The organism is Candidatus Nomurabacteria bacterium, assembly GCA_020631975.1.
GTDB lineage: Bacteria > Patescibacteriota > Saccharimonadia > Saccharimonadales > CAIOMD01 > JACKGO01.
In genome coordinates, this window is record JACKGO010000002.1 from 1 (window position 1) to 57,671 (window position 57,671).

39 protein-coding genes (1 of these 39 running past the window's edge) are annotated in these 57,671 nt (G+C 44.6%); 11 read left to right on the plus strand and 28 right to left on the minus strand.

The genetic code is table 11. The annotated features are described in order from the left end of the window. Together H6795_02195 and H6795_02200 are read right to left on the minus strand one after the other, a co-directional pair. Window positions 1-276 (minus strand): hypothetical protein (locus H6795_02195; GenBank protein ID MCB9817331.1); only part of this gene is annotated, 276 nt, incomplete at its 3' end. 497 nt (window positions 277-773) lie between these two features. Next, window positions 774-3,191 carry a tail fiber domain-containing protein gene (locus H6795_02200; GenBank protein ID MCB9817332.1) on the minus strand — a complete coding sequence of 806 codons (2,418 nt, stop codon included), beginning with the start codon at window positions 3,189-3,191 and terminating at the stop codon, window positions 774-776. A 118-nt stretch (window positions 3,192-3,309) separates the two neighbouring features. Between H6795_02200 and H6795_02205 the strand changes: the two genes are divergently transcribed. Further along, complete coding sequence (locus H6795_02205) at window positions 3,310-3,678, plus strand: hypothetical protein (protein ID MCB9817333.1); 369 nt, start codon at window positions 3,310-3,312, stop codon at window positions 3,676-3,678. Here H6795_02205 and H6795_02210 read toward each other — a convergent pair. The 15 genes from H6795_02210 to H6795_02280 form a co-directional block, all read right to left on the minus strand. Further along, window positions 3,664-3,915, minus strand: a complete 252-nt coding sequence (locus tag H6795_02210; GenBank protein MCB9817334.1) for a hypothetical protein — start codon at window positions 3,913-3,915, stop codon at window positions 3,664-3,666. The genes H6795_02205 and H6795_02210 overlap by 15 nt on opposite strands. A gap of 177 nt (window positions 3,916-4,092) precedes the next feature. Next, window positions 4,093-8,439 carry a hypothetical protein gene (locus H6795_02215; protein ID MCB9817335.1) on the minus strand — a complete coding sequence of 1,449 codons (4,347 nt, stop codon included), beginning with the start codon at window positions 8,437-8,439 and terminating at the stop codon, window positions 4,093-4,095. Between the two features lie 120 nt (window positions 8,440-8,559). Next, a complete protein-coding gene (locus tag H6795_02220; protein ID MCB9817336.1) occupies window positions 8,560-9,972 on the minus strand; it encodes a hypothetical protein in 1,413 nt (470 codons plus the stop codon). A gap of 596 nt (window positions 9,973-10,568) precedes the next feature. Continuing rightward, entirely contained in the window at window positions 10,569-10,874 is a 306-nt protein-coding gene (rplU, locus tag H6795_02225; protein ID MCB9817337.1) for a 50S ribosomal protein L21, read from the minus strand. Window positions 10,875-10,956: 82 nt separating this feature from the next. Next, a complete protein-coding gene (locus tag H6795_02230; GenBank protein MCB9817338.1) occupies window positions 10,957-13,836 on the minus strand; it encodes an isoleucine--tRNA ligase in 2,880 nt (959 codons plus the stop codon). A gap of 248 nt (window positions 13,837-14,084) precedes the next feature. After that, window positions 14,085-14,357, minus strand: a complete 273-nt coding sequence (locus H6795_02235) for a hypothetical protein (GenBank protein ID MCB9817339.1) — start codon at window positions 14,355-14,357, stop codon at window positions 14,085-14,087. 18 nt (window positions 14,358-14,375) lie between these two features. Further along, window positions 14,376-17,132: a vitamin B12-dependent ribonucleotide reductase gene (locus H6795_02240; GenBank protein ID MCB9817340.1), complete on the minus strand. Its 2,757-nt coding sequence runs from the start codon at window positions 17,130-17,132 to the stop codon at window positions 14,376-14,378. A gap of 202 nt (window positions 17,133-17,334) precedes the next feature. Then, entirely contained in the window at window positions 17,335-17,811 is a 477-nt protein-coding gene (gene nrdR / locus H6795_02245) for a transcriptional repressor NrdR (protein ID MCB9817341.1), read from the minus strand. Window positions 17,812-17,945: 134 nt separating this feature from the next. Further along, complete coding sequence (gene ftsZ / locus H6795_02250) at window positions 17,946-19,373, minus strand: cell division protein FtsZ (protein MCB9817342.1); 1,428 nt, start codon at window positions 19,371-19,373, stop codon at window positions 17,946-17,948. Window positions 19,374-19,498: 125 nt separating this feature from the next. Continuing rightward, on the minus strand, window positions 19,499-20,731 hold the full coding sequence (ftsA, locus tag H6795_02255; GenBank protein MCB9817343.1) for a cell division protein FtsA: 1,233 nt from the start codon (window positions 20,729-20,731) through the stop codon (window positions 19,499-19,501). Between the two features lie 55 nt (window positions 20,732-20,786). Continuing rightward, window positions 20,787-21,533 carry a type I methionyl aminopeptidase gene (gene map, locus H6795_02260; GenBank protein ID MCB9817344.1) on the minus strand — a complete coding sequence of 249 codons (747 nt, stop codon included), beginning with the start codon at window positions 21,531-21,533 and terminating at the stop codon, window positions 20,787-20,789. Continuing rightward, complete coding sequence (locus H6795_02265) at window positions 21,533-22,081, minus strand: nucleoside monophosphate kinase (GenBank protein ID MCB9817345.1); 549 nt, start codon at window positions 22,079-22,081, stop codon at window positions 21,533-21,535. The genes map and H6795_02265 overlap by 1 nt, the downstream gene beginning before the upstream one ends. Next, complete coding sequence (locus H6795_02270) at window positions 22,078-22,515, minus strand: GatB/YqeY domain-containing protein (GenBank protein ID MCB9817346.1); 438 nt, start codon at window positions 22,513-22,515, stop codon at window positions 22,078-22,080. The genes H6795_02265 and H6795_02270 overlap by 4 nt, the downstream gene beginning before the upstream one ends. Next, on the minus strand, window positions 22,515-22,730 hold the full coding sequence (gene rpsU, locus H6795_02275; GenBank protein ID MCB9817347.1) for a 30S ribosomal protein S21: 216 nt from the start codon (window positions 22,728-22,730) through the stop codon (window positions 22,515-22,517). Before rpsU ends, H6795_02270 begins: the two co-directional genes overlap by 1 nt. A gap of 51 nt (window positions 22,731-22,781) precedes the next feature. After that, on the minus strand, window positions 22,782-23,087 hold the full coding sequence (locus H6795_02280) for a winged helix-turn-helix transcriptional regulator (protein MCB9817348.1): 306 nt from the start codon (window positions 23,085-23,087) through the stop codon (window positions 22,782-22,784). Between the two features lie 93 nt (window positions 23,088-23,180). Between H6795_02280 and priA the strand changes: the two genes are divergently transcribed. Genes priA through H6795_02295 form a run of 3 tightly spaced genes read left to right on the plus strand, consistent with a single transcriptional unit; the run spans window position 23,181 to window position 26,577 of the window. Then, window positions 23,181-25,097: a primosomal protein N' gene (priA, locus tag H6795_02285; protein MCB9817349.1), complete on the plus strand. Its 1,917-nt coding sequence runs from the start codon at window positions 23,181-23,183 to the stop codon at window positions 25,095-25,097. Between the two features lie 15 nt (window positions 25,098-25,112). Continuing rightward, the gene (def, locus tag H6795_02290) at window positions 25,113-25,703 is read left to right on the plus strand and encodes a peptide deformylase (protein ID MCB9817350.1); all 591 of its coding nucleotides are present in this window, start codon (window positions 25,113-25,115) and stop codon (window positions 25,701-25,703) included. Then, entirely contained in the window at window positions 25,666-26,577 is a 912-nt protein-coding gene (locus tag H6795_02295; GenBank protein ID MCB9817351.1) for a hypothetical protein, read from the plus strand. Before def ends, H6795_02295 begins: the two co-directional genes overlap by 38 nt. A 2-nt stretch (window positions 26,578-26,579) precedes the next feature. On the opposite strand, the gene H6795_02300 is transcribed toward H6795_02295, so the two are convergent. The 4 genes from H6795_02300 to H6795_02315 form a co-directional block, all read right to left on the minus strand. Then, on the minus strand, window positions 26,580-26,921 hold the full coding sequence (locus H6795_02300) for a hypothetical protein (GenBank protein MCB9817352.1): 342 nt from the start codon (window positions 26,919-26,921) through the stop codon (window positions 26,580-26,582). A 41-nt stretch (window positions 26,922-26,962) separates the two neighbouring features. Next, the gene (locus tag H6795_02305; GenBank protein ID MCB9817353.1) at window positions 26,963-28,450 is read right to left on the minus strand and encodes a hypothetical protein; all 1,488 of its coding nucleotides are present in this window, start codon (window positions 28,448-28,450) and stop codon (window positions 26,963-26,965) included. Between the two features lie 144 nt (window positions 28,451-28,594). Continuing rightward, on the minus strand, window positions 28,595-30,364 hold the full coding sequence (locus tag H6795_02310; GenBank protein MCB9817354.1) for a translation initiation factor IF-2: 1,770 nt from the start codon (window positions 30,362-30,364) through the stop codon (window positions 28,595-28,597). A gap of 99 nt (window positions 30,365-30,463) precedes the next feature. Then, window positions 30,464-31,525 (minus strand): S1 RNA-binding domain-containing protein, encoded by a 1,062-nt coding sequence (locus tag H6795_02315; protein MCB9817355.1) that lies wholly within the window; start codon window positions 31,523-31,525, stop codon window positions 30,464-30,466. A gap of 743 nt (window positions 31,526-32,268) precedes the next feature. On the opposite strand from H6795_02315, the gene H6795_02320 reads away from it, so the two are divergent. The 3 genes from H6795_02320 (at window position 32,269) to H6795_02330 (ending at window position 34,736) form a co-directional block, all read left to right on the plus strand. Next, window positions 32,269-33,081, plus strand: a complete 813-nt coding sequence (locus H6795_02320; GenBank protein ID MCB9817356.1) for an ROK family protein — start codon at window positions 32,269-32,271, stop codon at window positions 33,079-33,081. Window positions 33,082-33,166: 85 nt separating this feature from the next. Beyond that, on the plus strand, window positions 33,167-33,535 hold the full coding sequence (locus H6795_02325) for a hypothetical protein (GenBank protein ID MCB9817357.1): 369 nt from the start codon (window positions 33,167-33,169) through the stop codon (window positions 33,533-33,535). 1,003 nt (window positions 33,536-34,538) lie between these two features. Continuing rightward, the gene (locus H6795_02330; GenBank protein MCB9817358.1) at window positions 34,539-34,736 is read left to right on the plus strand and encodes a hypothetical protein; all 198 of its coding nucleotides are present in this window, start codon (window positions 34,539-34,541) and stop codon (window positions 34,734-34,736) included. Window positions 34,737-35,093: 357 nt separating this feature from the next. Here the strand turns inward: H6795_02330 and H6795_02335 are convergent, their stop codons facing one another. Together H6795_02335 and H6795_02340 are read right to left on the minus strand one after the other, a co-directional pair. Beyond that, a complete protein-coding gene (locus H6795_02335; GenBank protein ID MCB9817359.1) occupies window positions 35,094-37,994 on the minus strand; it encodes a hypothetical protein in 2,901 nt (966 codons plus the stop codon). Next, window positions 37,936-38,205, minus strand: a complete 270-nt coding sequence (locus H6795_02340; protein ID MCB9817360.1) for a hypothetical protein — start codon at window positions 38,203-38,205, stop codon at window positions 37,936-37,938. The genes H6795_02335 and H6795_02340 overlap by 59 nt, the downstream gene beginning before the upstream one ends. A gap of 52 nt (window positions 38,206-38,257) precedes the next feature. Between H6795_02340 and H6795_02345 the strand changes: the two genes are divergently transcribed. From H6795_02345 to H6795_02355, 3 genes are all read left to right on the plus strand, one after another. Beyond that, complete coding sequence (locus H6795_02345) at window positions 38,258-38,656, plus strand: hypothetical protein (protein MCB9817361.1); 399 nt, start codon at window positions 38,258-38,260, stop codon at window positions 38,654-38,656. Between the two features lie 231 nt (window positions 38,657-38,887). Beyond that, window positions 38,888-39,295: a hypothetical protein gene (locus H6795_02350; protein ID MCB9817362.1), complete on the plus strand. Its 408-nt coding sequence runs from the start codon at window positions 38,888-38,890 to the stop codon at window positions 39,293-39,295. A gap of 201 nt (window positions 39,296-39,496) precedes the next feature. Next, window positions 39,497-39,889 (plus strand): hypothetical protein, encoded by a 393-nt coding sequence (locus H6795_02355; protein MCB9817363.1) that lies wholly within the window; start codon window positions 39,497-39,499, stop codon window positions 39,887-39,889. Between the two features lie 258 nt (window positions 39,890-40,147). Here the strand turns inward: H6795_02355 and H6795_02360 are convergent, their stop codons facing one another. Beyond that, a complete protein-coding gene (locus H6795_02360) occupies window positions 40,148-40,975 on the minus strand; it encodes a hypothetical protein (GenBank protein ID MCB9817364.1) in 828 nt (275 codons plus the stop codon). Window positions 40,976-41,135: 160 nt separating this feature from the next. Between H6795_02360 and H6795_02365 the strand changes: the two genes are divergently transcribed. Further along, entirely contained in the window at window positions 41,136-41,471 is a 336-nt protein-coding gene (locus H6795_02365; protein ID MCB9817365.1) for a hypothetical protein, read from the plus strand. 246 nt (window positions 41,472-41,717) lie between these two features. On the opposite strand, the gene H6795_02370 is transcribed toward H6795_02365, so the two are convergent. From H6795_02370 to H6795_02385, 4 genes are all read right to left on the minus strand, one after another. Then, entirely contained in the window at window positions 41,718-44,105 is a 2,388-nt protein-coding gene (locus H6795_02370; protein MCB9817366.1) for a hypothetical protein, read from the minus strand. Between the two features lie 519 nt (window positions 44,106-44,624). Then, window positions 44,625-45,596, minus strand: coding sequence for a serine hydrolase (locus H6795_02375; GenBank protein ID MCB9817367.1), 972 nt, complete (start codon window positions 45,594-45,596; stop codon window positions 44,625-44,627). Window positions 45,597-45,632: 36 nt separating this feature from the next. Then, a complete protein-coding gene (locus H6795_02380) occupies window positions 45,633-46,250 on the minus strand; it encodes a transposase (GenBank protein MCB9817368.1) in 618 nt (205 codons plus the stop codon). Between the two features lie 711 nt (window positions 46,251-46,961). Further along, window positions 46,962-57,671, minus strand: partial view of a tail fiber domain-containing protein gene (locus H6795_02385; GenBank protein ID MCB9817369.1) — the 3' portion only. Its footprint extends 1,188 nt past the window's final position; 10,710 of the gene's 11,898 nt are visible here — the last part of the coding sequence; the start codon falls outside the window, past its right edge — the gene reads right to left on this strand; its stop codon occupies window positions 46,962-46,964.

The following is a 57,671-nucleotide window of genomic DNA, read 5'->3' on the forward strand; positions in this document are numbered from 1 at the left end:
CTTAAACTGAACGTTGTAGTAGCCATCAGGCACCAGCGCACCTGTGTTGGTGAGGATACGGGCTTGGAAGTTAATGGTGGTGTTAGCGGCTGCTTTAGCTACGGGCGTGAAGGCGGGCGTATATAGATATATATACAAGGAGAGGATGGTGACAAGAGCAAGAGCAAGCAAAGCAAAGCGGGAAAGCTTTGTTACGAGAGAAGACCGAACTGCTGGATGCAAGTTGTTAGATGATGGAGGAAGTACAGCATGCAAAAGAAGCACCTCGTGGATCATCTGCTTTGTTGTCTTGTGGGTAGGTGCGGCCTTACCACGACGACGGAGGAGATGACGGGTGCGTGAAAGTATGTGACTAGTGCGGGATAGTCTGTTCACTGCGGAATCTGTATTGTTTTTAATGTTTTTTATTTCAAGTAGTGCATTGTTGCGGGCAACGCCTTACTTGATGTGTGCTGCGGTTTGTCTGCGGATGACTTTGTTTATTTAGTTTTTTGCTTTTGACAAACTTACTTACCAGCATATCTGAGGCAACAGAGATGTACAAGACTTTTTGTATACAAAAATAGAACACAGAAAAAAACATAAAAACACATACATAGTGTGTACAATATGTAGCGTTACTTACATCGTTACAGTAGCAATATATAAAACATAGAGCTACCAACAGTGCTTCACACTGTATGCATTATTACAACAACAATATTTGAGAGAGTAAAGTTATCCACATGGATATAGAGAGTTTAAAGGTAATTTTGATAATTACTGGTGCAACATTACTCTATTACAAAGTATGAATACTTGTATGTTTTGCTGGTTTGCGTGGTGTTGGGTGTCCCAAAAGTAAAACCATTAGCAGTTGGTGTTGCAAATACTTGTATACTGGCACTGTCTATGTCTTGGCCAGTAATTACTACCTTGGGGGTGTTACCGAATGCTTGATTAAACGTAACCTCTGCAAGCGTTCCAGCCGTAGTATTAGCACCAGCAACTATAGTTATGGTACCGGCGGTGTCGTTACCTTCTATGGTTACTTGTGGGGCAGATATGTTGTTTAGGGTGTCTTCTGTACCTGCTGCTGTACCTGGTGTTGCTACTGGAGTATTCCCTGCTGTTATGATATGGCCGTTAACTGTTAGGTTAGCTACTGTGACATTCTGGACTGTTAGGTTGCCGGCTATGACGACATCGTCTGTAACTGTTAGGCTCTTCATAGTTACTGGGCCGGTGACATTTAGGTTACCTACTACATTTAAGTTACCCTGTATGGTTCCACCATTGGTAAGGTCTAGGATGTTGTTAGAGGCAGGTTGGAGGGAGTTTTCTAGGGTAGTGAGACGAGCTTGGGCATCGGTAATCATGGCTTGTTGTTCTTGGACTGCACCAATGAGAGGAGTGACTAAAGCCCCATAACTTAGTCGCAAATATCCGTCTTCACCCGTCGTAACAAATTCAGGTAATACTTCTTGCACGTCTTGTGCTAATAAGCCCATAGACATTTTTCCTGATAGATTAGTGTTCAATTTATAGTATGTAGGCTGTAGTTGCATTATTTTAGATAGATTGCTCTCAGCATTACCGTAAGTAGTTTTCAGCCTTGAGTCTGAAGTACAGCTAGGAGATAAGTCGTCACCTATTAAACAATCGTAGCCACCTCTTACAGACAAATTCATCCGCCTGGCTGGATCACCTATGGTCACCCACTGATTACCCCAATCAGTTCTTATTGATATGGAGGCTATTCCATCAGCACCTAAGTAGCCAGTACCAGCAGCGCCAGTCCAAATGCGAAATTGAGACAATCCATTAGTTACATATAGTGCACCACCCAGCCATGTTGTATTGTCTTCTAAGTCAACCTCAAGCGGCCACCTAGAGTTGTATTGGCACCAATTTGTATCATTGGTACCACAGCCTCTAAGAACATAAAATCTATTACTATTAACATGCACCATAGCACTTCTGTGGTCTGTGTCTGTGAGTTGAATTGTAGGGCTACCGTTGTTAATATGCAAATATCCACTTGTATAAATCGACCCATTAACTGCCAGCTTGTATCCATTAGGGTTCGTATAGCCTATAGCGACATTACCGCCAGCTTGTATCCTAATTCTTTCAGAATTGCTTGTTCTAAATGTCATATCTGTGGCAGTTTGCGTACCGATAAAAGGTAGGCCACTAGTTGTGCCCATTAGCAGTTTCGCTGTACCATCTGCAATTGTCATATATGCATCGCCTGTCTTTGCAATTTGGAAAAGCTCATTAGAGTTTAATATTGCAACAGGGTTTGGCCCAACAGTAAGCGTTGCCGTTGGATTACTCGTCCCTATACCCACATTACCGTCTGAAGCTCGCACAAATATACGATCTGTAGTACCTGTTCGCAAGTGTATATTTGCGCTTCCTGTAAGATTGCCGAGAGTGCTCTGAATAACAAATCCACCCGTTCCAGCCCATAATAGTCCTGCTACATTTGTCGCAGTAGTAGCAGAACGCACTAATAAGCCAGAGCTACTGTCAGCGGTTGGCTGCAGTATGTCTATTTGTCTAGCTGCGCTTGATAAATTTATGCCTATTCCCGTTGGTACAGTCAACGAGCCGTCTGTATTAAACGTAGACGTAAAGCTAGTGACGTAATTAGTTTGCCTGTTAGTGACTATTTTAACTGAGCCATCAGCTGTTAAGTACAGTTCTTCTGCAGTTGTTCCGGCGACTATACCTAAGTCACTTACAAGAGCTACTCCATTATCACCAGCGTGTAGCAGTACTGAGCTATCAGAATACTGAGCAAAACCCCCTTGGTCAGTCATTCTATACATGCCGCCACCAGGCCAAGAGAGTCTATTGGTGGCTGTGGCTGCATTGAGTGTTAAAGCATTAAATGTTGGGCTATTTGTAGTGGCTATACTTTGCGGTAGGCTTAAGGTTATGTTGCTACCGCTTGGTGTAACGGTTACTTGGTTTGCAGTACCTTGAATGCTTAATGCGCCTGTTAGACTGTTCAAACTGGCGACACCTGACCCGGCTAGGGCAAAAGCACTAGAGTTCAAACCATCCAAGGTATCAGCGTCTAACCCTGAACCTGTACCGTCGTTCCCACTATGCCATACCTTCACCCATGCTGCACTTCCATTTCCAGAAGTTTGCCTAAAATATAGTTCATTAATATTATTGTAATTACTTGCAAACTGCATAGAGTAATAATTACCTGTATTGCTATGCGTGCTGGAAAGTAGTTGGTACCAGCCACCGGTATCGGCTGGCCAACCTTCTGCAATAGTTGCAGATGATGTTTGGTAGAAACCACTTTCAGTGCGAACAGATATATCATCTTTTGTCGCGACCAGAATACCACTTGTAGACTGTAGAATTCTAGCACTTGCTGTAATGTCACCAGTTACACCAAGTGTGCCACCAATGGTGGCATTGTTGGTAACACTAAGACCAGTACCTGTACCCGTTGCATTGAGCCCACCGCTAGCTGTTAGCCCACCACTAAAGGTAGACGCTGTAGCAGTGCTGGCTCCTCTACCAGTAACAGTAGCGAGGGTATCTGCTTCAGAAAATGAGGTCAGACACGTAGCAGTGGTACAGACGGTACCACTAGTAGGTAGAGTTAAGTTAGTCGCACCAGTAGTTGTAAAGAATCACCCGCCCCATTTAACGCTATGTCGTCATTAAATGTATTTTGCCGGTGAATGTCTGCGTAGCATTAAGTAGTGCTACATTGCTGCTTAATCTAGCATCAGCAACTGTTCCGCTAGTAATTTGATTTCCGTTTATAGCTATGGCTGTGTTGCCTGCTGCAGTTAGCCTACCTTGGGCATCTACTGTGAATGTAGCTACACTCGACGCACTTCCGTAGCTATTAGCACTTACACTAGTATTAGCTAGATTTATGGTTGTGCTACCACCCAAAGCAACAGAGCCACCGCCACTTAGGCCTGTACCTGCTGTAACAGTTAGAGCACCAGAACCTGTGAGGTATGTGTTCGCTATAGTATTACCTTGGTAAGTAACATTTTGAGGACGCCGCCGCCAGTTAGGCGAGTAGTGCCGTTGGTTTGAAGATTACCTGTAGATGAAAGATTTAGACTATCCCCAGTTGCTAAGTCTAAGGGTTAGCAGCACCACGGTATAGGTCAACATCAGCACCAAAGCGTAGTGGATAGGTAGAGCTAGAATCCCCACTCTATTATTAGCCGCATCTACAAATAATGTGTTTGTGTCAAAGGTAGCGTTACCAGTAACACTAAGAGTGCTTGTAATGCTGGTGGCACCATTAAGTGTGTTGGTACCTGTACCAGTGCTAAACGTAGTGGCACCAGTTTGGGAGAAGTTACCCGACATATTTATGGCTGCAGCCGTTAAAGTTGCACTAAATGTCTTAGCCCCACTAAATGTTTGAGTGTTATTAAGTAGTGCGACATTAGCACTAAGATAACTGTCGCCAAGCGTACCGGCATTGATGTTGGTAGCGTTTTGATAATAGCTACCCGATTGACCGTCGAGTAAGTCTGCGTCTAAGCCTGAGCTCGCACCATCATTACCACTGTGCCAAAACTTGTAACAAGAGCCCCATGTCGTTCCGCTAGTTGAGTTTCTAATCCATAAATTGTCATTATCTGTAACAGCAAGCTGTGTTACTTCTCCGCCAGACATATCTGTTCCACTACCGTATTTTCTAAAGTTAAGTACACCGTTATATGTACCGCCATCACTTAAGCCATTTGTTGCATTTTGCTTAAAATCTACATATAATCCACGATTTCTATCCTGCGGTGCATCATTTACAGCACGAGAATCTTTACTGTATATACTGTTATCATCAGAAGAAGAAGCAGCTTGTGGCAATACTAAGTTTGTTCTGGCACCAGCTGCATTAGTTGCTCCGGTACCACCGTTAGCGACGGCAACAGTACCGCTAGTAATTTGATTTCCGTTTATAGCTATGGCTGTGTTGCCTGCTGCAGTTAGCCTACCTTGGGCATCTACTGTGAATGTAGCTACACTCGACGCACTTCCGTAGCTATTAGCACTTACACTAGTATTAGCTAGATTTATGGTTGTGCTACCACCCAAAGCAACAGAGCCACCGCCACTTAGGCCTGTACCTGCTGTAACAGTTAGAGCACCAGAACCTGTGAGGTAAGTGTTCGCTATAGTATTACCTTGGTAAGTAACATTTTGAAGGATACCGCCGCCAGTTAGGCGAGTGGTACCATTGGTTTGAAGATTGCCTGTAGATGAAAGATTTAGACTATCCCCAGTTGCTAAGTCTAAGCGGTTAGCAGCACCACGGTATAGGTCAACATCTGCACCAAAGCGTAGTGGATAGGTAGAGCTAGAGTCACTCAGAGTTGTTAAGCCTCTTACTGTAGTAGTGTCAGTGTTAGCATCACCTAGAGTAGTGTTGCCGTTTACTTGTAGAGTGCTAGCTAGGGTTGTAGCACCATTGAGAGTATTAGTACCTGTACCGGTTGAGAAGGTGGTGGCACCGGTTTGGGAGAAGTTGCCAGTGGTTGTAATAGCACCAGATGTGTTTAGGGTTCCAGCAACATTCAACTTGTACGTACTGGTGTCAGTAGAACCAATGGCAGTGTTGCCGGACGAAGTGTTGACCACTAACTTGTCAGTATTGACCGTGAAGGTGCCAGCCACACTAAGCGGGCCGTTCATCAGACCAGCACCTAGGTTGTCTATGCTAAAGCGGGTAATGCCATTGGCTTGGAGTTCTATGCCAAAGGCATCGTCTGCCCCAATGATGACGTTACTGCCAAAGGTATTACCACCTTGCAGGATGTCACCATTGCCACCAGTACCAGCACAGTTGCCAGTTGTGAGACAGACCGTACCCGTGGCATTAGGGAATGTGATGGTACGGTTAACGGTTGGATCAGCAATCGCAAAGGTGGTGGTGTAGGCATTGTCAGTGGCTCCTTGGAAGACCAGTGCATTGGTACCGATGAGTTGTGAGGTAACGGTTAAGCGGTCTAGGCTGGCGTTGTTGCCAATGGTGGTGTTGCCTTGGACGGTGAGGTCACCTGTGGCGGTAAGGTTAGCAAACTGTACATTGCTGGTGGTGGTGAGGTTCTGGCCCGTGTCGTAGGCCAGTTGGGCATCACCAATAGAGTTATTCACGACACTAAGCGTGACGGTGTCGGTGGCACCAGCCACAGCAGTGAGGACAGTACCATCACCACGGACACTGAGTGTGTCGCCTTCACTAATGGTTTGGTTTGTGCCAGAGTTGCCTGCTAGGGTAATACTGGTAAAGCCAGAGCCACCAGCTGAGCAGCTGCCCCATTGAATAGACGTAGCGGTACTCAACAAACATTGGTTTGTAGTACCACGTGCGAGTCGCGTAGTATTGGTAGCATTCCTAAATAGTAAGTCGCCTTCTGTCGTCAGACCAGCTAACGTGTTAATGGCACCTTGAGCAGTGGTGGCGCCAGTACCGCCATTGGCGACAGCTAAGGTACCACCAAGTGTTAAGGTACCACTGGTTGTAATGGCTCCACCAGTGAGGGTTAAGCCGGTGGTGCCACCGCTACCAGATACACTCGTCACTGTACCAGTAGTACTGCTCGTACCAGCACCAATCGCCGTTCTGAAGCTAGCTGCATCGAGCGCTGAGACGGTGTTATCTGCATTCACTCGTAGGAACGAGATCGCACTAGGGTTCGTTAAGGTAAAGAGGTTGCCACCGACAGTAGTTGCGCCCAGGTTCGTGCGAGCACCAGCGGCGGTAGACGAGCCAGTACCACCATCGGCGATGGCAATATCTGTGCCGTTCCAGACACCACTGCTAATGGTACCGAGCGTCGTAATGTTACTACTCCCTGCCCACGTACTAAGCGCGGTGTTTTCAACATTCGCTAAACCAACCTTGCTTTTAGCTAAGCTGGTAATCCAGCTTGGGTCAGCGTAGGAACCACTCGTTAAGACAATGTTGGCAGTTGTAATACCATTTACTTGTGTCGTACTGAGTGAACCACCCGTGATGGTCGCGCCATTCAGGGTGCCGCCGCTTAGGTTACCGTTCGGCGCGACACTAAAGACGGTGGTGGCGTCTGCACTGTCTCTAATTTGGATAACATCGGCAGTTTGCGCGGCAATCGCTCTAAACTTAGCGGTGACGCTGGTCGTAGCCGCTGACTGCATATTAAAGTTGGCACTGTTTTGGTTAGCAGTACTGTTTTGGATATAGTTACCACTCCCGCCAGCGTTACAGTCACCCCACACTAAGGTTGTGCCGTTACTCGTTAGACACTGCCCATTAGTACCTCGTGCGAGTCGGGTAGCGTTCGTACCGTTGTAGTACAGCAGATCACCATTCGTCGTCAGACCAGATAGCGTGTTAATGGCACCTTGAGCAGTGGTGGCGCCAGTACCGCCATTGGCGACAGCTAAGGTACCACCAAGTGTTAAGGTACCACTGGTTGTAATGGCTCCACCAGTGAGGGTTAAGCCGGTGGTGCCACCGCTACCAGATACACTCGTCACTGTACCAGTAGTACTGCTCGTACCAGCACCAATCGCCGTTCTGAAGCTAGCTGCATCGAGCGCTGAGACGGTGTTATCTGCATTCACTCGTAGGAACGAGATCGCACTAGGGTTCGTTAAGGTAAAGAGGTTGCCACCGACAGTAGTTGCGCCAAGGTTCGTGCGAGCACCAGCGGCGGTAGACGAGCCAGTACCACCATCGGCGATGGCAATATCTGTGCCGTTCCAGACACCACTGCTAATGGTACCAAGCGTCGTAATGTTACTACTCCCTGCCCACGTACTAAGCGCGGTGTTTTCAACATTCGCTAAACCAACCTTGCTTTTAGCTAAGCTGGTAATCCAGCTTGGGTCAGCGTAGGAACCACTCGTTAAGACAATGTTGGCAGTTGTAATACCATTTACTTGTGTCGTACTGAGTGAACCACCCGTGATGGTCGCGCCATTCAGGGTGCCGCCGCTTAGGTTACCGTTCGGCGCGACACTAAAGACAGTTGAAGTATCGCCAGAGTCTCTAACTTGAATGACATCGGCTGTTTGAGCAGCAATAGCTCTAAACTTAGCGGTGACGCTAGTAGTAGCAGCTGACTGCATATTAAAGTTGGCACTGTTTTGGTTGGCGGTAGTGTTCTGGATATAGTTACCACTCCCGCCAGCGTTACAGTCACCCCACACTAAGGTTGTGCCGTTGCTCGTTAGACACTGACCATTAGTACCTCGTGCGAGTCGGGTAGCGTTCGTACCGTTGTAGTACAGCAGATCACCATTCGTCGTCAGACCAGATAGCGTGTTAATGGCACCTTGAGCAGTGGTGGCGCCGGTACCGCCATAGCCCAGGCCAACTACTCCAGTGGTTATTTGGTTACCGTTAATGGCAATTGCTGTATTACCGGCGGCGGTTAAGCGACCTTGGGCATCCACTGTAAAGGTAGCCACTGTACCAGCACCACCATAGCTGTTAGCACTTACCGTGGTGTTAGCGAGGTTAATGGTAGTACGCTACCAAGAGCCACACTACCACCGCCACATAAGCCAGTGCCGGCTGTGACGCTGAGGCTAGAGTATTAGACCTACTGTTAGGTTCCCATTCGCACCACCATCTGTGATGGAAATGTTACTACCGCCAGTTAGGACTCGTTCGTTAGTTAGGCTGCCGTCTGGACCAAGTGTGAGGTAGCTAGCGGCAATTGGTGCACTACCACTGCCACCTGTTCCACAGGTACTACTAAAGCTGAGGTTACCAGCTGCATCACCGACAATACAGTCACCACTACCACCATAGCCACTCGGGAGCTTAAAGGTTAGGTTACTAGCAATGGCAGCAGACTGCAGTGTAGTAGTGTTGCTAGAGCCATCGTTGAGCACGAGACTACCTAGTTGGGAGGTGGTACCAACGCTGATGGTTGCTCCCTGGACGGTGAGGGTACCACTAAAGGTTGGGGAGTTGGCGACATTGATGGTCAGGGTGCCATTGGCACCTGTGTCAGCCACGCTAATGTTAGTGCCAGCGGTTAAGACTCGTTCACCCGTTAAGGTACCGTCTAGGGCGAGGGTGAGGTAGCTGGCACCAACTGGTGCGCCACCACCGCCTGAGCCACAAGTAGCACTGAAAGATAGACCACCTGCTCCGTTGCCAACAATACAGTCACCACTACCACCGTAAGCATTTGGGAGGGTGAAGGTCAGATTGCCGGCAGTGGCAGCAGCTTGAATGGTAGTGGTGTTGGTACTGCCATCGCTTAAGGTGAGGACACCTGCTTGGGAGGTGGTGCCAATAGACACACTAGCACCCTGAAAGACACCAGTGCCCGCCACGGTGAGGTTACCATTGGCGGCCAGTAGCAGTCGGTCATTGCCACTGGCTTGGAACTGCAGTAAGCTACCTGCTCCGGTTTGGTTGATCCGCAGTGCCGTGTTGGCTGAGTTGACAGTTTGGGTGGCACTAGGTGCCAGTTGGGCCAGTTGGTCAGCTGTAAAGGAGCCCGTGGCTCCTTTGAGGGTTTGGGCTTGTTGGGCAGCAAAGGCGTATGGTACAGCCGTTACCTTGATGCGAGGGTTCATCTCACCATTCCATGGTGGGGTGGCGGTTTGAGTAGGACCGCCGATGTTCATGCTGAGCCAGAGTTCTTGGCTCCAGTCTATGGTGCCAGGAAAGGCTGTACCACCAGCCGTGGTATCTGCCAGGCTGACGGTCAGGTAGCCGTTCTTGACCTGGACACGGTAGTCATTGCCAGGTGCGGCACCATTGGTGTCGTAGCGAGTGTCTGTCCAGAGTAGTGTGCCACCAGAGGCTGCATCGTACAGCTTAAACTGAACGTTGTAGTAGCCATCAGGCACCAGGGCGCCTGTGTTGGTGAGGATACGGGCTTGGAAGTTAATGGTGGTGTTAGCGGCTGCTAACGCGTTGGGTGTGAAGGCGGGCGTATATAGATATACAGCGGTAAGGAGGCTGAGAGTGAGGGTGAACAAAAGAGAGCTGGCAGTGATGGTGCGATGGAATATACGGGTTGAGTGGGAATTGGTACTACCAGGATGTAGTACGTATGTACATAATTTTGTAAGTCTATAAAAAACAAAAAACACAGACCGACTGATGTGGCTGCTGCGTTGGTGTGTACAGATAGTGTTGTTTACGCCAGGCTTATTTTTGAACCTATGGCGCAATGCGCTGAGCATGTTTTTTTAGATTTTGTTTTAGTTTAGTTGTTTGTGTGTGTATACCGCTGTTTTGGTTTACAGGTTTTAGTATATCTGATTGGCCAAAGAGAACAAGACACTTTGTATACAAAAATAGAACATAGAAAACAAGTGAATAAGTCGTAAATAATGTGTACAATGTGTTGTGTGTACAACATCGTTACAGTAGCAATACAAAAACACAGAGCTACCAACAGTGCTTCACACTGTATACATTATTACAACAACAATATTTGAGGTGGTGGATTTATCCACAGTCTAATGTAATGATTATTCATTAAAAACAGCTCTTGTAATTATAAAATGCCGTTTTTACTGACGTAAAACTACCCTTCATAAGGTCTATGTTCTGTCTATTTAAAAGTGTACTAAACAATTTTACTAATGGTAATAGTTGTTTTGCGTTGGCGATGACCACGTGTTTTATGAACGCGTTTTTTTGCTTTATAACGAATAGATACGACTTTATCTGTCTTGACGTCTTGTTCGTCTACCTTTGCAGTAACTTTAGCGCCTGTTACTACTGGAGTACCAACGAGTGTTTTGTCACCGTCAATCACCAATAGTGGCTCAAATGTCACGGTCTTATCTTCAGAAAGTAGTTCTACTTGCAACGTGTCGCCTTCTGCCACGATATATTGCTTACCACCGGTGGTGATTACAGCTTTTTTCATTACTATCCTCTTATCATTTATGAATTAGTCAACTGATATGGTACCAGATATAGCTCTTTTAGTAAAGAGTAGCTAGGGAGAACTATTTCCCCAAGGCTATTGTTAGTGTTGCACCACCTATTGTAACGCTGTCCTTGTACATAGGGTTTTGTAATACGTGTGGTGATGACAGCGTCTCTTTAGATATATAAGCTTGATGATGCTCAATAGCCTGGGATAACTTCTTATCAGGAGTACTTAGCTCACATAAAATTCTATCTTCTACATTAAAATCTGCTTTTTTACGGGCTGATTGCACCTGCCTGACGACGTCTCGTACCATGCCCTCGGCTAACAATTCATCTGTTAGAGTGGTATCAATCGTTACCTTTGGCTCTTTACCATGCTGTAACATTACTGTTTTAACATTTAGCTCCTCTTGTAAGATTGCTGTGTATGCATCTGCTAGGTGTGACGGTATTTGTACAGATGTGTTTACCTGTGCGGATGCTAATGGTTGTCTTACTTTTATGCCTGCATCTGCACGTTGTGATAGCCCTATGGTTATGAGTTCCCTTATCTGAGCCATTTGTTCAATAACAGATGTATCTATAGACTGAAAATGTGGCCAGTCAGTGAGGTGAACCGACTCTTTACCAGTGAGGTTTCTGTATAGCGCTTCGCTCATAAACGGTGTGATTGGAGCCATAATACGGCTAAGTGTCATTAAAACGTAGTGCAAGGTCGCATAGGCATCTTGTTTGTCGGTGTCGTTGTCTGTCTTCCAGAATCGTTTACGACTACGGCGGACAAACCAGTTACTGGCATCATCTATAAACGGTAGTATGGGTTTGATTGCACCTGGCAAATCGTAGTCGCCAAAGCTCTTGTCTACTTCTATGGAGAGTTGGTGTAACCTAGATACTATCCATATATCTAAGAGGTTCTTTAATTTTGATATTTCTGGTTTATTCTTTGGATTATATTCCCATTTATCTACTTCTGCATACAATGTAAAGAAATCATACATATTCCAAACCATGGCAAGTTTGCGCTGCACGTCTAAAACTTCTTTATCTTTAAGTGAGAAGTCTTCGCCGTTAAGTAGCGGTGAACCGAGTAACAAGAACCGAAAGCTATCAGCTCCGTATGCATCCATGAGTTCGTTTGGATCGGTATAGTTTTTGAGTTTTTTACTCATCTTTTTACCATCCGCTGCATTTATAAAGCCTGTACATATTAGGTTCTTAAATGGCGCCTTACCAAATAAACCTACGTTGACCGCCATTAGTGAGTAAAACCAGCCACGTGTCTGGTCAATAGCCTCTATAATAAAGTCGGCCGGAAAACTTTCTTTAAACTTTGCGACGTTTTCAAAAGGATAATGGAACTGTGCAAAAGGCATACTACCACTTTCGAACCAACAGTCTATCACCTTACCAATGTGCTTTAGTTCTACGCCATCTACTGTAAACGTTACGTCCATGACATTTGGCAAATGATAATCGCTAAGGCTTTTACCTGTTAACTCTTTAAATTCTGCGTAACTGCCTACAACCTTAATAACCTCTGTACCATCGGGCCGTTGGCCTTTCCAAACTGGTATTGGAGTGGCCCAGTATCTATCGCGGCTTAAGTTCCAATCTGGAGCAGAATCTATAATGTTTGCAAAGCGGCCATCCCTTAAGGTGCTTGGTGTCCAGCTCGTTTTACTATTTGCCACAAGCATTTCTTGTTTTTGATCTTGGATATCCATAAACCAACTCGGATGTGCCCGGTACATTAATTTAGACCCACAGCGATGGCAGTGTGGGTATTCATGCTGTATATACTCAACCTTCATTGCAGAACCTTCGGCGACCAAAGTCTTGGCAATTTCTTTGTTTACGGCCCAAATGTTTTGTTCTTGCCAACGGCCAGACGTATAACTACCGTTTTCGTCTACCATTGACACTATTGGAATACCAGCTGTTTTACACAGCTCATAATCATCTTCACCGTACGCTGGTGCTTCGTGTACAATGCCCGTTCCGTCTTCGGCGGTTACGAATTCTGCATGCAGTACTCTGTGTGCCTCTGGACCATGGTTTTCAAATAACGGATGATACCGCTTGCCAACCAGCTCGCTCCCCTTCACTTTTTTTAACACTTTGTATGCTAATGGTTGCTTTTTTCCATCTTTAAACACACGCTCTAAGGCCGCATCTGCTACATACACTTTTTTGCCATCGTATTCTACAAGTGCATATGTAAGTTTAGAATGGAGAGCGATTGCAACATTGGCAGGTAATGTCCATGGCGTAGTCGTCCAGGCAAGTAAGTGTTCATCGGTTTCTTCTAGTTTAAAATACACATACACGCTTGGGTCAGTATCTACTTGGTAACTATTTTCCATGGCAACTTCACTCTTTGATATCGGGGTGGCATCTTTTGTGCAATACACGAGTATTTTTTCGCCTTCGTAGATTTTGCCTTTTTCGTATAGCTCTTTAAAAGCCCACCATACCGATTCCATGTATTCGTTATCCATGGTTTTGTAAGCACCCTTAAATTCAACCCAGCGGCCTATTCTATCAACGGTGTCTTCCCATTCCGTTCCTGTCTGCACCATAGAGGCTCTACACGCATTTACGTAGTCTGGTATGCTAATTTTTACACCAATATCTTTTTTATTGGTAATACCAAGTTGTTTTTCTACAAATACCTCAGCTGGCAAACCATGGCAATCCCAACCCCAACGACGCTCAACATGTTTACCTTTCATCGTTTGGTACCGTGCAACCGAATCTTTGACTGCAGAGATAAGTAGATGGCCATGGTGTGGTGTCCCAGTTAAGAATGGCGGACCATCATAAAATACCCACCTATCTTTATCTGGTCTGTTGGCGACAGATTTGTTAAACGTGTCATTCTGTTTCCAGTATTCAACAACCTCTTTTTCGTATTCAGCTGGCTTTTTACGTTGCTCTTTTTTGAACTTCACAGGTATCCTTTCAAATAAAAAACCACCCGTTGCTTCGGATTCCGACTATTGCTAGCGGAAGGTACCATCCGAATAACTTGGTGGAGTTACTTTGTTACAACTACTTACGTGAGTTTCAAACGTTGCGGTCTAGTGTAGCGTTATGGGCTAGTTCTTCGCAATGCTTCGTGGCTGATAACCACTCATCCATAAACGGAATGCATCTCATAAATTGTCTGTTATTACTATATCTGTTATTGGTCGGAATTTCAACCAGCCATAGCTGGACTATAATAAGTTACTTCATTAATGAGCGGCAGCGTGTCGCCTTGCCACATTTGTAGCATTTGTCCGTCATCGGCTAGCGCCAACACACTCGGATAGCGCATGACATCATATAAGCTTGCCATTGCAGCGCCATCACGAGTGTTGACGTCGTATTTAACAAAAGAGCGGCCTGTCCGATATTCAAATTCACGTTCAAAATTGCTGACTAATCGTTCGTGCTCTGAATTGCTCCGATACAAAACCGCTACTTTCATTGATCCACCTATTCTGGTTTAACTACATCCTGTTGTCGATCCGCACGCTGTACATACGTAGCAGCTGCCTGATCGCTGAGTTTGGTTCCCACAGTTATAGCATAACGGTGCAGTGCTATCTTTGGCAACTTTTTTTGTTGATTGTGCAGGTGTAGGTTGCACTTCATCTGTTGATTTTGACACTATTGTCTCCTCTGATTGTGGCTCAGGAGTGTCAAGTAATGAAGCCTGTTGCAGATCATCGATATCATCGATACTCGCCAGCCCTAATTCAATTTTATCGTCAAAAGACAAGTAGTCATGCCCAAGACGCTTAAAAATGTAATCGGTTATAGATGTAGCAGTGCGAATTTGGGGATCATCTGTAATACCAGATGGGGCATACGAACGGCTCATCATCGTCTTGACGTAACTCTTTAGTGGCACACCGTACTGTAAGCCATGGCTCACCGATATAGCAAACGAGTCCATCAGGCCAGATAGTGTAGATCCCTGCTTCGCCACATGGATAAACAATTCACCCGGCTTGCCGTCTTCGTATTCGCCTACCGTAAAGAATCCTTTGGCGTCTGCAACCCGGAACTCATAGGTTTTACTATTACGCCGTTTTGGAAGCTCGCGTTTCATGGCACTTTTGACGATATATGCATCTTTAGTAGCCTGTAGGCTATCAGCTGGTTGTTCTTGGGCGGAATCTTTTTTGGCCGTAGAAAGCGGTTGTGCAACCTTGCAGTTGTCACGGTAAATTGCCACCGCCTTCACTCCCATTTTCCATGCATCAATATGTAATTGTTCAATATCTTCTACGGTTGCTTCTTCTGGCATATTCACTGTTTTGCTAATTGCACCAGAAATAAACGGTTGAACCGCAGCCATCATTTTTACATGACCCAGGTAGTGAATGGTGTTATCGCCCATAGAACACGCAAATACTGGCAAATGCTCTTTCTTTAGGTGTGGCGCGCCAACAATAGTCTTTTCTTCGTCTATGTATGCCACAATTTCATCTGTTTGTGCTTTGGTATAGCCAAGTTCGCGGAGTGCCCGTGGTACCGTACGATTAACGATACTCATCGTTCCACCACCAACTAATTTTTTATGCTTTACTAAGCTAAGATCTGGCTCTATGCCTGTTGTATCACAGTCCATCATGAGCCCAATTGTTCCTGTTGGGGCTAAAACGGTAGCTTGGCTATTGCGTACGCCGTGAATTTCTGCGAGTTCAATGGCTTCGTCCCACGTTTCTGCAGCACTGCTTAACAAGTCTTCAGCAACTCTGCGCGCGTCAATTTTATCTACTTCTGCGCGGTGCTGTCTAAGCACTCGTGTCATTGCCTCTTTGTCTTTATGATACCCTGCAAATGGCCCAACACGGCGCGCAAGCCGTGCGCTAGTGGCATAGGCATGTCCGGTCATAATGGCGGTAATTGCAGCTGCTTGCGCCCGACCTTCTTCTGAATCATATGGTAAGCCTTGGGCCATAAGTAATGCACCAATATTTGCATAGCCCATGCCTAGTTCGCGGTAGGCCTTAGCGTTTTTAGCAATACTATCTGTTGGGTAACTAGAATAACCCACTAAAATTTCTTGTGCAGTAAATACCACTTCTACGGTATGTTTAAACGCTTCTACATCAAAAGTGTTATCGTCTTTGATGTATTTCATAAGATTGATACTTGCCAAATTACAGGCTGAGTTATCTAGGTGCATGTATTCACTACAAGGGTTAGAGCCATTAATTCTGCCAGCGTTTGGCGACGTATGCCAGTGGTTAATCGTGGTGTCGTACTGCATACCAGGGTCGGCACATTCCCAGGCTGCCTCGGCAAATTGCCTAAAGATATCACGTGCCCGCACTGTTTTGACTGTTTCTCCGGTGGTAACCGCTTTTAAATCCCAGTCAGCGTCAGCTTCTGCTGCTTGCATAAATTCATCCGTTACCCGCACCGAATTATTAGCATTCTGATACTGCACGCTAAAGTTATCTTTACCGTTCAAGCTCATATCAAAGCCAGCCTCTTGCAAGGCTCGTGCTTTGCGCTCTTCTATTGCTTTGGTCCATATAAATTCTTCGATATCTGGGTGGTCAGCGTTCAGTATGACCATTTTTGCGGCCCGTCTTGTCTTACCACCGCTTTTGATGGTACCAGCACTGGCATCTGCCCCACGCATAAAACTCACAGGCCCGCTTGCTTTGCCACCGCTCGCACTCAATGATTCTGCACTAGAGCGAAGATTAGACAAGTTGATTCCAGCACCTGAGCCACCCTTAAATATCATGCCTTCTTCTACGTACCAATTTAATATTGAAGGCATACTGTCTTCTACTCCAAGAATAAAGCAAGCGCTCGCCTGCTGAGCGCGTGATGGTACGCCAATATTAAACCAGACGGGCGAATTAAAAGCTGCCCTTTGAGTGGCTAATATAAACTTCAATTCTTCCCGAAAGCTTTCTGCCTCTTTATCGTCTATAAAGTAATCTTCTTGAACACCGGCTCTGGTAATTGTATCTACAATACGGTCAATCAATACCTTAAGGCCGTCTTCTCTGTCGGCTTCACCTGGCGTGCCTGCAAAATATTTTTGAGCGACAATATTAATAGCATTCAGCGACCAATCTTCTGGAAACTCAACGCCTTTTTGTTCAAACACCGCTTCACCTGTCATTGGATTAATAATTTCAGAATCCCGTTTTACCCAAGTAAGCTGATCATACGCTTTCTTACCCGAACGCGTAAAATACCGCCCTAGCCCTAGTGTTGTTGTTTCTGCCATAGTACTACCCTCACTTTATGTTAATTATTTGATATGTTTATTAAAGCTCGCCACTTTTTTTGAGCGACCAAATACCCTCCCACAAGTACTCGTCACTATGTTGTGTGGTGTGTTCGTCTTATAGCGCGCTTTGCTTTGTATCTTAAGCCTATGGGCACTACGCTACAAAACAAAACGAACAGCGACGATTAGATAAGTAAGTTTACGGCGCAGTGTCTGCTACATTCTTTTTCGCTCTTATTTGGGCCAGTTCTGCCTCGAAGCCAGTAATATCATCAAAACGACGATAAACACTCGCAAAACGGACATACGCAACCTCAGAAAGGTTGGCAAGCTCTGTCATGACGAGTTCGCCAATAGCGCGAGAAGAGACTTCTGGGTCACCTTGGCTGGCAAGCTTGTTTTCTATGTTGGCCACTAACTGCTCTAGTTGCAAATTTGTTACAGGAGTTTTTTCGCACGCTCTGTGCAACCCTGCCAATAACTTGTTTCTATCAAACAATTGCCGAGAGTTATCTTGTTTTATCACCACGAGCTGTGGACGCTCTCTACGTTCATAGGTAGTAAAACGTGCGTCGCAGTGAGGACACTTGCGGCGGCGGCGCGTTGATTCACCGTCGGCCACTTCCCTAGATTCAATAACTTTTGTATCGGCAAAATTGCAGTTATGACACTTCACTTGGTTTCCTTACTTATTTAGGCTTTAACGTACAATCGCTATATATAGCGTGTATGTACTGTATGATATACCCATTATATAGCGTTTTCAATACATTTAATGTCGTAATTTAGTACACAGCCAAATAATACTAGTTACTTTTTATCGGCAGATTTATCGTCGTCCTTGTTATCGGTTTTTTCGTCATCATCGTCTTCGTCCTGCTGTTTTTTGCCACGACGAGTAAATCGTCGCAAGAACGAAGGCTTATCAAACTTGTCTTCATCTTCATCTTTGTGGTCAGCATCAAAAGTCCAAATATTAGGCACTGGCTTGTCGTCGGTAAAATCACTAGCAGTATGCGGCTTGTCGTCTACGTCTAAATTAATATCTTTTATGTCTTCTTCTGTCATTGTTTTCGTATCGCTCACTGTTTCTAGCTTTTTACTATCATCTTTTTCTGGTTCTTCTGATGTGTCATCACCAAGAGACACTTTAGTATCATCTGTCGTAGACTCGGGCGATGCTTTTAATTCAGATACTGGGGTGGCAACCAATGGTGCATCCTGTGATGGTGCAGCGTCTAGAGGTGCCTGTGTTTCACGAATTTGCTGGCGGTTGGCAAAATATGACGCTTCAAAGCCCGTTGCAACAACCGTTATAATTACTTCTCCCTCGAGCTCTGGGTTGATGGTTGCACCAAAAATGATGTTTGCCTCTGGGTCAACGGCAGCAGTAATTGTTTCGGCAGCAGCATTGATTTCGTGCATAGACATGTCTAAGCCACCAATCACGTTAAATAATATGCCACGAGCGCCATCTATAGAAACTTCTAGTAGTGGTGATTCTATGGCCTGGTGAGCAGCTTCTGTGGCTCTGTCGTCACCACTTGCCCTTCCTATACCCATTAAGGCGCTACCAGCGTTACTCATGACCGCACGGACATCTGCAAAGTCAAGGTTAATAAGCCCATGCACCGTTATTAAATCAGAAATACCCTGCACTCCCTGCCTTAAAACGTCATCAGCTACCTTAAAAGCGTCAAGCAGTGGTGTTTTACGGTCAATCGTCTGAAGAAGTCTGTCATTTGGTACGGTTATAAGAGTATCTACTTCTGTACGAAGTTTGTCTACTGCATACTCAGCATTGCGGCGGCGTTTTTCACCCTCGAACGCAAATGGTCGTGTGGCAAATCCTACCACCAAGGCTCCTTGCTCTTTGGCAATTTCTGCAATGACATGGCCAGCACCGCTACCGGTACCACCACCAGCGCCAATAGTAACAAATACCATGTCTGCGCCTTCTAATATCTTTGCAATATCGTCACGCGATACATTAGCGGCATCTTCTCCCACTTGTGGGTCAGCACCAGCGCCAAGCCCTTTGGTAGAATCTCCACCAATATGAAGCTTAGTCTGAGCCTTTGAGTGGTGGATTGCTTGAGCATCAGTATTAATAACAATAAACTCTACACCGGTAACTCCGGCTTCTACCATCCTATTTACAGCGGCGCCACCAGCACCACCTACACCCACTACCTTTATGCGGGCAAACGTTTCAATTTCTGGGCTTACTTGAGGCATACGATACCACTATCCTTTCGAGATACATTAACCTTGTGTTGCTATCTATTGTACTTGCCATAGAAAATGTATTCAAGCATCTAAATATAAAAAAGATTTTGTACTAATAATTCGCACACCAAGGACTATCTTTTTATAAAGCTTTTTATTTTTGTGAACACACCGCTGCTTAAATTACGAGCAGTAATACTTTGTGTGTTCATAGCATCTAAACCTAGAATACCATCTAGATTCATCAGCCCAATTGCTGTAGCAAATTCTGTACTTTTTACCGTATCAGCTAAACCACCAATATGGTGTAACTTGCCTATTCTGGTGTGAAGCTCTAGTTGTTCACGAGCAAAATCGGCGAGCCCTGGAGTATTAGCAACACCACCGACAAACACTACACCACCCGGCAAACGCCGTGACCGCTTGGCTTTTGCAAATACTTTGTCAACTTCTTCTAGTAATTCTTCAAATCGTGGAATAATAATGTCATATATACGGGATGTATCAAATTCATACACCACCCCATCGTCGGTGAACGATACTTTTTTAGATACAGCAGCCTCTGGCTTAAGTGATGCATATTTAGTTTTTATTTTTTCGGCTATTTCTAAATCGGCTTTTAGACCAATAGCAAGATCATGCGTAAGGTGTTGCCCGCCTATCGGCAATACGGCAAGCGACACTATTTCTCCGTCTTCTATAATTGCAATATTGGTAGTACCTGCGCCTATGTCAACGAGTGCAGTGCCAGATTCTTTTTGTCGCCTATCGAGTACAACTTCAGCTGCAGCCACACTAGAAACTGTGCGCTCAGCTATATGCAGTTGTGCTGCGTCGACGGCATCGTTAAGGGTTCGTATACACTGTAACCCTGCTGTTACTACTAAAATATCTGCCTCTAAACGCACGCCCTGCATGCCAACTGGATCTTTAATATTGTCTTGGCCATCAACCCTATAGCTTTTTGTAAAAATTTGTATGATATCTCGGTTATTTGGCATATTTATGACCGTTGCTTGCTCTTCTACACGGGCAATATCATCTCTGGTAATTATTCTGTCTGGGCTATTGGTAGATACCATACCACGTGACATCTGTGCACCAATACTGGCTCCATTTACATTAACCGTAACATCCTGTACACGAATACCTGCCATACGTTCAGCTTCTGATACCGCTTCGCCTATAGCACGCGTAACATCTTCTACGTGCGAAACACAGCCTTTTCTCATACCAGTGTTTTGAGCACTGCCAATACCTATTACCGACATTGTGTCGTCTGGGTTATTTTGCTCGGGCATGCCAATGACACACCGAACAGCAGAAGTACCGACATCTAAACCAATAAAATATGAGTTTTTTTGCATTATCACTAGTATACCGCCTACGCTTGGGCAATCGCAAGCAATTTACAGAGATATATTACAGTCGTGTAAGGATTTCGGCGCCAGTATCGGTAATTAACACCGTATCTTCAAAGTGAGCCGACAAGCTGTTATCTTTTGTTACAATCGTCCAACCGTCTGCAGCTGTGTATACAGCATCGGCACCAAGTGTAGACATTGGCTCTATTGCTATTGTCATACCAGCTCGTAGAACAGGGCCGCTACTGCGCATGCTAAAGTTAGGAATATTTGGATCTTCGTGTAGTTGATGCCCAACCCCGTGCCCAACCAAATCTCTCACGATTCCAAAACTATTCCGCTGCATTTCTTTTTCTATAGCGGCGGCAATGGTACCAACCCGCACCCCATCGCTTAGCGACCCTACGCCGGCATCTAAGGCAGCAAGGGTGCCTTTAACAAGCTTTTTTTTCTGTGGAGTAGACACACCAGCGATAAAACTTCTGGCGGCATCCGTTATCATGCCACCATACGTCACTCCAAAATCTATACTTACTATGTCGCCATCTTTCACAATGTAAGAACCGGGTATCCCATGTACTACTTCGTTATTAACAGATATACACATAACATCAGGAAACCCACCATAGCCAAGAAACGTTGGTTTACCACCTAGTGCGCGTAACTCTTTAGCAGCAATATCGGCAAGTTGCTTCGTTGTTATACCTACTTCAATTGCATTGCCCACTAACGCAAGAATTGTGGCATTCATTTTGCCACTTTCTCGTTGTTTAACAAGTTCTTGGGCAGTTTTGATACGTGTCATCATAGCGAAATACCAGCTGCCACGACACCTTTTTTAATATCGGCATGAACAACCTCGGCTGGTTGCTCACCATTTACTTCTATAATGGGAATGCCTTTATTTGCGAATACCTGAAGCAGTGGTTTAATATCTTTTTCGTATTCTAAAAACCGTTCATTAATCGCTGCGGGTTTGTCATCTGGGCGCCCTCTGTGTAGCAACCTCTCTAGCACGACTTCTTCATGCGCTTTTAAATGAACTATCGCTTCAACTTTTTCATTAATAGCATGCGCCGTAGATAGCAGCCATTCAGTCTGTGCAACTCGGCGCGGAAACCCGTCTAATATTATTTTGTGACTACCAGCAATCTTGCGTAGTTCTGTTTCTAAAATTGCTTCTACTTCGTTATCATTCAGCAGCCTGCCACTATTCATTTCTTTTTCTAAATCACCAGTCAAGCTACTTCTTAGTAGCTTGCCCATAGAAATCCAATGCCAGCCCTGTACAGTGGCCAGTAACTTACTCTGTGTGCTCTTGCCAGATCCAGCAACCCCTACGACGATTATCATACAATGTTCTCTATGTAGTTTTTAACGCGTTCAGAAACAAGTCGGCCATCGGCTTTACCCTGCGCTTCTTTCATAACTAGTGGCATAATTTTCGCAAAATTTGCCTCACCAGCCATTGGCGCTACTGTCTGTATCATTGCATCAATTTGCTCAGCAGATAAATCTGCGGGGGCATATTGGCTGTACAGGTTCCGCTCAAATTCTTCTTGGGCTGCTTGTTCTTGCCTATCGTTCGCTGCATATAAATCGCGTGCTTCGATACGCTTTTTCATTTCTTTCTTGATAACTTGCACAGCCCCATCGTCAGATAAAACGCCACCAGCTTCAATTTGGGCATTTTTTAAGGCACTGTACAAAAGCCTGAGTGCTTCAGTAGTTTTTTTATCGCCCGCCTTTAACGCTGCATTGGCATCGTTATGTATACGATCAAGCATTACCGTAAGCCTAGTTTGGCTCGCTTATTCTTTTGTGCTTTGCGTTCGTTACGAATAATTGCTTTGGTACGACGATCGCGCTTGCTGATTGGCTTTTCATGATATTGCAATTGCTTCACTACTGCCAAAACGCCAGCTTGCTGCACCTTACGATTAAAACGCCTAATAAGGCTTTCGGTGGACTCTCTCACATCTTTTTTAGTAACTTGGATCATACTTTAAACAATTCTACGGTACTTTGACATATTTTTCAAGGGTAAAATAGATTATGGCCGCCGTAATTGACCTGCAGACGTCGGACGCTGGTTAGCACGTTGGCTTTTTAGCACAATACCTTGCAACTCTTTAAATATTGGAAAATTCTTATTCGTAGAATATATTTTCGTGTTCCCTTGCTTTTCGCTTGTTAAAAAACCTACTTTTTCTAAGCGTTTTAATTCACGCTGAATATTCCCAGCGTCTTCTTTAATAAGTTTTGCAAGGCCACGGACATGGGTTTTAAAATCAGGAAATTTAGCATAGACAACTATGATTTTTCTGCGGACCCGAGAAGTAATAAAAACATCTAACATTTTTTCACCTATTGTTTATAGAACAACGTTAATTATAGACGTATTGCCTTGTTTTGTAAAACCGTTTTTATAAATATGCCGTATCATTACTATATGACATATATCGAGGTGAGTATCGCGGCACCTTTTACTGGTAGAAAATTTTACACCTACGAATCAGTCAATATAATTGATATTGGAACAATTGTACAAATACCCTTTGGCACAAAAAAGTCGCTCGGTATCGTAAGAAACATAGTCAAAAAACCAACGTTTAAAACCAAGCCTATACAACAGATTACGCCGCTTATTGTTTCTGCCAAGTCACTACAACTACTGCGCTGGATGGAGCATTTTTACCCATACGACTTTGGTGAAATTACCAATTTATTTATCCCTCAAAATGCATTAACAAAATCACGCAGTGCGTCAAGCGTACGTCCCAAAGTAACAGCAACCATCCAACCTAAGCTCACGAAAGATCAAACAGAAGCTCTGCAGATTATACAAAGTAATCAGCACGTTTTGCTGCATGGTGATACCGGCACTGGCAAAACACGAGTGTATTTAGACTATGCGAACAGCGTACTTGCCCAAGGTAAATCGGTACTTATTTTAACACCAGAAATAGGGCTCACACCTCAGCTAAAACAAACGATTGCCGCTGCCTGCCCATATCCACTCCATGTGGTGCATTCACAAAATACACCAGCGTACAGAAAGTTAATATGGCAAACGGCGGCTGCAAACACAGAACCTGCTGTATTTGTTGGGCCACGCTCAAGCTTGTTTCTGCCGTACCAAAATCTTGGGCTCGTTGTCATAGACGAAGCTCATGATAATTCATATAAAAGCATGCAAAGTCCAAAATATAATGCAGTTTATGTGGCAGCCCAGCTTGCAAAAGTTCATAAAGCACATTTTATACAAAGTACTGCAACGCCAAACGTAGCAGATTACGCAGCGATACAAAATCACCAAGTACCTATCGCCCGAATGACAACAATTGCCGTTGGTCCTATCAAGGCTTCTGGCCAGGTAATAGATTTACGCGATAAACAACTTTTTACAAAACATCGTCTTATAGCAGATGAGCTACTACGTGCAATTGAAGACGCTTTACAAAACGGCGAACAAACCATGCTTTTTATTAATCGCCGTGGCAGTGCACGAATTGTGCAGTGTAATGCATGTGGCCATATACGTGCCTGCCCTACGTGCGGATTGCCACTCACCTATCATCACGATACTCACAAAATGTCCTGCCATATTTGCAATCAAACCTACCACGCCACAAGCCAGTGCGCAGCGTGTGGTTCGGCTGATTTATTATATTTTTCGCCAGGGACAAAAGGTCTCGAACAAGAAATTCAAAGCCTATTTCCTAAGGCACGTGTTATACGGTTTGACCTTGATGTATCCGCAAAAGACACCATACAACGCAAACTAAGCGGCTTACAAACCGGCGCTTACGATATTATTATTGGCACCCAACTTATTAGTAAAGGGTTCGATTTACCCCACCTAAGTGTTGTGGGGGTGCTCAACGCTGATAGCGGCTTTTCTATTCCTGATTTTAGGGCAGAAGAAATCACCTTTCAGCAAATTTATCAGGTAACAGGTAGGGTTGGTAGAGGCCATACTTTGAGCAAATTTTTTATTCAAACAAGACAACCAACCCACCCTGTTATAGAAGCTGCCCTGCATAGAAATTGGCAAGATTTTTACGATTACGAACTGCACAAAAGAAAACTCTTTACCTACCCACCATTCGCGTATTTAGCGGTGCTTAGTATTACCAAAAAAACCAAGGCGACTGCGCAAAAAATAGCCCAAAAAACCTACGATTTATTAAATAACACAAGCCAACTAGAGCTGCTTGGGCCAACACCCAGCTACCATGAAACCTCGCACGGTGGCTATACCTGGCAAATACTCGCTAAGTCAACGTCTAGGGCAACCCTTGTAGCGGCACTCGTAAGCTTGCCTAGTGAATGGAGTATCGATATTGACCCCACTAGCGTTTTATAAGTTACCTCTGTTATAATGACAGCTATGACACAAAATCCGCGAGACTTAATAATATCTTTGCCAAACCCCCACCTTCGGCAACGTTCAAAACGCGTTGGTATCGTCACCAATGACACTACCAAGCTCATCCAAACGATGATTGACGCGACCCTCGATTGGGAAGACAGTCGCAAACACGAAGTCGGTGTCGCCCTCGCTGCGCCGCAAATAGATACCTTGCTACGCGTTGTTATCATTAGGGAAGATTTCGAAGACAAAACAAACCGCACATTTACCATCCTTATAAATCCGGAAATTACAAAATACGAAGGTGATCTTATAGAAGATTACGAAGGATGTCTAAGCATTCAAGATATTTACGGAAAAGTTCCCCGCTATAATAAAGTGCGCGTTAAAGCGCTAGATGCCAATGGCAAAGAATTTCGCTTTACGGCAGAGGGCTTTTTGGCACGCGTTGTCCAACACGAAATAGACCACACCAACGGAATTGTTTTTATAGATCATATAAAAGACGACCCTGCCGCATTTTATAAACTAGATGACGAAGGGCATTTAGAACCGCTTAATTATGAAGCAGACATTAAAGCCAACCATCTTCTTTGGTAGTGGACCCGTCGCTGCTAAGTCGCTCGCGCTGCTACGCGTATGGCACCCAGTAAGTTTGGTGGTTACTAAGCGCACACCGTCTCATCATAAAGAGCCAGCACCCATAGAATTATATGCAAAAACAAACAATCTACCCATTACCTATGCAGACACCAAGCAAGAGCTAGACGAACTATCATTACCAGACGCAAACTATGGTATTGTCATAGATTATGGCGTTATTATTAGCGAACACGTAATTCAGCACTTTCCACGCGGAATTATCAATAGCCATTTTAGTCTACTGCCGCAGTGGCGCGGAGCCGATCCAATAACATACGCGCTTTTAAGTGGCCAAAGCCAAAGTGGTGTGAGCCTTATGATTATAGACAAAGGTATGGATACTGGCCCGCTTATTGCTACAAAAGCCCTGCCAATTGCAGCAAACGATACGAACCAAACATTAACAGAAAAGTTACTACTGCTAAGCGACAAGCTCTTGCAGGCAACACTTCCTCGCTATGTTCAGTCAGAAGTACTGCCTACTCCCCAGCCCCATACCATTGCCACATATTCACAAAAGCTTACTAAGCAGTCTGGCATACTAAACTCCAATAAGTTAGCCAGCGAATTAGCCCGCGAAGTACGTGCCTTTGCAGGGTGGCCAGGCAGTAGACTGTGCTATAACAACGTCTGGCTGACCGTTACACAAGCTGTGGCAAGCAACCTAGCAGTACCTGTTGGCACCCTTGTGTTTCACGGTTCTGCATTGCATTATGGTTGCAAAAACGGCAGTCTACAAATAACCGAACTACAACCAGCCGGCAAAAACAAAATGAGCGCAACCGCTTTTTATAACGGCTACGCTCACAAATTATCGCTTACAAAAATGTAGCGCTAGGCTGCTTGCGGGGGTGTATCATTGGCAGCTTGCTGTGATGCAGAAAGTATCTGCGGTGCGCTCGCCTTAATTTCGCCTTTAAGCTTTTCTAGTTCACCCTTTACTACTTCTTTGTAGTTCGGAGCATTGGCTTCTAGCCACTTAAGGGCTCCCTCTTGATCATTACGGTTCATAAAGCCTTCAAATTCGGTCAGCTGAGCTTCTGTTAAGCCACTCGCCAATACGGTACCAACACGCATTTCAAGTGTTTCTACTATTTGGGCAATTAAAGCTTGCTTTTCTGCCTCTGGCAATGCTGCCAAACCTAGTTCTGCTATAAAATCATTGTCTATCTTCATGCACTTAATCCTTACTTATTTCTATTTTAGTATACAACGTTTTACCGTTTTGGCATGTATTCTGCCAGTACTTTAACTACATCTTTTGTATTCCAACTACCATTTACACGTATCTTCCACTCTTTGCCTTCACCAAAAGTATCTACATCAAGCCCTGCTTCTTGCGCTTTTTTTACAGCTTCTTGTAAAGCGCTTCCAGCTCTATCACCATATGTGTTATGAGCGGCATCCCAAGGATAATTTGCTTTAGATTCAGCGAATTTTTCTTGTACACTTGTCAGATTACTGCTGTCTGGAGTTGATTCTATACCTGTTGGGGTTGCCATATCTGTACCACCCCCAGATCCACCAGTCGTAGTTGTAACCTCTGGGGAAGATTGCATAGATGGACTTACGTCTCCTAGCGAGCTTGCTTCAGGTGTCGGTTGAACAGAACCTTGTACCACACTAGGATTCGTCGTCTCAGAACTTAGTTCGGGTGTTGCCGACAAACTAGCGTCAGAGGGTGCCGCATCTGGGCTTACCGAATTATCAACACCAATTACTTGATCCGTACCGCCACTATCAAATCCACGCATTGCCATATAGGTACCCGCTACTACCAACGCTCCAGCCGCTATACCGCCAAGCAACTTATATCGTTTCTTGTTTTTTTCTGGCAGTTCTTTCCACGAGTTACTCATTTCAGCAAGCTTAGCCTTTGCAACAAGAAATAGTTTGGTCGGAACTTCTTTTACTTTCTGCATCGTCGTCTGTTCGTCTTCTTGGTCGCTAGTATCTACCTGTACAGAGTCAAATGTACCTCCTGGTACCTTATCACCGTCACTAGAGTCAGCAACGATGCTAGTGGCGCTATCGCTTTCCCTACCACTATCTGCTACTTGAGTATCTGCAGCACGTTCTTTAGAGTTTACATTTACTAGTTCGCTTTCTTGTATTCTCTTAACAAGTCGGTCATTAGTACCATCATTTGCCGGACGCGAGACTTTATATACCACGCCCTCATCATTATTTATGATTTCTTCTACAGTCCATCCGTCTTCTATGACACCGCTCGTATGTTGAACACGCACAGAGTCACCTAACTCAAATTTATTGGGAAATTCTTTATTTAACAATTCAGCAAGCATAGCATTTTGTTCAACTTCCCCTATAACTTCAAACTGACCAATGAATGATTTATACATATCTAGAGCATGTTGCATATCTTGCAGACTACCGTTTTGACGAGCCTCGATAAAAATTTGCTGTAAATCAGCCCATTCTTCGTCTAGTTCTTCTTGTGCATCTAAATCATCTTCTTCGGCTTCAAGAATCGATTGCTCGTATTCAGTATTATAGTCTTTACGTTCTTGGCTAGTGTGACCATATGCATTTAGGATATCTTCATGGCTTAAGTGCTTCTTCTTTCCAGTTTCAGGGTCAACACCGTATACATGAGTAGCTCCGTTTTTGTAGTTAGTTTGCTCGATTGTACTATATGTATCCAATACCAACTTACTGGGTTCGTTTGATAATTTTTCTGACATGGCTAATAATTACCTTTCCTTAGGTTTCTTACGGTTGGAGTGTTATGGGTTTTTATGTTATTTACGTATTACTATTGTTGTTTAAATAAATACTAGCATAAGAACATAAAAATGTCAATAGTCAAATAATAGGTGTAATGTTGGTTACAGGGTGCGTTCGTGGGTTTCGCTGGTGTAAAGTTCTATACGATCGCCTTCTTGTATGTCTAGGCGCGCAGTGGTTTCTATACTAATGCCACACATTTCGCCCTGACTAACGAGCTTGGTGTCGGTTGGGCCATGCTTTAAGTTGGTGACAACTAAATCTTTGGCAAGCTGCGTATCATCACGATAGATGTTGGCAAAGGCTGGTATGACAAGTTGGCCTTTTGTGACTTCACCACCACAAATGAGTTCAGTCTTGGTTGTTTTAAATACTCCCCGAACAACTAATCTACCCTGTTCTGTAATCACTTCTTCTGGTGCAAGGAGGTTACTCATTTCGGCGCGGGTATCGTCAATTAATTCATATATAACCTTAAACAATCTTACCCGTACGTTATCGCGCGAGGCGAGTTGCTTGACGCTTTGTGGCATACTTACATGAAAACCATAAATAATTGCATTACTGCTGGCTGCCATACGGATATCGTTTTCTGTTACACTGCCAACACTAGATCCAACAATGCGTATCGCAACCTCGTCTGTGTCTAGCGTTTTAAGGGCATCTACAACAGATGTCAAAGATCCTTGCACGTCTGCTTTTACAACAATATTTAGTTCTTGTTGTTTGGTTTTTTGGTTAATCAGCCGTATTAAATCTTTGCTCGACATGTTGCTACGCATGGCACTAGCGGCATGCGATATATGGTAAGCTTCTGCAGCATTCCTTGCTTCTTTTTCAGATGAAACAGTACTAAAACTTTCGCCAAATTCTGGCAGCGCCTTAAAGCCAATAATGACTACTGGTGTAGATGGAGGTGCCTGTTGTAATACACCATGTGTTGTAGATTCTAGAACACGTACTTTTGCATACGTATCGCCAGCCACTACAAAATCGCCTCGCTTTAGGGTACCTTGCTCTACAAGCGCAACAGCAATTGGCCCCTTGCCATGTTCCATGTGCGATTCTATAATCAAGCCTTCTGCAGGTACATCGGTATCTGCCTTGAGCTCTTCTATGTCTGCTACAAGTAGCACCATGTCTAGTAGTTTATCGAGGCCTTCTTTAGTCTTTGATGACACTCCTACAACAATAGTATTACCACCCCACTCTTCTGGTAACATTTCTTGTTCGGCAAGCTGCTGCTTTAAAAGCTCTATATTTGCGCCCGGTTTGTCAATTTTGGTAGCGGCTACAACCATATGCACGCCGGCTTTACGAGCAAACCGTATCGCCTCTAGCGTTTGTGGTTTTATGCCATCGTCGGCTGCTATCACAATAATAGCTACGTCTGTTAAACGAGCCCCGTGTTCCCGCAAAGCGGCAAAGGCTTCGTGCCCTGGCGTGTCCAAAAAGGTAATTTTACGCTTGTTATGTTCTACTTGGTACGCAGATATGTGTTGGGTTATACCACCTGCTTCTTTATCTACTACATGGCTACTACGAATAACGTCTAGCAAGCTTGTTTTGCCATGGTCTACATGGCCCATTACGGCCACAACTGGTGGTCGTTGCACCGCTTTATCAGATACTTTGCGTTCGCGCGTTGCCAATGTCTCTGCCACAACGTCTACTTTTTTTACAACAAGCTCTATATCTAAGCCTAGTTCATCTTTAATTATCTGGGCTGTTTCAGCATCGATAGTTTCGTTTATAGTCACCATGATGCCATTCTTAAACAGCTCTGTAATTAGTTTAGATGCCGGTAAAGACAGCTTATCAGCGAGGGCGCCAACAGTAATTTGTTCGGTAATTTCAATCGTTCGTGCCATTGCCTATGAGCTCCTTCCTCTTACCCGCAGGGGGCGCCCGCTCAATGTAGCGCCCCCAATTATTGTTGTTGTTTTAGCTACATAACGTTAGGGTAGCTGTTATGCATCTTTGAGGCTTAACGCAATTTTGCGAGCCTCTTTGTTAATCTCTAACACTTTAAACTGTTTCTTTTCATCTAGTTTAAAGATTTTTTCTGGGTCTACAGCATCTTCTTCGCCATTGGTAATTTCTGATACATGTACCAATGCTTCTACCGCGGGCGTAAGCTGCACAAACGCACCAAATGGTGTAATTCGTGTAATAGTACCTTCTACGGTTTGGCCTTTTTTGAACTGATCAACATCGTGTAACCACGGGTCTTCAGATAACTGTTTGATACTCAGGCTCAGCCGGTCTTTATCAATGGCAATCACCTTAGCTTTAATAACTTCGCCATTTTTAACGTATTTACGTGGGTCTTCTACACGTTCCCAAGATATCTCAGAAATATGAATAAGCCCTTCTATACCGTCTACATTAACAAACGCTCCAAAATCTATGACACCTGTTACGGCTCCTTCTACAACGTCGCCAACATTTAGTTCGGCAAAACGTGCTTGCATGTCGTCTTTAATAGCTGCTTTTTCGCTAAAGATAAGTTTGTTATCTTTGCGGCTAGCATCTAAAATGCGTACTCTTAGTGGCTTATTAATAAGCGCATTAAGCTTTTGCAAGATTTCGTCTTTGTCTGCACCACTCACCCGTGGGTAGTGATCTGCACTAAGTTGGCTTACTGGCATAAAGCCACGTATACCTTCTAACTCTATTAGTAAACCACCACGATTAGCATCGTATGCGGTTACTTCTATAACTTCTTCTGCCTCTGCAACGCGGGCGAGTTCATCCCAACCGCGGTCTTTGACAGCTTTTTTAAGGCTGAGTAGTGCGTGGCCTTCTTCCATTTCTGGGTCTACCACACTGGCACTTACCACTTGGCCTTCTTCTAATTTTTGATTACCAATTTCTCGGCGCATGACTACACCAATGCCTCGTGGGCCTAGGTCTAGCCAAATTTCATGCTTTTTTATGGTGCTGATAGTTGCTTCTACAACATCACCAGCTTTGAGCGCAGTCACTTCGTGCTGCGTTAATAGGTCGTCCATGGTTACCTTAGTTGACATATATTTACTCCTTATAGATATATTTCTGAGCCTCGTTAACAATGATCCGCCCGGACGTTAAGGCGTGCATCGTTGCCACCAAGAAAACAGATTAGTCTTATTATACCGCATAGTCCCCTCTGTAGCAACAGAGGTTCACCCCTAACCCATCAGCCTATTCATACCTACTTTTCTCATCCAGCAAGAAAGGTAAACAAAAGTGCCTCGGCGGTTGCAGGCTCTTTATAGCTTCATTGTCAAACTAAACAAACAGCCTCCAGGACTCCTTTTAGTCGGCCCAACCAAATAGTATAGATCAGGTTGGGCTTGGCTGTCGGCTTTCTTGTTGTTTATTTGCCATTCATCTATCAGGAGTCTACAAAGCCAACTGCGCCCCAGGGCGCATAAAAAGAAAATAGTTCATTTACCATCCGACAGCTGACGGATGGCTGGGTCTGGGCATATCCTCCTCGTACAGATTAGGATGATGTAAAACGTATCATGGCCAAGACAAAAAGGTGTTGAAGCCGGCTATTCATTGATAAATAAGAAAAAGCCGGAAAGTTCTTTTTGTGCCATGTGGGTTTTACTATCAGCCTAGTAAGATGAGGAGGCTGCCCAGCGCTTTTGTTACAACTTTTGGCGGTAAAAGTTGTACGTTACATAAATAAAGTAGAATAAGCTATTTGTTTACTTTTCTTGCTGGATGAGAAAAGTAAGTATGTATAGGATTCTTTGTGTAGTACGTGTGGTAAGATAAAAGAATGATATTAGCAATAGACATTGGGGGGTCAAAAACACTCATTGCCCCATGCGACGAACAAGGTAATCCAGTACAAGAAATTAAGTTTCCTACGCCACAAAAATATAGCGATTTTAAAAAAGAATTGGCTGCTAACGTTGTGGCAATAACAACTGATTATAATCTGGTAGTGGCTGCTGTACCTGGCAAGCTAGACAGGCAAAATGGCATTGCCCTTGCCTTTGGCAATTTGCCATGGAAGAACGTACCCATTCGGGCAGATATCGCCAAAATTACTGGCAAAAAAACACTCATAGAAAACGATGCAAACTTGGCTGGTCTTTCAGAAGCAAACCGTATAAAACCACTACCACACGTCGCGCTGTACATAACTATTAGTACTGGTATCGGAACCGGCGTCATTACAGACGGTGTGCTAGACCCTGACTTTTTTGACGCAGAAGGTGGCAATATGCTGCTGGAACATGAAGGCAAATTACAAATATGGGAAAAGTTCGCAAGCGGCAGAGCCATTGTTGCAAAATATGGCAAACGTGCATCAGAAATAAATGACCCAAAAGCGTGGCAAGACATAGCCAAGCTATTTGCCATTGGTATCGTAGATCTTACATGCGTTCTTGACCCAGATATCATTATTATAGGCGGTGGCGTAGGTACTCATTTTAAAAAATATGGTGCCTATTTACAGAGTTACATTAAAGAAATAACACCGGTGTTAGTAGCCACACCAAAAATCGTGCCTGCACAAGCAGCAGAAGAAGCTGTCGTGTATGGGTGTGCGGTACTTGCAAAACAGTATGCCCAGCGTAGCTAATGTCTTATCGGTCCTAAAAACACAGTACCCTAACGTGAATTTTGTAAAGGGCAACAAGTTTGCGTGGTCGCCCAGTAATAAAACTGTGACCTACCATATAACCAATACAAATGATACGCAGTCTGCTTGGGCACTTATACACGAGGTCGCCCACGCTAGCCTTAACCACATAGACTATAAAAGTGATGTCGATCTTTTACGACATGAGGTCGCAGCGTGGCAAGAGGCAAAGACCATGGCGCTTGAGCTTGGTGTTCCTATAGATGAAGACCACATTCAAGATTGCCTAGATACATATCGCGACTGGTTACACAAACGCGCAACCTGCCCTTCTTGTACTGTTGTAGGGTTGCAGCGTAGTAACGGCACGTACGGCTGTTTTAATTGCCAAACCAGCTGGAAGGTCCCATCTTCGCCACTGTGCCGCGTGTCCCGCACAATTGTCACCAGTTAATTATGAATAGTTAGTATGGAATCATCTAGCGTCATTTAATAATTTGGTAGATTTCACTTATTAATACTTGTTTAAGCAACAAAACTGTCGAGAGGAATACTAGTACTCTTATCTATTTTTGTAATCCTACTTTGCATGCTATAGTAGGCAAACCACCGCAATGTATTCTCTTTCTTTGTCTGGTCAAAATACCCTATCCAACTTTATGCGCTAAAGTTGGGCAAAGCACCGGGGCTGCGTTTTACCTATGCGTGCACTATGGATAACTATAACAACTGCAAAAAGAATCCGTCAGTAGACGGACAGGCTCCACCCTAGCTTTATTACTTCAGATAATGGTGGCTTAACACCTTTTTGCTTATAAGTTGTTATTGTTACCGATTGCATCCTGGGTAAAGCCGATGCCCCGGACCCCCATGCGCCACTTGTGACGCTTAGAAGAATACCTTCTTTGTTTGTGCCGATAGGCACAAAGGGCATCTTCTTTGCATAGTGATTTAGATGCCGTATTTATGACATGTCCAAGGCAAAAAGATGTTTGAGCAATTTATTCTGAAGTAAAAAGCAAATTGTTAGTTCTTTTTGCGATATGTCAGAAATACTGGCAAGTACGTCGTTGCAAAGAAGCGCCGAGGCTTTTTGTTACTTTTTAGCCGGCAGAAAAAGTAAGCAAATACTTTTGTGCCAATGTACTCATGTATCAATAGATAAGAACTGCGGTGCTACGCCCAGCGCTTTTACGCAACTTTTGGCGGTAAAAGTTGCAAAGGATCAGTCTAAATATGCTATTTTTATCCGCTAGCTGACAGACTGTTAGAAAAAGTAAGTAATAATTCTTGGAAAGCAGAGTAGAATTAAATGCATGTTTGAAATAATTGGTTTTAGCATAATTATATTGACTTTTTAGCAATAGCGTGTTAGATTAGTGTTTATAGAGGGTGTTCTCTGTCTATGCAGGCAGATGGCACTCTTTTTTTATTTAGTAATCAAGGGAGGATACTAAATGGCAGGTACAATAACAGGCGGTAAAAGTGCCGCTGCGACAAACAAGGCTAAATACGGCAAAGATTTTTATGCACGTATTGGCGCAATGGGCGGCAAAAAAGGCACAACTGGTGGCTTTGCAGCCAACCGTGAGCTTGCTCGAACAGCAGGCGCAAAAGGTGGCCGTATTAGCCGCCGCACAAAAGCTACTAAATAGTAATTTACATTACGTATTGAATAGCTAGTAAAAAACAGGATCTTTTTAGGATCCTGTTTTTGCATTGTAGGCACTACGTGGGTACTAATTTTCTGGCAAAAGAAAAATGCAACTACCAGCTGCGAGATTAGTAGTTGCATTTAACTTTTTGAAATGTTTTTGTTTGTACTTACATTATTGCACTGTAATGCTTATGGTGCAACACTTTTGCACAAAAATAGTGTTCACTTTTTTTTACCCCTGTAATTTCTGTGGATAAGTTTGGTAAAACTATACACCATGCAACATATGTTTGAATAGCTCTGCCATTTTTATACTCAGCTTTATGCACACATATTAATAATTTAGTAGCCTATTTTACTGCACAATGATGTAGTCAAACGTATACGTTTGGCCGGTTATTGGTGCATTAAGTGTTTGTATTATTAGTGTGTTTTGCTGCGTGCTATTAAATATTTGTAGGCTAGCTGTGTTGGCATTTTTGGCAGATAATATGGCTCTTGGTGCTATATCAAACTGTGCGTTAAAAGCTATTTCGGCTAAGTCGCCTGCTGTGGTGTTGGCACCAGCAATTATAGTTATGGTTCCGGCGGTGTCGTTACCTTCTATGGTTACTTGTGGGGCTGGTATGTTGTTTAGGGTGTCTTCTGTACCTGCTGCTGTACCTGCTGTTGCTACTGGGGCGTTACCAGCTGTTATGATGTGGCCGTTTATAGTAATGTTAGCTACGGTGATGTTCTCTACTGTTAGGTTGCCGTTAAAGATAGCGTTGCCATTAACCGTAAGGCTTGTTAAGGTTGTGTTGCCAGATACATTCAGGCTACCGCCAATAGACATATTGCCATTAATAGTAGCGCTGCCACTAATGTCTAGGCTGGCACCTTGTAAGACGGTACTTAGTGGTGGGCCTGGGTAATAGCCTTGTTCTACATAAACCATAACGGTAGTTTTACCACTTAGCGGATCCCAGGCTTCTAGAGCTTTACCTATAACGGTACCGGCAGCTTCAGCTTTTTGAGCTTTACCAGTGTCTGGTGAAGTAGTAATGTAGTCACCTGGTTGGATGTTGCTGGAAGCAACAGATATTTTAACTGGTACACGGCCGTTTAGAGCGACAGGCATTGGGTTGTCTTCTTCTTTTATGTTATGACCAGCCGAAGTGAAGTCCCCATAATTGTTAGATACAATACCTATAACATTAGCTTGGTACGAACTACTGGTTTTAACTAGGCGAGTTACCTGGCCTTTTACTTTGTTCCAGTCTACATTACCGTCTGTTTCGTCGTAGGTATTAACCATTTCAGTGCCTATGGCCACAATGTCGCCATATTCAACACCACTAGTGACCGGGTACATTTCTGCGTAGTCAGCAGCTGGGGCTGCGTTACAGTCACGAAGTTGATAGGCAGTGTTGGCTGTTGGTGCGGTACCATTTGCTAGGCTAGAACAAACAGCGTTGGTACTAGCAGCATTACCTAGAGCAACACTTACAAAGCCCCGGGCGGTGGTGGTGTCTACATTTAGCAATGTGTTGCCGGCTGCATTTTGTACTTGGAAGGCAGTTGTTGAGTCAACTGAATTCTTAAATACACTTGGGGACTGTTCACTGGCGATTTTTAGGTAGACATCGTCGTAGTACCATGTACCCGTTGCACCTGTTCGTTTTGTTAAATTAAAGTTCATAAAGTACTTGCCCGCAGGAACAACGACACTGTTAGTTCTGAGCGTGTAACTTGTGCCAGGATCTGTCCAGACATCTGTTGTGAAGCTAGGGTTGGCAAAATCTTTATCTGTAAACTCAACATAGAAACCACCAGTACCGCCACCACCGGCAGAACGCTTGACCCAACCTTCATAATAAATTACCTGCCCAGGTTGCACAGGCACCCTTTTAACGGTACCCACATCTTTAGGTCCAGCCGCACTTATGCTATATGAATTATTGCCAGACCTAGCATTATTGTTGACTATATCACCAGTTGTCCACCACCCACTGGAACTAGCATTACCCAAACCAGACTCAAAACCAGGATTTTCAATTTCATTATTGTTATCTCTTATAGAATTGTTAATGATATAACCTGTGCCTACAGTTGACCCAGTTTGATTATCCATATTGAATAATACATTGCCTGTAGCATTTTGAAGCTGAAATGCTTGGGTCGTATCTGTAATGTTTTGAAATACAGCCGAGCCGTCCGAGTACACACGAACTACATTTTGCGGAGAACCGCTAACTGTTAAGTAAATACCATTCTTACCTTGAAGCTGTAGAATATCGGTGTCGGTGGTTGACTGTTCACCTACCCAAACATTAGTACCAATGCCGTAATCGCCAAAGTAAAGTCTTGCTGTTGCTCCACTTGACGTTGGGTCATCGCCAATAATAACCCTACCGTTTGCTGTGTCCACCTTTAGCATTGCGACACCGGCTGCGTTCTGCACCTGAAAAGCGGTAGGCGAGTTGACTTGGTTTCTAAATAAGCTTTCTCCATTGCTATTTATGCTAACTATGGGGTTAGTGGCACCCTGCAAGTAAAGTGGAAACCTGTTTGTGCCAGTAGTCAAATTCTCTACAAAAATACCATAATTGTTGGCAATGGTGCCGTTGTTTAGTGGGTTGGCTACACTAATGCCAATAGCGTTTGTAATGGTTCCCGTGCTAGAGTTTCTTATTTGGGCATTAATACCTGTTGCGTTTGTAATTGTGCCTGTGGTTTGGTTGAATACTCTAAATTGTCCACCATATACATAACCGACTGTACCCGTTCCCTCGTTAGCTGCTTGTCCATTAACGCCATAGAGTAAGGCATTTGTCATGTTGTTACTGGTTGTTCCAGCCCAAGTACCGACTGCGGCATAAGATTCATTAGAAACTGAAGAAGGCGTAGCTGTTACAGTGAATAATGAACCATTTTGATTGAAGGTGTTGCTGGTAGCAACAGTATCAACATATAAACCAGAACCTCCAGAGACATTCTGACTTATCAGATTTTCTAAATAAATAGCTGACCCAGAAGTGTCTATTGTGAATAAACTGTTACTAGCGCTATTCTGCACCCTGAAGGCAGTGCTTGAATCTACTGTGTTTTTGAAGGTTGTAGCGCCAGTGTTACCTACTGTTAGCACATTGCTAGCGCCTTTTTGTAAGGTGAGTAAGTTACCACTTGCACCTGTTTTGTTAATGAATATAGAGCTGTTATTGGTAACTATCTGTTTGTGCGCTGGCTGGAGCGAGCTGTACAAAGCCAGTTCCACAACTACCCCAACTAGGTGCAGCCCCTACCCCATTAGATATTAGGCATGAACCACTGGCGACAGCTGCTAGTTTGCTTATGGTTGTAGCACCTGATGCATAGAGTAAGTCACCTGTGGTGTAGCTACTAAGACCAGTACCACCGTTGGAGACACTTAGGGTTGTATTGAAGTAAGTAGCACTGTTTCTGTCTACTGCTCCAGTGCTAAGCACACCAGAACCATTAGTTTGTAGTAAACCTGCAGTGTTTAAGCTACTAAATGTAATGGTACCAGAGCTAGTAATAGCGGTAGCGTTTTGGATAGCTCTACCTGAACTGATGACAGTTGTGGCTCCTACTTGTAAGTTACCACTTACTAGATTTAGGCTATCGCCAGTTGCTAAGTCTAAGCGGTTAGCGGCGCCACGGCTTAAGGCAGTGTCTCCACCAAATGTTAGACTGCCGCCAATAGTGGCATTGTTTGTAATGGCAAGGCTGGTACCGACACCTGTAGCACTTAGTCCACCACTAAAGGTAGAAGCTGTAGCAGTGCTGGCTCCTCTACCAGTAACGGTAGCTAGGGTATCTGCTTCTGTGAATGAGGTTAGACAGGTTGCAGTAGTACAAAGAGTGCCACTAGAGTTAGGTAGAGTCCATGTCTGGTTAGCGGTTGATCGGCACTAGTAATAGTTCCGTTGAATCTAGCTGCACCACCTGCTGTAACGGACAATATAAGCTGGTCGTCTGTAGCAGTGGCAGTCCCGGTTGTTAGGTTCCGCACATATGCGGTGTTGTTTAGTTAGTGCTCCGGTTAGAGTTGATGTGCCAGTTACGGCTAGAGTGCTACTTAGAGTTGTGGCACCATTTAGAGTGTTAGCACCAGTACCTGTTGAGAAGGTGGTAGCACCAGATTGAGTGAAGTTACCTGATGTAGTGAAAGCACCTGTGCCAAGAGCTAATGTGTTTGCACCGGATACAGTAACTGAGCTATTGAAGGTGGTGGCACCATTTAGAGTGTTAGCACCAGTACCTGTTGAGAAGGTGGTGGCACCAGTTTGGGAGAAGTTGCCTGTGGTTGTAATAGCACCAGAGTTGAGTACACCTAGTGTAGTTGTACCGGTTACTCCGAGTGTTCCGCCGATGGTTGCGTTGTTAGTAACACTAAGGCCGGTGCCAGCACCTGTAGCGCTTAAGCCACCACTGAAGGTAGAAGCTGTAGCAGTGCTAGCTCCTCTACCAGTTACGGTAGCAAGGGTATCTGCTTCACTAGCTAGACCACAACTGCCCCATATAAGCGTAGTCGCATTACTAGTTAGACACTGACCATTAGTACCTCGAGCTAGTCGAGTAGAGTTAGTACCGTTAGAGTACAGCAGATCACCATTAGTAGTTAGACCAGATATGGCGTTAATGGCGCCTTGAGCAGTAGTAGCGCCGGTACCGCCATTAGCGACGGCTAAGGTACCACCTAGAGTTAAGGTACCACTAGTAGTTATCGGGCCACCACCTAGGGTTAAGCCAGTGGTGCCACCACTACCAGATACGCTAGTAACTGTACCAGTAGTACTGCTAGTACCTGCTCCAATAGCGGTTCTGAAGCTAGCAGCATCTAGAGCTGAGACAGTGTTGTCGGCATTAACTCTTAGGAATGTAATGGCGCTTGGGTTAGTAAGAGTAAATAGGTTACCACCGACTGTAGTAGCCCCCAGGTTAGTTCGAGCACCAGCGGCGGTAGACGAGCCAGTACCACCGTTAGCGACTGGGACACTAGCTACAGTACCAAGTACACCAGCTGCGGTATTGGTGACAATACCGGCTGTACTAAGACCACTAAAGGTAATAGTACCAGAGCTAGTAATAGCGGTAGCGTTCTGGATAGCTCTACCTGAGCTAATGACAGTTGTGGCTCCTACTTGAGGTTGCCACTAGATACATTAACATTACCCGTACCATTTGGAGTTAGAACAATGTTACCGTTACCCGCAGTAGTTTGCACATTAAGATTATTAGAACCGTCTGTGTAAAGTTTGGAGAGTTGGTTGTTATTAACCTGGTTAGTAGAAGTAAAATCACCACCGACATAGAGTGGGCCGTTATTTATCTTCTTAAGACTTATATGATCAATTAGAGTGGTTTCACCACCTACCGAAGCATAGTTTGTTAAAATGATAACCCTTACATATTTGGTGCCAACTGGGAAGTTGGGGAATACCGTTCCTCTCCACTGGTGGTTGCATTAAATTTATGCCAGTTGCCATCGTTAGGAATATTATAGGCAGAGGCAGCAAAATAACACCAACTACCACAAGGCGCGGTCAGAATAGCTACTTTCGATGCGTTATATGCTTTATATCCAAAGTATAATGTTCCTGGGGTTGAGCCAGTAACTGTTTCTTTGAAATAGCCTTCTAGTTGCAGAGTGTCTTTAGTTGGGTCAACCGGTATATAGTCATCTGACTCAATAGTGCCAGCATTAACCGACTGAGCTGTATAGTTACCAGAGTTAGCTCCGGTAACAATGCCAGTAATCCCTGACCATCCTGCGGTAGTATTTGTTTCAAAGTCACCATTATATAAAAGATTATCGTTATCTGGCACTAAGTAGCCGCCTTGAGTGATTTTACCCGTTACGGCTAAGTCACCAGTTACCTGAGCGCCTGTACTACTGACCCTAAATCGTTCTGTGCCACCAACACTAAAGCCGAGGTTGTTGGCATCTATACGGTACATACCCATGTTGGTAGAGCTACTAAAGCTGTAGCTTGGGCCACCGACTGCACCATCTGCTGCTTGGAAAAGACCGGCTGTAGTTAGCCTATTAGTACCGTTTTGTTGGATGTTACCACTTACTAGGTTAAGACTATCACCAGATGCAAGGTCTAGGCGGTTGGCTGCACCACGGCTTAGGGTAGTGTCTGCACCAAAGGTTAATGAACCAGAACAAGCAAAGTTACCACTAGAATTAGTGATTGTACAGCCTGTAGAACTATTGCCACCAGCCAATAGAACATCTCCCGTAGTATTCAGAACTTCAATTGGAGCATCTACATAAGTACCACCATTGTATCGCTGGACTTGAAATGCTGGGTTAGCACCTCCGCCAATAGCACCTATTGACCAGTTGGTAGTAGCACCATAGCTAAATGATAATCTCTGAGAACCTGTGCTACCGCCAGTTATTACAGCGGCCGCTTCACCACTGCCCGGCCCAACAGTTAATCCACCACCAACAGTAGCATTGTTGGTAACACTAAGGCCCGTACCTGCTCCGGTTGCACTTAGGCCGCCACTAAAAGTTGAAGCAGTTGCAGTGCTCGCACCACGAGCTGTGACAGTTGCTAGGGTATCTGCTTCAGAGAATGAGGTTAGACAAGTGGCGGTGGTACAGACAGTGCCAGTTGTTGGAAGCGTTAAGCTGGTAGCGCCACTAGTAGTAAAGAATAAGCTGTTACCAGCTGTAGATAACGGAATAATACCAGAGTTATCTTGTAGAGTGTAAGTTCTAGCAGCGGTTAGGTTGGCGTTGGTTATCGTACCGTCAAAACGAGCACCAGTACCAAGAGCGGCTGAAGTAATAAGAATACGATCATCGGTTGCCGTAGCATTATCTACAGTTAGACCACGAATGGTAGCTCCGCCAGTGAAGGAGCTAGCTGTGGTAGTTGTAGCACCACGAGTAGTAACACTTTGAGGGTATCTGCTTCAGCCGCTAGCTTGCCATTAAAGGTTGTCCAATCGGCGGCAGTTAAGAAACCTTTAGTTGAACCACTAGCTGCTTGGCCGTTAGCGTAATCAAGGGATATAACGCCGGCGGCATCGTTAAAGTCGGCGGCTGTAAAGGTAGCAGCACCTTGGTAGTGCCATTAGCTGCGGCATCGGCAATAGTTAGAGCACCAGTCGTAGCACTAAGTGACAATGCTCCACTAGCACTGACAGCTACCGTACCAGAACCGTCAGGTAGAGTAATAGTTCGAGCAGTAGCACCTAGTGTGGTTAAAGCTTGAAGAGTAATAGTGCTAGAACCAGCACCGGAACTTCTAAAGACAACTCCACCATTATTAGAACCAGTTGTACCAAGGGTTAGAGCATTAGCTGCAGTGAAGGTGTTAGCAGCACTAAAGCTGTTAGCTTGGTCTTTGTAAGCAACATTACTTAGTGTGCCGCCAGTATTAATGTTGGCGCCATTTAATAGAATGCTAGTTGTAGCATTAAGAGTGGCAGCAATACCAGTACCAGTACCAATATTAAAGTTAGTGTTCTGGGCTGTACCTGGTGTAGTACCTTGAGCTTGGATATAGTTGGCCGAACCAGAGCTAGCTGCAAATGCGGTACAAGTAATGGTATCTCCTAGAGCAGTAATAGCGTTACCAGCACTACAGGCAGCTGGGTAATTGTTTAGAGCAGTCCAGTCAACTGTACTGCCAGAACCAATAGTTAGGGTGTCGTTAATATATGTATCTGTGATGACACTACCCTGCCAAGTACCACTAGTAATAGTGCCAGTAGCGGTAATAGCGCTTAAGTTACCAGTAGTTAGAATAGTACCGGTAGCATTAGGTAGAGTGTAGGTTCTGTTAGCAGTTAAATCGGCGCTGGTAATAGTACCGGTAAAGCGACCGGCTCCACCAGTTGTGACACTGAGTACTAATAGATCATCTGTAGCTGTAGCTGTGTCTACGGTTAGACCGCGGATGGTAGCTCCGCCAGTGAAGCTTGGGTTGTTAACCACATTAACCGTCAAACTCCCATTAGCCCCACCATCAGTGATGCTGATGTTAGAGCCGGCGGTTAGAACTCGTTCGTTAGTTAGGGTACCGTCTAAACCTACGGTAATGTAGCTAGCAGCAATTGGAGCGCTACCACTACCACCTGTACCACAAGTACTGCTGAAGCTTAGGTTACCACTAGCGTCACCAACAATACAGTCACCACTACCGCCGTAGCCACTAGGTAGTTTGAAGGTTAGGTTACTAGCAATAGCAGCTGACTGGAGAGTGGTCGTGTTAGAGCTACCGTCGCTTAGGACTAAGCTACCAGCTTGGCTGGTAGTACCGACACTAACGGAAGCTCCTTGGACAGTTAGAGTACCGCTAAAGGTTGGAGAGTTAGCGACATTGATGGTCAAGGTGCCGTTGGCACCTGTGTCAGCGACGCTGATGTTAGTGCCAGCACTGAGCAAGCGTTCGTTAGATAGACCAGAGTCATAAGCTAGGGTGAGATACTGAGCATTGTTAGGAGCACTACCACTACCACCTGCTCCACAGGTACTGCTGAAGCTAAGAACACCAGTGCCGTTAGTGACTAGACAGTCACCGCTAGTGCCGTTAGTAGCTGGGAGGGTGAAAGTCAGGTTAGAGCTAATGGCCGCTGACTGGATGGTGGTGGTATTACTGCTACCGTCACTAAGAGTGAGAACACCAGCTTGAGTAGTAGTACCAATACTGACACTGGCGCCTTGGAAGACACCAGTACCAGCTACGGTTAGGTTACCGTTAGCTGCTAGCAGTAGTCGGTCGTTACCACCAGACTGAAGCTGGAGTAAGCTACCAGTACCAGTTTGGTTGATCCGCAGTGCCGTGTTGGCTGAGTTGACAGTTTGGGTGGCACTAGGTGCCAGTTGGGCCAGTTGGTCAGCTGTAAAGGAGCCCGTGGCTCCTTTGAGGGTTTGGGCTTGTTGGGCAGCAAAGGCGTATGGTACAGCCGTTACCTTGATGCGAGGGTTCATCTCACCATTCCATGGTGGGGTGGCGGTTTGAGTAGGACCGCCGATGTTCATGCTGAGCCAGAGTTCTTGGCTCCAGTCTATGGTGCCAGGAAAGGCTGTACCACCAGCCGTGGTATCTGCCAGGCTGACAGTCAGGTAGCCGTTCTTGACCTGGACACGGTAGTCGTTGCCAGGTGCGGCGCCATTGGTGTCGTAGCGAGTGTCTGTCCAGAGCAGTGTGCCACCAGAGGCTGCATCGTACAGTTTAAACTGGACGTTGTAGTAGCCATCAGGCACCAGGGCGCCGGTGTTGGTGAGGATACGGGCTTGGAAGTTAATGGTGGTGTTGGCGGCTGCTAACGCGTTGGGTGTGAAGGCGGGCGTATATAGATATATAGCGGTAAGGAGGCTGAGAGTGAGGGTGAACAAAAGAGAGCTGGCAGTAATGGTGCGATGGAATATACGGGTTGAGTGGGAATTGGTACTACCAGGATGTAGTACGTATGTACATAATTTTGTAAGTCTATAAAAAACAAAAAACACAGGCCCGCTTATGTGGGATCTGTGCCTAAGATATCTGTTGGTAGGTGCGACGTTGCGGCCTTTTAGCCAATAACGCCATTTGCGCAGCATGTTGGTTTTTTGGTTTTTTTGTTTTTTTAGTGTTTGTGTGTGTATACCGCTGTTTTGGTTTACAGGTTTTAGTATATATGATTAGCCGCAGCAAGCAAGCCATTTTGTATACAAAAATAGAACATGTGAATACACCCAAAAATGTGTAAATAATGTGTACAATATGTTGTGTATACAACATCGTAACAGCTTTAATATATAAAATCTTATAGTTAGATAGCAAAATTAATTGTAATATTATTTACAACATTATAATTATACCACGTAGAGTTTTCCACAGGTATATTTTAATTATCTTACAAAATTGATTACATGTTACTCAAGGTTTTGTGTCATATGTTCATACACAATAACTGAAATTTTACCTATGTGTTGGCTGGCGAATTCATCACTACCATTAATCATTACACACAGTAAGTACGGGCGTGTTGGTACGTAAAATATGCCACAATCACTTTGAGTACTTTGCTCAAAACTCCCAATTTTATGGGCTATAGTGGGCATTGTATCTTGCGGTATGTACCGTTTTAGCCTGTCATTAAATGTTGTATTTGTAAGTGTATACAACATTTCTTGGGAATGTTCTTTAGATATATAGCATGCAAAATATAAGCATTTTAAGATAGAAGAATACGCCTCTGCACCAATTAAAGTTGAGCCTTCTTTATCGCTAGCATAAGATAAATCAACAAAATTAAATACTTGATCAATTGTTTGTAAGCCTACTTTTTGTGATAATACATCTGCTAGTGCCCGCAAGGCTGTGTTGTCTGAATCTCGTAACATTGTTGTTACTAGATCGTCTAATGTCAGTTTGTAGCCACTGCCCTTTTTATATAAACTACCGTACGTACTGTCTAGATTTGCTTGCGTTAAAGTAATAATATCGTCTTTTTTCAGCGTACCTTCTTCTAGCGCATGGTAGTATTGCATGGCAAAAGGCACTTTAAGCAATGATGCGCCAATTAAGGTGTGTGTTTCGTTAAGCCCAACAGATGTTCCGGTAGGTAAATACTCATAATAAATGCTGTAGTCAATGTTTTGTAAGTTCGCATCTGTGTAATCTGTTAACTTTTGCCTTAAATCTGTAAAATTCACGATTCGTTCATTGCCATTAGTGCTAAGGATACGATCTGCTAGCAAATTATAGCGTTCCTGTTTGGTGTTTAGTGAATTCTTATAAATTACTACAGTTAAGACGCCCCCAGACACCATGCCAAATACAATCAAAACGACTGCAATTGCCAGCCGCTTGGCCACCTGTTTTTTGTTTTGTACTCTTAGCATAAGCGTAAGTCTAATTATAGCACCCAATAGCCCCAATTACGGTGTATTGGCTATAAATTGCTTGATCACGTTAAGATCATCATGATACGCCTTATAATCTGCTACAAAATCGGCATAATTAACATCATCAAATAGTTCTAAAATCTTATTTGACTTAACCCAGTCTGCAGTTTTATTGCCCAAATAATATGGCAAGCTAGACCATTCGTAGGTATTATAGTTATCTGGGTTTAAATGAATGTAACGGCTGATGTGTAGTAGCTGCGCATCATCAGTAATTCTTACTGCACGATACCTCTGCTGAAACACTGGCCCGACCCGTTTGTATTTTTTGTTAAAGTACATGCCGTACGCTGTGGCCAAACTCCGCATAAAATTTGTAATTGCTGTGGGGTCTTCTTTTTGGTAAATGAACAAATGAAAGTGGTTGCTCATTAAGCAATAAGCCAGTAGATCAACTTCGTTATAAAAATTTGGGTGGTTCGTTCTATTTGCCTTCTTCACTTTTTTTATACCAAGATACCGCTTTAATAGCGCTAAGAAAACAATAAAGTCTTCTTGATCCCTAAATATACGATTTTTATTTACACCCCTGTTATAAAAATGATAGTAACTCTCGGCTGCGTACTGCTTAATAAGGTTTCTTCCCGGCATACCACCATCCTACCACACCCACCCCCTTTCTGCTATCGGGTCCAACCCGATAGCATGTTGTGAAGGTGTACGCCGCTGTGTGGTAGGCCACTTGCTATCGGGTCCAACCCGATAGCAAAGGTTTTGAGGGGTTTAGGGGGGTTTGGGGGGTGGATTTGTTTGTTTTTTTGTTGGGGTAGATTGGGTGTAAAAGTATAGCCCATAGTTGTTTAAACTGTGGGCTATACTTATTTTATTTTTGGTTTGTATGGGTTTAGGCAACTCCGCAGTGTGCCTGCCCTGCTTGTGTTGGTTTTTGTTTTGTTTTAGCTGGCGAATAGTATTCGCGTTTTGTAGAGAACAAGCGATGATGCACTATTTGGGTGCACTACGCCCGGCTCACTTTTTTATAGATATTTATTTTGGTTTTTTATGCCCTGCTTTGTTGGTACTACTTTCTTTAAAGTTCCGCAGCTTTATTGATGTATGTACCATAGGGTTGGTGTAGTTTTTTGTGTTGGTGTTATTTTTAAAGTGTTTGTTTTTGGCTAAGGTTGTTTTTATGTATCTGCGATGGTACACAGACACCTTAGCATCATGGTGGGCTATGCCCACCAATGTAGTAGATAGTAGTTTGTAGATAGTATTTTATAGTGCGCGCAATATGCATACCGCACTGTTTAGCTTTGTTGTCTTTGTTTTTACTGGTGATATTACTGTTATTATTCATGTTTATTCCACAATAAAGTACGTAAAGGTGTACGTCTTTCCGGCTTGAGGTGCCTGATCTGTATAAATACTAAAGCTGGTGTTGGTGGTTGTAGAGCCGTCGTAATATGCGCCTACTTTGGCACTATCGCGGTTAGCTGGGCTAAATACTACGCGTGGTTTATTGGTAAAGGCAGTATTAAAGGTAACTTTTGCGAGTTCGTCTGCGGTTGTGTTTGCGCCGGCAACCACTGTAATAGTGCCGGATGTATCGTTACCACTAACAGTTACTACGGGGGCTGCGATATTGTTCAGTACGTCTTCTGTGCCAGCTGCTACGCCTGTGCTGACCGTAGGTGTATTACCAGCAGTGATAATTTTACCGTTTACGGTGATGTTAGCGACGGTGATGTTCTCTACTGTTAGGTTACCAGCTATTACTACATTGTCTGTTACAGTTAGGCTCTTCATGGTTACTGGGCCGGTGACATTTAGGCTACCTACTATATTTAGGCTACCTTGTATTGTGCCACCGTTAGTGAGGTCTAGAATGTTGTTAGAGGCCGGTTGAATGGAGTTTTCAAGCGCGGTAAGGCGATTTTGAGCATCGGTTATCATGGCTTGTTGTTCTTGAACGGCGCCGATGAGAGGTGTGACGAGGCCTGCGGTATCTAGTAGCAGATAACCTTGACTATCTACGCTCACAAATTCAGGTAAAACCGTTTGGACATTCTGAGCTATTAGCCCGAGTTTTTGGGTACCAGGATCTGACTTGTATCTATAGTAAGTGGGCTGTAGTTGCATTATCTTAGCAAGATTGCCTGTTGCTGAACTATCTATATATTTCAGCCTTTCATCTGATGTGCATGATAGAGAACCATGTATAGTACAATTTGAAGTTTGGGTATAAAGACTCAGGCTCATTCGTTGACCTGGGTCACCAATTGTCGCCCATTGAGCACCGGGGTTTAGAGCTAGTGCCGAAGTAGAATTATTTACTCCTATATATGCAGCATTAGTACCAGTATTAGTCCAAAGTTGCATGTAATTATAGTTACCATACACTCTAAAACTATTGTTTTGATATGTTCGAACAACATTACTTTCGATAGAGTATATGCCCGCACCATAATTCTCGTTATACCATCCTGTCTGTCCATAAGACCTAAACCAGTTAGATGCATAGACAGCACTATCAGCTGTAATGCTACCATTACTCCAAAAGCCACCATTATATATATTGGCATACTTGTTAGTAATTGACGCGCCATCTTGCCAAATCTGCTCGCGACTATGAGTTATGACTGCAGCTGGTGAATACTGTACGAGTACATCACTATTTACATTGTTACCATCATTCTGGACCCCAATGATCAATGCGCCGTTTTCTGTACTATCACCCCAGTAGTTATAAGCATTATTATCGTTATCCCAATGTATATACCCATAATCAGAACCACCCGTATCTACCCCACCAAACAATTCTTCTCTTCCAAAAAAGATATCCTTACCAGCATTGATACCCACACCAGTACTTGTAACGGCAAACGAGCGTTTTTGTGCTTGTATTTTGTCTACATAAGCAGTTATCGCACCAGCGGCATCACCCTGGCCTGTACTAATAACTATTCTGCCTTTTAACTTGCCGGCAGGTATTTGGAATGTACCTCTACATTCTGCCCAGCTCGTTGTGAGGTTGCAATCTTTTACTGTGTATATGGCTGCTCCTGGGACAAAGAACATAGGGTCATTTGCACTATCGTTCAAAAGTATCCCAATGGAAAGATTTGGTACAACACCACCGGCGGTACCTGAGTAAAAACCATAGGCGGACACTTCTATAAATTCGCCGGGTGATACATCAAATGAATCTAACATATCATACCGCTGGTAACCACCCCCACCCGGGTTTGCCGCAAAAGTGGCAGCCGCAGAATATGAACCAACATTGCCATAATGAGTGGCACTTCTGGTAGATGTTGAGCGGAGTTGCCAAAATGTACCATAGCCAATTGGTACATCATTTGCTGCGTTCCATTGTTCTAGATCACCGTTAACTAAAATGCTTTGTGCGTAGGAATACGCATTAGCACCATTAACCTTTAGTAGGTCTGTTGTATTTACCATGCTCAACGCCCCGCCTGACGAAGTCCATACAGCAGCGCTAATATTTTGCCAAGAGCCGGCATTATTTTTTACCTGCAAGGTACCAGCATTGTCTCTTATGCCATAACCAGCTGAACCACTGGTTGAGCCGAAGTTGAGATAGCTGTTTGAGCTAGCAAGTATGTTGCCATTTACTGTTAATTTAGCTGCAGGATTAGTGTCGCCAATACCGACATTGCCATCGCTAAGAATTGTCAGTTTGTTACTCCAGCCGCTTGCTCCTCTAGTAAAGAATGAAAGGTTTGCGTATGCACTGCCATGATTGATATTCTGTGCAGCAATACCCGCCGCTATACTGCCATTGCCGTGAAACGCTAGCTCTGTCCAGTTATTTGTAGTTCCATCACTGTTCCTGAGAGCCATTTGAGCATTGCTACTAAATGCTCCGGTAGATGTATTGGCCTTTGAAACATCCAACAAATATTGTGGGTTAGTTCGGCCGATTCCCAAATTACCAGCTGTGGTTAATGTCATGTGTGCCGTTGCTGCACCGTTGGCATGGAAGGCTAAATTATACCCGTTGTTCGTGACAAGTCTTGCTGTGGTATCGCCGGTGCTTGCGGCTACACCCAAAATGTTGGTTCCACCTGCTTGCCACATTTGGTTAAAGTCGCCTGCGGCATTTGTAAAGGTTGCGGGCGCTGTGTAGTTAACAGTTAGCCTATAGCTTGACCCCGTTGTACCGACCGAGACATTACCGTTGTTACCCATAAACATAGTGCTTGTAGAAGAATTATTGCGAATGTTGAAGCCACTTGCACCATAGTTAAGATACATTACATTGTCGCTCCACCTTGGCCACAAGAACTGTTCATATGTTCCACCAGAATTTTTAGCCTGCAAGGTAGCTGTGTTTTCAAACTGCAATACACCACCAGTGCCAGTAACAACAAGATTGTTCGCTTTACCTTCACCGCTTATCCAATAATTGCTTGAACTTTGTGCACTACTGTTTTGGTTCTGAATATAGTTACCACTTCCACTAGCCGGAGCAAAAGCTGTTGAGTCTAGACCGTCTAGCAAATCGGCATTAAGGTTTGTAACTTTTGTTGTAGACGATACGGTAAATGGCGAAGTACCAGTTGCAATAGTAGAGGTGAACCTAGTACCTTGTATTACGCCAGCAGCCGTTAGGTTGCCAGAACCATCTAAGACTAAGCCGTCTAGTTGGGTGCCCGATGAGTTAACTGTTGAAAAGCGCATTGAATTATCTAACAAGCGAATCATTGAGCCACCGCGGTTGGTGTTAATGCGCGGGAAGCCAGTGGTGTTGTACATATTGTTAGCTATACCAACACCAGTGTATGTGTAGCCAGGTTCGCTTGCCCACAGCATAAGATCTGCTGTGTTAGTTGCACCACCATCACCAATAGAATGAAGCAATAGTTGCGTATCACCATGACCACCATATACTTCTAACTTGCGGCTAGGTGTAGCAGTGCCTATGCCTACTCTGTTGAGAGCTGCATCTACAAATAGTGTGTTTGTGTCAAAGGTGGCGTTACCAGTTACTGATAGAGTTGATGTGATGCTGGTAGCACCATTCAACGTATTAGCACCGGTGCCAGTGCTAAAAGTTCCGCTACCGGTTTGGCTAAAGTTAGAGTTATTAGCTACAGTTATACCACCGTTGAAGGTACCAAGGCCCGTGAAGGTGCTGGTGCTGGTTACAGCTAGTGTACCGCTAAATGTTGCAGCACCAGCATTTGTAATAGTTAGTCTTGCGGTATTTGCTGTCTCTAATACAAGTGCTTGTGAATCGTTAGTGCCCAGAGTTGCCGTAGTACCAAAGCTGTTACCGTTTTGGATAAAAGGTCCGCTTTGGGAAGGCGTATTTATTAAAGTGTAATTAATAGGTGTAGTTTCGTCTGTTACTAATGCCCCACTCCATGCATCACCCCAGCCATCTATACTGCTATGGCCTGCTATTATTTCTTCTATAACCACCTTGGGGTACTGCCAAACTGTAGAAGTATTGCCTAGCATGATAACTGGATTTGTACCGTTACTAGCTAGTCTAATTGTAGTGAATGGTGCACTACCGCGTATTTCGGCCGAAGCATTTACCCAGCTTGGAGTAGTGTAAGCATATCCGCTAACTATTGCCTCCCACGCACCATAGCCCGAATAATCATAGCCCTTAATAGTGAATCTTAACATAGTAGCAGTAAAGCCTTTTGGCGCGGTAAGCACTATAGTACCAGTTTGGTTTGAAGCAGAAATGTTATACGTATAAACATTTTTATATGTTCTTACGTTGTTTTGAGACCTACTAGTGACGCCGTTTACATCAAGTGCTGTGTTCGGCGTAGTCGTACCTATACCTACATTACCGTTGTTTTGCACGGTTAGTTTAGTTGTGTCTGCAGTTTGCAGATATAGATTACCTGTACCGCGTGAGTTAAGTATTAGATTTTGGTTATTTGTTGAACGAATTTCGTTTTGTAGTGGCGTACTGTCGTATGATGATCCTAGTAGCAAGCCTCTAGCCCTTATATTGGTAGCACCACTAGCAGTAGTTAGTACCGAAAGGTTACCAGCATCTGTCATGATTTGACCACTAATAACATTTAGGCTATCCCCGCTGGCTATGTCTAGGCGGTTAGCTGCACCACGGTATAAGTTAACGTCTGAGCCAAACCGTAGTGGGTACGTAGCGCTGGAATCAGATAATGTTGTTAGGCCTCTTGCTGTAGTGGTGTCGGTGGCTGTATCACCCAGTGTGGTGTTGCCGGCTACTGTTAAAATACCGGCTGCAGCTAGTGTGCCGGAAGCATTACTAACAGTAATGGTGCCTGTGCTTGTAGTTAGTAGGCTATAGTTATTCTGAGAAGAAAGTAGTGCGCTTGGTTGTATACGGAATGCATTGTTTGTACCTGCTCCAGTGATACCAAATAAAGTATTGCCAGTTATGTCTAGGCTAGCTATTGTAACTTCACTGCCACCAGCAGGCGCAGTAAAAGAAGTGGCGCTGAAGTAGTTCATACTAGAACCTTCAGAAGTTACGGTTACTTCGCTTGACTGACAAGCTGCCACAGCCTGAGCATCTATATAAGTTACATTAGGTGCACCGCTGTCATTAACCATACGAACATTGCTCCAACAACTTGTGCCATTTTGACTGAGCATAGTTATTGAGCCAGATGTTCCCCAGTCTTTGACAACATTCATGACAATTTGGTTAGGAACTCCACTACCGCCACCATTAGACAGTACTATTTTTGCTGCACCTCTACCTGCCCCACCACCCGCGCTAGTCGCTATACGGTACCAGTTACCAGCAACGAGAGTACCACCTTGTGTTGTAGTAGTTTTGGTAACGGCACCAATATCTGAAGCAACTTGTGCAGTCGTACGATATTTAAGAACACCACTGTCATTGGTGACAAAACCAGTAAAGGTTGCGTCATCTGCAGTTTGGTTTATAGTCGTAGCTCCACTAGTAACGGTTAAGCTGCCAGTAAAGTTAGCTGATGATGATATTGTTTGACCATTAATGAGACCAGAGCTTATGGTACCTATATTAACTAAGTTGCCACTGCTGTCTATACGATTAGTTCCTGCACCTGCACCAGTATTAATGCCTTGTACGCCATTCACAGATGAGTTAAACAGAAAGCCAGAGCCACTGGTTTTAGAGAATGAACCGTCGCCTAGGCTTATTGTACCTGTGGTGCCGTTACCTACATATACGGCACCGAATCTACCAGTGCCTGTAATGTTAAGGTTACCAGTTTGGGCTGTTCCTGGTGTACTGCCTTGCAATTGTACATAGCCACTGCCACCTGTAGCCGGCGCAAAGGCGGTAGAGTCAAGACCATCTAGCGTTGTTGCATCTACACAGTTGTTAGTTACACCAACGTTAGTAGCAGCCACAGTAATACAGCTACCAGCACCAACTGTAAGGGTAGTAGAGCCACCAAGTGCAGTGCTACCACCGCCAGTTAGACCATTGCCAGCTGTTACAGTTAGGGCACCGCTGCCAGTTAGATAAGTATTAGCGATGGTATTACCTTGGTAGGTTACATTTTGGAGGACTCCGGCGTTAGTGAGGCGGGTTGTGTTGTTGGTTAACAATGAGCCTGAAACGATATTTAAGCTGCCATTATAGATTGTTCCTCCATTGGTACTCACATACAGCTCTTGATATGGTGATGCTTCACCAAAGTCGAGATATAGATCTCCTATCTGAATACCGTTATTAGAAGCGTCTTCTGTTATGGTTATGCGATACCCTTTTACATACTTCCCCATAGAATTAGAAGCGTAGTAGTAGTTTTTGCTATAGCCCGTGACATTAGTAACTGTTTCCCAGTTATATGTGATGTTGTCTAGTGACGTATATAGCTCAATTGTGAAGTTAGTTGGTCTCCAGTACCTACTGTTCCACCCGTAAGATACTCCTCCTGTCTGTGTATTTCTTACAGGAAAATCAACTTGTACTATAGCAGGTGCTACTGCTGACACATCTCCACCTGATGTTGTAGTGGGTGTTGTGTCACCATCAAATAACGATGCTAACGATGAAAATAGTCTTACGGCACCAGGCTGTGTAACAGTATAGCCGGGGCGTGATGTAGCATTATAAAGAATATTATATTCACCTGCTCTAAAATTCATGGTATTTCCACCAACAGGGCTCGTAGCATTGATAATGTTATTTGCTAAGATGTTGACTGAGCCATCAGACTGTACCCTAAGTCTTTCATTTCCACCGGTGCTAAAGCCGAGCGTATCAGCGCCGACTAAATACATACCAGTATTAGTATCACTACTAAAGCTGTAGGATGGGCCACCTACTGCACCATCTGCTGCTTGGAATAGACCGGCTGTGGTTAGTCTGTTAGTTCCGTTTTGCTGGATGTTACCACTTACTAAGTTAAGGCTATCACCTGTAGCGAGGTCTAGGCGGTTAGCGGCGCCACGACTGATGGTAACATCTGAGCCTAGGGTAAGGTCAGCGCCTGTCACTGTAAGATCTTGAGCAATGGTGACATTAGCCCCATTTAATGCTATTCCACCGCCAGCAGTGTTGTTTATAACAAGGTTGTTTGAACCACCGTATTGGAAGTCTGCAAAGTTAATTGGTGTGCCATTGGCATCTGCTTGTAAGCGAATATAGTTATTTGAGCTATTAATGCTGTCGTTTTTAAACACCGCCATAGTGCCCCCACCATAGCCATCACCTATTCCATAAACTTGGAAAAAGCCACTGCCACTACCGTTTTGGAAGATATTGCTACTGCCCGTGAATGCTGAGCCAGTGTCTACAGTTAAACTTCCACCTAGGCGGCCATTGCCACTTATCCAAAAGTTGCTAGAACTTTGGGCACTTGCATATTGGTTTTGGATATAGTTACCGCTACCTGATGATGAAGCAAATGAGGAACAAGTTATTGTGTCGCCAAGTTGAGTTATGGCCTGCCCTGCGCTACAAGCACCTGGATAGTTTGTCAGTGCAGTCCAGTCTACTGAGCCTGCTGAACTGACCGTTAAGGCATCGTTTATATATATGTCGGTTATGACATTGCCGTTCCATGTTGCGCCAGTAATGGTGCCTGTTGTAGAAACGTCTAAACCCGAACTATCTATGCTAAAGTTACCACCGCCACTAAACCCGTAAGCGCCACTGGATTGGCTGTAACCAGTGATGCTAGAAAGAGCCCCAGCGGCGCTAAGCCGTTGCGTGCCACCAGTGTATAAGTTGCTTGCAATATTTACATACCCAGAACCATTAGGAGTTAGAACAATATTGCCGTTACCAGCGACGGTTTGGATGTTAAGGTTATTTGAACCATCTGTGTAAAGCTTAGAAACTTGGTTGTTATCTACCAAATTAGTACTAGTAAAGTCACCGCCAACGTAAAGTGGGCCATTATTTATCTTTCTAACACTAACGTGATCAATTAACGTTGTTTCACCACCTGCTGAGCTGTAGTTAGCTAGGAATAGTACCCGAACATATTTTGTACCCACTGGGAAGTTGGGGTAAGAAGTACCTTCTCCACTGGTTGTCGCATTTAGTTTATGCCAATTACCGTCGTTTGGAATATTATAGCTAGCTGAAGCGAAGTAGCAATACGTACCACATGGTGCAGTGGTTATTGCCGATTTTGCTGCATTGTAGGCAATGTAACCAGCGTAGATAACACCTGGAGTAGTGCCTGTAACAGTTTCTTTGACATATGCTTCAAACTGAAGTGTGTCTTTGGTTGGGTCTACTGGTATATAGTCTTCAGATAATACTGTTGAAGAGTTAACTACTCTTGAAGTGTAATTGCCTGAGTTACCGCCGGTCGTTGTGTCTGTCAAGCCCGACCAGCCCGCAGTTGTATTAGTTTCAAAATCTCCATTGTAGACTAAGTTGTCGTTATCTAGCGCTAAGTAACCACCTTGTGTAATTTTACCCGTTACAGCTAAGTCACCAGTTACCTGAGCCCCAGTAGTAGTGACTCTAAGCCTTTCTGTCCCAGCTACACTAAAGCCAAGATTGCTAGCATCTATACGGTACATGCCCATATTTGTTGAGCTACTAAAGCTATAGGCTGGCCCACCAACTGCACCATCTGCTGCTTGGAAGAGACCGGCTGTGGTTAGCCTATTAGTACCGTTTTGTTGGATGTTACCACTTACTAAGTTTAGACTATCTCCTGTAGCAAGGTCGAGGCGGTTGGCTGCGCCACGGTATAGGTCAACATCTGCACCAAAGCGAAGTGGATAGGTGCTGCTTGAGTCAGATAGTGTTGTTAAGCCTCTGACGGTCGTCGTGTCTGTGTTCGCATCACCCAGAGTGGTGTTGCCGTTTACTTGTAGAGTGCTTGCAAGTGTTGTTGCGCCGTTGAGGGTATTGGTACCTGTTCCAGTAGTAAATGTCGTACTACCAGTCTGAGTAAAGTTGCCAGTCGTTGTAATGGCACCAGATGTGTTTAGGGTTCCAGCAACATTCAACTTGTACGTACTGGTGTCAGTAGAACCAATGGCGGTGTTGCCGGACGAAGTGTTGACGACGAGCTTGTCAGTATTGACCGTGAAGGTGCCAGCCACACTGAGCGCACCGTTCATCAGACCAGCACCAAGGTTGTCTATGCTAAAGCGGGTAATACCATTAGCTTGGAGTTCTATGCCAAAGGCATCGTCTGCCCCAATGATGACGTTACTGCCAAAAGTATTACCACCTTGCAGGATGTCACCATTGCCACCAGTACCAGCACAGTTGCCAGTTGTGAGACAGACCGTACCCGTGGCATTAGGGAATGTGATGGTACGGTTAACGGTTGGATCAGCAATCGCAAAGGTGGTGGTGTAGGCATTGTCAGTGGCTCCTTGGAAGACCAGTGCATTGGTACCAAGCAGTTGTGAGGTAACGGTTAAGCGGTCTAGGCTGGCGTTGTTACCAATGGTGGTATTGCCTTGGACGGTAAGGTCACCTGTGGCGGTAAGGTTGGCAAACTGTACATTGCTGGTGGTGGTGAGGTTCTGGCCCGTGTCGTAGGCGAGTTGGGCATCACCAATACTATCTGCGGTAATGCTGAGATTAATGTTTGGACTAGAAGCAGATACCGCTATTTGGCTATTGCCTTGGATGGTGAGCGCACCACCTAAGCCATTTAAGGCTGTCACGCCACCAGATCCACCAACACTGGCTTGGCTGACCCACGTAAAGCCACCCGTGGTGTTATCGTAGGTGAGGACATAGCCGTTCGTACCAGCACCAGCTACGTTGGTGCTTTCTAGATCAATTGCTTCTAAGGTACCGTTAGTAACTTCACTGCCCTCTATGGTGGTACCGAGACTGCTGGTGAGGGTGACACTGCCACCCAATGCCACCGCGCCACCACCTGTTAAGCCAGTGCCAGCCGTCACGGTGACTTGGCCACTACCAGTCAGACGAGCATTGGCCACCGTACCGCTACTTATGTTGCTACCATTAAGAGCACTTAAGGCTGCACCATTGCCACTGAATGAGGTAGCCGTGACAGCACCGGCGCCAGTCACACGGAAGTTACTAATACCGTTGGTTTGCCAGTTAACGTAATCGCCCGCGTAACCACTGCTGGCGTTAATACCAATGTAGGTACCGCTGGCACTGCCGGCAGCAATTGCACTACCAAACTTGAGGAGTGATGAGGTGGCCGACAAGGCGGGCACACCAGTGAAATCTGCAGCGACACCGCCGGTGACACTACTCGTCAGGGTTGCACTGAAGGTCTTGGCCCCACTGACGGTTTGGGTATTGTTAAGTAACATCACGTTACTGCTAAGACGAGCGTCAGCGACCGTGCCAGAAGCAATGTTACTACCATTTAAGTTGGTTAGGTTAATACCACTCACAGCTGGTAATTGGCTGCTGGCATTAAGCTGCACCAGTTGGCTGGCACCGTTAAAGCTATTGCCTTGTAAGGTAACGTTACTACTAAGACGGGCGTCAGCGACCGTGCCACTGGTAACTTGGTTACCGTTAATAGCAATGGAGCTAGCGCCGGCAGCGGTTAAGCGGCCATCACTATCTACCGTAAAGGTTGCTACACTGGATGCACTGCCATAGCTACCACTCGTCACAGTCGTACT

Excerpts from the sequence above, each read along its gene's own strand:
- priA (MCB9817349.1), top strand. The coding sequence starts at position 23,181 with ATGACATATATCGAGGTGAGTATCGCGGCACCTTTTACTGGTAGAAAA.
- H6795_02380 (MCB9817368.1), bottom strand. The coding sequence starts at position 46,250 with ATGCCGGGAAGAAACCTTATTAAGCAGTACGCAGCCGAGAGTTACTAT.
- H6795_02310 (MCB9817354.1), bottom strand. The coding sequence starts at position 30,364 with ATGGCACGAACGATTGAAATTACCGAACAAATTACTGTTGGCGCCCTC.
- H6795_02200 (MCB9817332.1), bottom strand. The coding sequence starts at position 3,191 with ATGCAGTTTGCAAGTAATTACAATAATATTAATGAACTATATTTTAGG.
- H6795_02300 (MCB9817352.1), bottom strand. The coding sequence starts at position 26,921 with ATGAAGATAGACAATGATTTTATAGCAGAACTAGGTTTGGCAGCATTG.
- H6795_02315 (MCB9817355.1), bottom strand. The coding sequence starts at position 31,525 with ATGTCAACTAAGGTAACCATGGACGACCTATTAACGCAGCACGAAGTG.
- H6795_02345 (MCB9817361.1), top strand. The coding sequence starts at position 38,258 with ATGGTACCAGAGCTAGTAATAGCGGTAGCGTTTTGGATAGCTCTACCT.
- H6795_02375 (MCB9817367.1), bottom strand. The coding sequence starts at position 45,596 with ATGCTAAGAGTACAAAACAAAAAACAGGTGGCCAAGCGGCTGGCAATT.
- H6795_02235 (MCB9817339.1), bottom strand. The coding sequence starts at position 14,357 with ATGAAAGTAGCGGTTTTGTATCGGAGCAATTCAGAGCACGAACGATTA.
- rplU (MCB9817337.1), bottom strand. The coding sequence starts at position 10,874 with ATGAAAAAAGCTGTAATCACCACCGGTGGTAAGCAATATATCGTGGCA.
- H6795_02270 (MCB9817346.1), bottom strand. The coding sequence starts at position 22,515 with ATGCTTGATCGTATACATAACGATGCCAATGCAGCGTTAAAGGCGGGC.
- H6795_02320 (MCB9817356.1), top strand. The coding sequence starts at position 32,269 with ATGATATTAGCAATAGACATTGGGGGGTCAAAAACACTCATTGCCCCA.
- def (MCB9817350.1), top strand. The coding sequence starts at position 25,113 with ATGACAGCTATGACACAAAATCCGCGAGACTTAATAATATCTTTGCCA.
- H6795_02280 (MCB9817348.1), bottom strand. The coding sequence starts at position 23,087 with ATGTTAGATGTTTTTATTACTTCTCGGGTCCGCAGAAAAATCATAGTT.
- H6795_02240 (MCB9817340.1), bottom strand. The coding sequence starts at position 17,132 with ATGGCAGAAACAACAACACTAGGGCTAGGGCGGTATTTTACGCGTTCG.
- rpsU (MCB9817347.1), bottom strand. The coding sequence starts at position 22,730 with ATGATCCAAGTTACTAAAAAAGATGTGAGAGAGTCCACCGAAAGCCTT.
- H6795_02265 (MCB9817345.1), bottom strand. The coding sequence starts at position 22,081 with ATGATAATCGTCGTAGGGGTTGCTGGATCTGGCAAGAGCACACAGAGT.
- H6795_02330 (MCB9817358.1), top strand. The coding sequence starts at position 34,539 with ATGGCAGGTACAATAACAGGCGGTAAAAGTGCCGCTGCGACAAACAAG.
- ftsA (MCB9817343.1), bottom strand. The coding sequence starts at position 20,731 with ATGCAAAAAAACTCATATTTTATTGGTTTAGATGTCGGTACTTCTGCT.
- ftsZ (MCB9817342.1), bottom strand. The coding sequence starts at position 19,373 with ATGCCTCAAGTAAGCCCAGAAATTGAAACGTTTGCCCGCATAAAGGTA.
- map (MCB9817344.1), bottom strand. The coding sequence starts at position 21,533 with ATGACACGTATCAAAACTGCCCAAGAACTTGTTAAACAACGAGAAAGT.
- H6795_02305 (MCB9817353.1), bottom strand. The coding sequence starts at position 28,450 with ATGTCAGAAAAATTATCAAACGAACCCAGTAAGTTGGTATTGGATACA.
- H6795_02295 (MCB9817351.1), top strand. The coding sequence starts at position 25,666 with ATGAAGCAGACATTAAAGCCAACCATCTTCTTTGGTAGTGGACCCGTC.